The 55,163-nt window shown below is 63.2% G+C and carries 56 protein-coding genes (2 of these 56 only partly in view); 34 read left to right on the top strand and 22 right to left on the bottom strand.

The features are described 5' to 3' along the window. From ISP15_RS01400 to ISP15_RS01390, 3 genes are all read left to right on the top strand, one after another. Window positions 1-1,180, top strand: partial view of a serine hydrolase domain-containing protein gene (locus ISP15_RS01400; protein ID WP_404544247.1) — the 3' portion only. Its footprint begins 203 nt before the window's first position; the window shows 1,180 of its 1,383 coding nt (coding positions 204-1,383); the start codon falls outside the window, past its left edge; it ends in the stop codon at window positions 1,178-1,180. A 432-nt stretch (window positions 1,181-1,612) separates the two neighbouring features. Then, window positions 1,613-2,515: a S1 family peptidase gene (locus ISP15_RS01395; protein ID WP_404544245.1), complete on the top strand. Its 903-nt coding sequence runs from the start codon at window positions 1,613-1,615 to the stop codon at window positions 2,513-2,515. Window positions 2,516-2,930: 415 nt separating this feature from the next. Beyond that, window positions 2,931-3,191: a type II toxin-antitoxin system HicB family antitoxin gene (locus ISP15_RS01390; protein WP_404544242.1), complete on the top strand. Its 261-nt coding sequence runs from the start codon at window positions 2,931-2,933 to the stop codon at window positions 3,189-3,191. 56 nt (window positions 3,192-3,247) lie between these two features. Here ISP15_RS01390 and ISP15_RS01385 read toward each other — a convergent pair whose 3' ends face one another. Next, window positions 3,248-4,654 (bottom strand): ATP-binding protein, encoded by a 1,407-nt coding sequence (locus tag ISP15_RS01385; protein WP_404544240.1) that lies wholly within the window; start codon window positions 4,652-4,654, stop codon window positions 3,248-3,250. 121 nt (window positions 4,655-4,775) lie between these two features. Here ISP15_RS01385 and ISP15_RS01380 point away from each other — a divergent pair, with 121 nt between their 5' ends. The 3 genes from ISP15_RS01380 (at window position 4,776) to ISP15_RS01370 (ending at window position 7,199) form a co-directional block, all read left to right on the top strand. Then, the gene (locus tag ISP15_RS01380) at window positions 4,776-4,940 is read left to right on the top strand and encodes a helix-turn-helix domain-containing transcriptional regulator (RefSeq protein WP_404544238.1); all 165 of its coding nucleotides are present in this window, start codon (window positions 4,776-4,778) and stop codon (window positions 4,938-4,940) included. Between the two features lie 104 nt (window positions 4,941-5,044). After that, window positions 5,045-6,367 (top strand): 30S ribosomal protein S12 methylthiotransferase RimO, encoded by a 1,323-nt coding sequence (gene rimO / locus ISP15_RS01375; protein WP_404544235.1) that lies wholly within the window; start codon window positions 5,045-5,047, stop codon window positions 6,365-6,367. Between the two features lie 13 nt (window positions 6,368-6,380). After that, on the top strand, window positions 6,381-7,199 hold the full coding sequence (locus ISP15_RS01370; protein WP_404544233.1) for a DUF3025 domain-containing protein: 819 nt from the start codon (window positions 6,381-6,383) through the stop codon (window positions 7,197-7,199). 13 nt (window positions 7,200-7,212) lie between these two features. On the opposite strand, the gene greB is transcribed toward ISP15_RS01370, so the two are convergent. After that, entirely contained in the window at window positions 7,213-7,719 is a 507-nt protein-coding gene (gene greB / locus ISP15_RS01365; protein WP_404544230.1) for a transcription elongation factor GreB, read from the bottom strand. Between the two features lie 274 nt (window positions 7,720-7,993). Here greB and ISP15_RS01360 point away from each other — a divergent pair, with 274 nt between their 5' ends. Continuing rightward, window positions 7,994-9,478, top strand: coding sequence for a transglycosylase SLT domain-containing protein (locus ISP15_RS01360; RefSeq protein WP_404544227.1), 1,485 nt, complete (start codon window positions 7,994-7,996; stop codon window positions 9,476-9,478). Between the two features lie 71 nt (window positions 9,479-9,549). Here the strand turns inward: ISP15_RS01360 and ISP15_RS01355 are convergent, their stop codons facing one another. The 3 genes from ISP15_RS01355 to ISP15_RS01345 form a co-directional block, all read right to left on the bottom strand. Beyond that, a complete protein-coding gene (locus ISP15_RS01355; RefSeq protein ID WP_404544225.1) occupies window positions 9,550-9,990 on the bottom strand; it encodes a hypothetical protein in 441 nt (146 codons plus the stop codon). Between the two features lie 152 nt (window positions 9,991-10,142). Next, window positions 10,143-10,988: an archaetidylserine decarboxylase gene (gene asd, locus ISP15_RS01350; RefSeq protein WP_404544224.1), complete on the bottom strand. Its 846-nt coding sequence runs from the start codon at window positions 10,986-10,988 to the stop codon at window positions 10,143-10,145. Then, window positions 10,985-11,227: a hypothetical protein gene (locus tag ISP15_RS01345; RefSeq protein WP_404544222.1), complete on the bottom strand. Its 243-nt coding sequence runs from the start codon at window positions 11,225-11,227 to the stop codon at window positions 10,985-10,987. Before ISP15_RS01345 ends, asd begins: the two co-directional genes overlap by 4 nt. A 208-nt stretch (window positions 11,228-11,435) precedes the next feature. Here ISP15_RS01345 and prmB point away from each other — a divergent pair, with 208 nt between their 5' ends. From prmB to ISP15_RS01300, 9 genes are all read left to right on the top strand, one after another. Then, window positions 11,436-12,356, top strand: a complete 921-nt coding sequence (prmB, locus tag ISP15_RS01340) for a 50S ribosomal protein L3 N(5)-glutamine methyltransferase (RefSeq protein WP_404544366.1) — start codon at window positions 11,436-11,438, stop codon at window positions 12,354-12,356. A gap of 30 nt (window positions 12,357-12,386) precedes the next feature. Continuing rightward, window positions 12,387-12,941 carry a GNAT family N-acetyltransferase gene (locus ISP15_RS01335; protein WP_404544220.1) on the top strand — a complete coding sequence of 185 codons (555 nt, stop codon included), beginning with the start codon at window positions 12,387-12,389 and terminating at the stop codon, window positions 12,939-12,941. 108 nt (window positions 12,942-13,049) lie between these two features. Beyond that, a complete protein-coding gene (gene aroC / locus ISP15_RS01330) occupies window positions 13,050-14,138 on the top strand; it encodes a chorismate synthase (RefSeq protein ID WP_404544218.1) in 1,089 nt (362 codons plus the stop codon). A gap of 109 nt (window positions 14,139-14,247) precedes the next feature. Next, window positions 14,248-15,264, top strand: a complete 1,017-nt coding sequence (locus tag ISP15_RS01325; RefSeq protein WP_404544216.1) for a 2-hydroxyacid dehydrogenase — start codon at window positions 14,248-14,250, stop codon at window positions 15,262-15,264. A 117-nt stretch (window positions 15,265-15,381) separates the two neighbouring features. Continuing rightward, window positions 15,382-16,410 (top strand): aspartate-semialdehyde dehydrogenase, encoded by a 1,029-nt coding sequence (locus tag ISP15_RS01320; RefSeq protein WP_404544214.1) that lies wholly within the window; start codon window positions 15,382-15,384, stop codon window positions 16,408-16,410. Further along, window positions 16,410-16,700: a hypothetical protein gene (locus ISP15_RS01315; protein ID WP_404544212.1), complete on the top strand. Its 291-nt coding sequence runs from the start codon at window positions 16,410-16,412 to the stop codon at window positions 16,698-16,700. The genes ISP15_RS01320 and ISP15_RS01315 overlap by 1 nt, the downstream gene beginning before the upstream one ends. 168 nt (window positions 16,701-16,868) lie before the next feature. After that, window positions 16,869-19,172 carry a FimV/HubP family polar landmark protein gene (locus ISP15_RS01310; RefSeq protein WP_404544210.1) on the top strand — a complete coding sequence of 768 codons (2,304 nt, stop codon included), beginning with the start codon at window positions 16,869-16,871 and terminating at the stop codon, window positions 19,170-19,172. A 163-nt stretch (window positions 19,173-19,335) separates the two neighbouring features. Then, a complete protein-coding gene (gene truA, locus ISP15_RS01305; RefSeq protein ID WP_404544208.1) occupies window positions 19,336-20,103 on the top strand; it encodes a tRNA pseudouridine(38-40) synthase TruA in 768 nt (255 codons plus the stop codon). Beyond that, the gene (locus tag ISP15_RS01300) at window positions 20,100-20,717 is read left to right on the top strand and encodes a phosphoribosylanthranilate isomerase (protein ID WP_404544205.1); all 618 of its coding nucleotides are present in this window, start codon (window positions 20,100-20,102) and stop codon (window positions 20,715-20,717) included. The genes truA and ISP15_RS01300 overlap by 4 nt, the downstream gene beginning before the upstream one ends. Before the next feature lie 110 nt (window positions 20,718-20,827). On the opposite strand, the gene ISP15_RS01295 is transcribed toward ISP15_RS01300, so the two are convergent. Further along, window positions 20,828-21,727, bottom strand: coding sequence for a LysR family transcriptional regulator (locus tag ISP15_RS01295; protein WP_404544363.1), 900 nt, complete (start codon window positions 21,725-21,727; stop codon window positions 20,828-20,830). 120 nt (window positions 21,728-21,847) lie between these two features. Between ISP15_RS01295 and trpB the strand changes: the two genes are divergently transcribed. The 3 genes from trpB to accD all read left to right on the top strand — a co-directional run bounded on the left by trpB (window position 21,848) and on the right by accD (window position 24,941). After that, a complete protein-coding gene (trpB, locus tag ISP15_RS01290) occupies window positions 21,848-23,059 on the top strand; it encodes a tryptophan synthase subunit beta (RefSeq protein WP_404544203.1) in 1,212 nt (403 codons plus the stop codon). Continuing rightward, a complete protein-coding gene (gene trpA, locus ISP15_RS01285) occupies window positions 23,056-23,856 on the top strand; it encodes a tryptophan synthase subunit alpha (protein WP_404544201.1) in 801 nt (266 codons plus the stop codon). Before trpB ends, trpA begins: the two co-directional genes overlap by 4 nt. A 215-nt stretch (window positions 23,857-24,071) precedes the next feature. After that, on the top strand, window positions 24,072-24,941 hold the full coding sequence (accD, locus tag ISP15_RS01280) for an acetyl-CoA carboxylase, carboxyltransferase subunit beta (protein WP_404544198.1): 870 nt from the start codon (window positions 24,072-24,074) through the stop codon (window positions 24,939-24,941). Window positions 24,942-25,314: 373 nt separating this feature from the next. Here accD and ISP15_RS01275 read toward each other — a convergent pair whose 3' ends face one another. Together ISP15_RS01275 and ISP15_RS01270 are read right to left on the bottom strand one after the other, a co-directional pair. After that, window positions 25,315-25,887: a phosphatase PAP2 family protein gene (locus ISP15_RS01275; RefSeq protein WP_404544195.1), complete on the bottom strand. Its 573-nt coding sequence runs from the start codon at window positions 25,885-25,887 to the stop codon at window positions 25,315-25,317. Next, the gene (locus ISP15_RS01270; RefSeq protein ID WP_404544193.1) at window positions 25,859-27,016 is read right to left on the bottom strand and encodes a glycosyltransferase family 4 protein; all 1,158 of its coding nucleotides are present in this window, start codon (window positions 27,014-27,016) and stop codon (window positions 25,859-25,861) included. The genes ISP15_RS01275 and ISP15_RS01270 overlap by 29 nt, the downstream gene beginning before the upstream one ends. A 377-nt stretch (window positions 27,017-27,393) precedes the next feature. Here ISP15_RS01270 and gltX point away from each other — a divergent pair, with 377 nt between their 5' ends. The 6 genes from gltX to ISP15_RS01240 all read left to right on the top strand — a co-directional run bounded on the left by gltX (window position 27,394) and on the right by ISP15_RS01240 (window position 31,476). Continuing rightward, a complete protein-coding gene (gene gltX, locus ISP15_RS01265) occupies window positions 27,394-28,794 on the top strand; it encodes a glutamate--tRNA ligase (RefSeq protein ID WP_404544189.1) in 1,401 nt (466 codons plus the stop codon). Window positions 28,795-28,875: 81 nt separating this feature from the next. Next, the gene (locus ISP15_RS01260) at window positions 28,876-29,145 is read left to right on the top strand and encodes a hypothetical protein (protein WP_404544187.1); all 270 of its coding nucleotides are present in this window, start codon (window positions 28,876-28,878) and stop codon (window positions 29,143-29,145) included. Between the two features lie 10 nt (window positions 29,146-29,155). After that, window positions 29,156-29,671 (top strand): transcriptional repressor, encoded by a 516-nt coding sequence (locus ISP15_RS01255; protein WP_404544185.1) that lies wholly within the window; start codon window positions 29,156-29,158, stop codon window positions 29,669-29,671. A gap of 126 nt (window positions 29,672-29,797) precedes the next feature. Next, window positions 29,798-30,232, top strand: a complete 435-nt coding sequence (locus tag ISP15_RS01250) for a MerC domain-containing protein (RefSeq protein WP_404544183.1) — start codon at window positions 29,798-29,800, stop codon at window positions 30,230-30,232. 56 nt (window positions 30,233-30,288) lie between these two features. Beyond that, window positions 30,289-31,230 (top strand): cation diffusion facilitator family transporter, encoded by a 942-nt coding sequence (locus tag ISP15_RS01245; protein ID WP_404544181.1) that lies wholly within the window; start codon window positions 30,289-30,291, stop codon window positions 31,228-31,230. 81 nt (window positions 31,231-31,311) lie between these two features. Further along, complete coding sequence (locus ISP15_RS01240) at window positions 31,312-31,476, top strand: 30S ribosomal protein THX (RefSeq protein WP_404544178.1); 165 nt, start codon at window positions 31,312-31,314, stop codon at window positions 31,474-31,476. A 49-nt stretch (window positions 31,477-31,525) separates the two neighbouring features. On the opposite strand, the gene hutI is transcribed toward ISP15_RS01240, so the two are convergent. From hutI to ISP15_RS01225, 3 genes are all read right to left on the bottom strand, one after another. Beyond that, window positions 31,526-32,764, bottom strand: a complete 1,239-nt coding sequence (gene hutI / locus ISP15_RS01235) for an imidazolonepropionase (protein ID WP_404544176.1) — start codon at window positions 32,762-32,764, stop codon at window positions 31,526-31,528. Then, window positions 32,761-34,215, bottom strand: a complete 1,455-nt coding sequence (locus tag ISP15_RS01230; protein ID WP_404544174.1) for a chloride channel protein — start codon at window positions 34,213-34,215, stop codon at window positions 32,761-32,763. Before ISP15_RS01230 ends, hutI begins: the two co-directional genes overlap by 4 nt. A 71-nt stretch (window positions 34,216-34,286) precedes the next feature. Next, the gene (locus ISP15_RS01225) at window positions 34,287-35,849 is read right to left on the bottom strand and encodes a GNAT family N-acetyltransferase (protein ID WP_404544171.1); all 1,563 of its coding nucleotides are present in this window, start codon (window positions 35,847-35,849) and stop codon (window positions 34,287-34,289) included. Window positions 35,850-35,998: 149 nt separating this feature from the next. Between ISP15_RS01225 and ISP15_RS01220 the strand changes: the two genes are divergently transcribed. After that, window positions 35,999-37,366, top strand: a complete 1,368-nt coding sequence (locus ISP15_RS01220; RefSeq protein ID WP_404544168.1) for a formimidoylglutamate deiminase — start codon at window positions 35,999-36,001, stop codon at window positions 37,364-37,366. A 192-nt stretch (window positions 37,367-37,558) separates the two neighbouring features. Beyond that, window positions 37,559-37,723, top strand: a complete 165-nt coding sequence (locus ISP15_RS01215) for a hypothetical protein (protein ID WP_404544166.1) — start codon at window positions 37,559-37,561, stop codon at window positions 37,721-37,723. Here ISP15_RS01215 and ISP15_RS01210 read toward each other — a convergent pair. Then, entirely contained in the window at window positions 37,714-37,977 is a 264-nt protein-coding gene (locus ISP15_RS01210) for an XAC0095 family protein (protein ID WP_404544164.1), read from the bottom strand. The two genes, ISP15_RS01215 and ISP15_RS01210, sit on opposite strands and share 10 nt — an antisense overlap. Window positions 37,978-38,160: 183 nt before the next feature. Here ISP15_RS01210 and ISP15_RS01205 point away from each other — a divergent pair, with 183 nt between their 5' ends. Together ISP15_RS01205 and ISP15_RS01200 are read left to right on the top strand one after the other, a co-directional pair. Continuing rightward, window positions 38,161-38,502, top strand: coding sequence for a helix-turn-helix domain-containing protein (locus ISP15_RS01205; RefSeq protein ID WP_404544162.1), 342 nt, complete (start codon window positions 38,161-38,163; stop codon window positions 38,500-38,502). A 252-nt stretch (window positions 38,503-38,754) separates the two neighbouring features. Next, a complete protein-coding gene (locus ISP15_RS01200; RefSeq protein WP_404544160.1) occupies window positions 38,755-40,434 on the top strand; it encodes a PQQ-dependent sugar dehydrogenase in 1,680 nt (559 codons plus the stop codon). 108 nt (window positions 40,435-40,542) lie between these two features. Here ISP15_RS01200 and ISP15_RS01195 read toward each other — a convergent pair whose 3' ends face one another. The 4 genes from ISP15_RS01195 to ISP15_RS01180 all read right to left on the bottom strand — a co-directional run bounded on the left by ISP15_RS01195 (window position 40,543) and on the right by ISP15_RS01180 (window position 44,933). Continuing rightward, the gene (locus ISP15_RS01195) at window positions 40,543-41,943 is read right to left on the bottom strand and encodes an FAD-containing oxidoreductase (protein WP_404544157.1); all 1,401 of its coding nucleotides are present in this window, start codon (window positions 41,941-41,943) and stop codon (window positions 40,543-40,545) included. Window positions 41,944-42,061: 118 nt separating this feature from the next. Next, window positions 42,062-42,931 carry a manganese catalase family protein gene (locus tag ISP15_RS01190; RefSeq protein WP_404544154.1) on the bottom strand — a complete coding sequence of 290 codons (870 nt, stop codon included), beginning with the start codon at window positions 42,929-42,931 and terminating at the stop codon, window positions 42,062-42,064. Between the two features lie 44 nt (window positions 42,932-42,975). Then, window positions 42,976-43,485, bottom strand: a complete 510-nt coding sequence (locus ISP15_RS01185; protein WP_404544152.1) for a ferritin-like domain-containing protein — start codon at window positions 43,483-43,485, stop codon at window positions 42,976-42,978. Between the two features lie 119 nt (window positions 43,486-43,604). Then, window positions 43,605-44,933, bottom strand: coding sequence for an Nramp family divalent metal transporter (locus tag ISP15_RS01180; protein ID WP_404544150.1), 1,329 nt, complete (start codon window positions 44,931-44,933; stop codon window positions 43,605-43,607). 102 nt (window positions 44,934-45,035) lie between these two features. On the opposite strand from ISP15_RS01180, the gene ISP15_RS01175 reads away from it, so the two are divergent. Both ISP15_RS01175 and ISP15_RS01170 read left to right on the top strand, forming a co-directional pair. Then, window positions 45,036-45,419 carry a hypothetical protein gene (locus tag ISP15_RS01175; protein WP_404544148.1) on the top strand — a complete coding sequence of 128 codons (384 nt, stop codon included), beginning with the start codon at window positions 45,036-45,038 and terminating at the stop codon, window positions 45,417-45,419. A 131-nt stretch (window positions 45,420-45,550) separates the two neighbouring features. Beyond that, window positions 45,551-45,970: a KGG domain-containing protein gene (locus tag ISP15_RS01170; RefSeq protein ID WP_404544146.1), complete on the top strand. Its 420-nt coding sequence runs from the start codon at window positions 45,551-45,553 to the stop codon at window positions 45,968-45,970. Between the two features lie 153 nt (window positions 45,971-46,123). On the opposite strand, the gene ISP15_RS01165 is transcribed toward ISP15_RS01170, so the two are convergent. Then, a complete protein-coding gene (locus ISP15_RS01165) occupies window positions 46,124-46,588 on the bottom strand; it encodes a GNAT family N-acetyltransferase (protein WP_404544144.1) in 465 nt (154 codons plus the stop codon). Window positions 46,589-46,769: 181 nt separating this feature from the next. On the opposite strand from ISP15_RS01165, the gene ISP15_RS01160 reads away from it, so the two are divergent. Both ISP15_RS01160 and ISP15_RS01155 read left to right on the top strand, forming a co-directional pair. Then, the gene (locus tag ISP15_RS01160; protein WP_404544142.1) at window positions 46,770-47,873 is read left to right on the top strand and encodes a sensor histidine kinase; all 1,104 of its coding nucleotides are present in this window, start codon (window positions 46,770-46,772) and stop codon (window positions 47,871-47,873) included. Then, window positions 47,870-48,637: a LytR/AlgR family response regulator transcription factor gene (locus ISP15_RS01155; RefSeq protein WP_404544140.1), complete on the top strand. Its 768-nt coding sequence runs from the start codon at window positions 47,870-47,872 to the stop codon at window positions 48,635-48,637. The genes ISP15_RS01160 and ISP15_RS01155 overlap by 4 nt, the downstream gene beginning before the upstream one ends. A gap of 20 nt (window positions 48,638-48,657) precedes the next feature. On the opposite strand, the gene ISP15_RS01150 is transcribed toward ISP15_RS01155, so the two are convergent. The 4 genes from ISP15_RS01150 to ald all read right to left on the bottom strand — a co-directional run bounded on the left by ISP15_RS01150 (window position 48,658) and on the right by ald (window position 54,052). After that, entirely contained in the window at window positions 48,658-50,889 is a 2,232-nt protein-coding gene (locus ISP15_RS01150; protein WP_404544138.1) for a xanthine dehydrogenase family protein molybdopterin-binding subunit, read from the bottom strand. A gap of 11 nt (window positions 50,890-50,900) precedes the next feature. Further along, a complete protein-coding gene (locus tag ISP15_RS01145; RefSeq protein ID WP_404544136.1) occupies window positions 50,901-51,899 on the bottom strand; it encodes an FAD binding domain-containing protein in 999 nt (332 codons plus the stop codon). A gap of 2 nt (window positions 51,900-51,901) precedes the next feature. After that, complete coding sequence (locus tag ISP15_RS01140; protein WP_404544360.1) at window positions 51,902-52,411, bottom strand: (2Fe-2S)-binding protein; 510 nt, start codon at window positions 52,409-52,411, stop codon at window positions 51,902-51,904. A 522-nt stretch (window positions 52,412-52,933) separates the two neighbouring features. Next, window positions 52,934-54,052, bottom strand: coding sequence for an alanine dehydrogenase (gene ald, locus ISP15_RS01135; protein ID WP_404544133.1), 1,119 nt, complete (start codon window positions 54,050-54,052; stop codon window positions 52,934-52,936). Window positions 54,053-54,219: 167 nt separating this feature from the next. Here ald and ISP15_RS01130 point away from each other — a divergent pair, with 167 nt between their 5' ends. Beyond that, on the top strand, window positions 54,220-54,693 hold the full coding sequence (locus ISP15_RS01130; RefSeq protein WP_404544132.1) for an Lrp/AsnC family transcriptional regulator: 474 nt from the start codon (window positions 54,220-54,222) through the stop codon (window positions 54,691-54,693). A 24-nt stretch (window positions 54,694-54,717) separates the two neighbouring features. On the opposite strand, the gene ISP15_RS01125 is transcribed toward ISP15_RS01130, so the two are convergent. Then, a protein-coding gene (locus ISP15_RS01125) for a hypothetical protein (protein ID WP_404544130.1) crosses the window boundary here: on the bottom strand, window positions 54,718-55,163 show its 3' portion. 283 nt of this gene lie beyond the right edge of the window; 446 of the gene's 729 nt are visible here — the last part of the coding sequence; its start codon lies beyond the right edge, outside the window; the stop codon is at window positions 54,718-54,720.

The raw sequence follows: 55,163 nt of genomic DNA, 5'->3' as shown, positions 1-55,163 counted from the left end.
AATGGCCAGCATAGAGCTTCACGTGCCATCGGTGAATGATGATGTCTATCGCATAGGCTCGATCACCAAGACCGTGACGGCAGCGACCATCCTGTTGCTGAGCCAACAGGGAAAGCTATCTCTTGACGACCATTTGTCCAAATTCCTGCCGGAATTTCCTCACGCTTCAGACATCACCCTTGCCGAATTGTTGAGCCATACCGCTGGCGTAAGTGACAACTGGAATGCAGATCCAACGTTAAGGTTGGACACCAAGACGCTTGTCGGTTTGATTGCGAAGCAACCATTGGACTTCAAGCCCGGAAGTAAGTGGCTTTACAGCAATTCGGGATATGTGCTGCTGGGTGCCGTCATTGAAAAGGTAACGGGCCATCGCTGGGACGAGGTAGAACGTGAGTTGGTACTGGCTCCCTTTGGCATGGACCATTCGGGCTATTACCCGGACGATGTTGTCGTCAATCAATTGGTGCAGGGCTACAGTGTTAACGAGCAAGGTACCGTGGCTCGGCCGCCTTTTGTGTCTATCAGCGGTCCCATGACTGCGGGGGCGCTCTCTTCGACGGCTGACGACATACGCCGTTTGGCAATAGGCCTCAACACCAGCAACGTGTTTCCGCCATCGCTGCTCAAAGAAATGACGACGCCCACCAGACTTCCGGAGGGAAGCATCGTTCCTTATGGCTATGGCGTGATGCTATATACCGTGCGAGGCGAGCAGGCCTTCGAACACAACGGCGGTATTGAGGGTTTCTCATCGCAATATGTCTACGTGCCTGGCGAGAAAGTGACCGTTGCGGTACTCGCCAACTCAGATTCCGGAAAACCAAATACACACGCCATTGCTCTTCAGTTGGCCGCGCTGGCCATCGGGAAGCCTTACCAGCATTTTGTCGATGTGACTTTGACCAAACGTGACGAAGATGCTCTTTTGGGAACGTATGAAATCCAAGGAGATTCCAAGCACGTCATAACATCAGAGGGCGGTCAGCTCTATATCCAGCGAAGCCCCGGTCCCAAACGTCCATTGACCCCAGCCAGTGGCGATCTTCTCTATTATGCCGGCGACGGCACGGACTATTTTCATGTCGTAAGGTCGCCGGATGGTCATGTTACGGCACTCGAATTTTATCCAGATGGCGTGGCTCCTTCGCGGCTGGAAAAGCAAGTGACCCCCCGATGATCGGCGAACAAGCAAGTTAGAGTCGCTAAATCGGAAACGCGTTGGGCAAGGCTCAGTGATGTTTCGGCGTGTATGCCCACACACGGGAAGTTTCGGCGCCATCCGCAACTAAAAGCGGACGCCGCCACCGCGCGGCAGCCATTTGCGCCAATCAATCGGTTACGAACTGGGTGATCAACGATGAGGCGAACGCTTAGCGGCCTACTTTCGTCGACTGTCCGGGTGGGTGTCCGCAGGAGTGTCCGCGGACGCTGCAACACGCGATAGTGTTTCACCGTAACTCCATGATTCCGATGGCCACTCGTCTCAATCAAGAGATGGCATATTGTTTGCTCATTCACTCCCCTGACTGTTTCTGACGTGGCCGTATCCGTCCGCCGCGCAAAGACGTGCGTCGCCACTGTGATTCTGGAGAATGATGAGGATGAATAAATGAAGTGGAGCCTCGCCTTTTGCCTGTTGGCTGTATCGACCGCTGTCGGAGCCGTTGTCATCAGGGCAGACGTTGATGATGCCAAATATCGAGTCCCGGCTTCGGCATTTCCCGCACTGGTAGATATGCCTGGAGAGGGGCAGGGTGTCTTAATTGCGCCTCAGTGGGTCGTAACTGCAGCACACGCAGCGCCAATGCAAATGCAAGGCATGGAAGACGAAGTATCTATCGGCGGTGTGGCGCGCAAGGTCAAACGTGTCGTCACATATCCCGGCTACAAGAAACTGCCCGACCAACTGATCACGGAGGCATTGGCGTCCGGCGACCTATCCAAGATGTCTGCATTTCTCGCATCGTCTAACGATATCGCGCTGATTGAACTTGCGTCGCCAGTGAAGGATGTAACTCCTGTTTCTCTTTATCGCGGGAACAAAGAACTGGGGATGACCGTAGAGCTTTTGGGCAAGGGCGCCACGGGCAATGGCACCAAAGGCCAGGACCCCCACAGCGCGCACCGCACCGTTTTGCGCCGTGCCTTCAATGTGATAGTGGGTGACGACGCACGCTATGTCTGGTATCGATTTGACCCGCCACCGTCCGCCCTGCCTCTTGAAGGCATCACGGGGAGCGGTGACAGCGGCGGCCCCTTGCTCGTCGGGGACGGGAGTTCAAGGCAACTCGTCGGCCTGGCCTCTTGGGGCAAATACCCAACGGGCCATCCCTTTTGGAGAAAATGGGCACCGGGTCGCCCGTTCGTCGAGGGCCTCTACGGCGAAATCGTGTATGCCGTTCGCGTCTCAAGCTACATCCAATGGATAGAAGGCGTGATATCTGCACCCGCGAATACCCGTACTCAGCTTCAGTCGGCGGAGGCTAACAACTCAATCCAGCGCACACGCTAAGCGCGCCGCTGATTTTGGGCGTTTGGCAATCGGCCTTCGAGAAAGCTGATCGTCGCGACTAGCCGGAATGGGGCGGTTTCTGTCGGTCGATGCGAGCCTTCGACTGACCATACCGGTCGGCGGCCTGGTCACCTAAGGTTGAGTATTGTGCACGGACGCGGCTTGGTGTCCGCTTTCGACCCGAAGCCGGCAACAGGGTAAAATTCCGGCTTAGTGAATTAGGGCGCTCTCGTCCCTGTGAAATTCGGTGAGCTAGTGAAAAAGCATTTAATATCAAAGACCAATATTGCGCCCGCGCCCAAAATCGGGCTGGTCAGCCTCGGCTGCCCCTGGGATACTGGATATATACCGGTTGCCTCGTAGTGCAGACGTTTTGACGTAAGGTCTGACGTCAAAATCGATCCTCAGTGTGTCTATGAAGTATCCAATCGCCATTGAGTGCGGCGACGAAGCGACTGCGTGGGGTGCGGTTGTTCCCGATCTTCCCGGCTGCTTCTCTGCCGGTGATTCGTTGGACGAGGCGTATGCAAACGCTGAAAAGGCGGTTGCGTTTTGGATTGGAGAGGCACTCGATCGCGGAGAGCCTGTACCTACGCCCAAGAGCCTAGACGAGCACTTCAACGGCAAGAGATTCGAAAGATGGCTTTGGGCGATCATTTCAGTGGAGGACGTCTAAGCCTCTAAGCGCCTCCGATGATGGCGATCGATGCACCTTGAGGAGCCCAAACCGGATCAGCGGGTTGGGGGCGCATCGTCGTTGGCGGCCCGTACCTGGCGCCAGGCGGGTTTCTTACCGGCCTCCTTAACCTGCACGATTTGACCGGTGTCTCTGAGTCGGTAGAACACGGACTTCATAGTGTTTTCAGAGGATATGCCGGTGATCTCGCGTCCAATGCCGTTGGTGATGAGGTCGTTCTTCGAGAGGTACTCCATAACCATCTGTTCGGGCGAGCCTAAAGATTCGTGACGTAGAGTCACTGTTACAGATGTATCTGTCTCGACGATTATCGGCTTTTTCAAGCGCAGCTTATTCATTGCATCGAAAGCGGTATTTAGACCTTCGCCGACGTCCTTATTGGGTGGATTTTCGAACTTATTAATCAAACGCACTAGCTTCGGGTTGCGAGCGAACTGCGTCTGAATAATGTTGCCCAGGGTAACGTGCCCTGGAAGTCGGCCAGGGCTTTCGATTTCGACACGATTGTCGAAGATTCGCACCTGTACGTCGGCAGCGGCGTTATAGTCCCTATGCAAGACAGCGTTTGTGAGGATCTCATGCAAGGCCTCATGAGGATATTGGATCCGCTCCATCCCGTTGGGGCCCAGCTTCTCGATGCTTTCGATGATCTCTTTGACCTTTTCGACGCAATCGTAGATCAGACTGTAAATCGGCCCCTCAATAGTGATCGGATCGAATGCTAGGAAATCTCGCTCGGCGTCAGTCTTGGTTTGATACCGAAGCACCTTGACCGCGCTTCGTTTGGCGAGCGTAGCTTGCGGTAGATCGGAGAACAGTAGAACGCCAGCCACCGTTGCACGATTATCGATAATGACCTGTTGCTTTTTTAGCCACTCATCTGGCTCGCCGGTAGGAACGATACTGAGCATGAAATCAATCACGGTGGCCGAATTGGTAATGTCGGCCGTATCAATGTTCAGCAATTCGTCCTCGTACGACTTGACTCCTTTGTCGTAGCGTAGGCGCTCCAAAGCGTCATCTGAGACAGTCAGGCTCTGTGCACTTCGCCGAATGAAAGCCTTCTTTTCAGTTGAGAAGACGATTTCTCTGCTCTTGAATATCGTCAGATGCAAGACCAGGCCGGTGAGATCCTCGGCTGTCAAGAATTCAGCGCGCACCATGCCCGCGAGAGCACCATTTTCCGCTATGACCTGGAATATCGGGTTGGCAGCCTCTTGGTCGGCAAAGCCATCCCAAGTACGGCGCTTGCCATCTAGGTTGTCCTCTTCCTGGATGCCCACGTAGATCTCGCCGCCACTGGTATTGGCGAACGCGGAAATCGTTCGGCTGAGCTTGGCCGGCGCTATTGCCGCAGCTTTGAGATCCACAAAATGAGACTCCTGGAGGCTCAGGAGCGCCTTAACCTCATCCTCGGTCACTTGCTTTACTTCGACTTCCATGCTGCCTCGCTGTTGGTCCGTTCGTGGCGTCCAAGGGACACGGTGAGCTTTCTTGCGCGTAGGGCTGATCTTAGCTGAGTACCATAGGCCAACAGCATGCCCTCAAAGAGGAGAGGAAGCGGTGTCCAACAAACTCCTCCCCTTCGACATTGCCGACTACCTCGACAGCAAAGGGGCGATCGCCGAATACCTCTCCCAGGTCTGTGCGGATGGTGGCGCGGATGAACTCCGTCGCGCTTTGGACCATATTGCCGAAGCCAAGCGCCGAAGGGCGGTTGAAGGGTAAAATATTGGTTTTGTCAGCTAGGGCACTATCCTGGCAATCTCGGTGAACTAGTGAAAAAATCTTTAGAAACAAAGATTAACGTTGGCCCGGCCCCCAGGGTAGGCATGATATCCCTCGGCTGCCCCAAGGCGCTGGTCGATTCCGAGCGCATCCTCACCCAGCTCAAGGTGGAGGGTTACGAGATCGTGCCCAGCTACGACGCGGCGGATGCGGTGGTGGTCAATACCTGCGGCTTTATCGATGCGGCGGTGCAGGAATCGCTGGATGCGATCGGCGAGGCACTGCACGAGAACGGCAAGGTGATCGTAACCGGATGCCTGGGCAAGCGTTCGGAACTGATCCGCGAAGCGTATCCGGACGTGCTCGCCATTACCGGTCCGCAGGATTACGCCAGTGTGATGAATGCGGTGCATGCGGCGCTCCCGCCCAGGCGCAATCCGCTGCTGGATATCGTTCCACTTGGCCGTCTAGACGCCCAGACCGATGGCTCGGTCGGCGTCAAGCTGACGCCGAAGCACTACGCATACCTGAAAATTTCCGAAGGCTGCAATCATCGTTGCAGTTTTTGCATCATTCCCTCCATGCGCGGCGACCTGGTGTCGCGCCCGGTGGACGAGGTGTTGCTCGAAGCCGAGCGCCTGGTCAAGGGCGGCGTGAAAGAGCTGCTGGTCATTTCGCAGGACACCAGCGCTTATGGCGTGGACATGAAATATGCCGAACGCCGCTGGCGCGACAACAGCTACCGCACGCGCATGACCGAGTTGTGCGAAGGCCTGTCCGAACTCGGCGTGTGGACGCGCCTGCACTATGTCTATCCATACCCGCATGTCGATGAAATCATGCCGCTGATGGCGCAGGGCAAGCTCCTTCCGTATCTGGATATTCCGTTCCAGCACGCCAGTCCGCGCATCCTCAAATTGATGAAGCGTCCCGGCAACATCGACAAGACGCTGGAGCGCATCCAGAACTGGCGCAAGCAGGTGCCGGAGATTACTTTGCGCAGCACCTTCATCGTCGGCTTCCCTGGCGAGACGGATGCGGAGTTCGAGGAATTGCTCGATTTCCTGCGCGAGGCCGAACTCGATCGCGTTGGCGCCTTTACCTATTCCCCGGTGGAAGGCGCGAAGGCGAACGAGTTGCCGAATCCGGTTTCCGAGGAACTGAAGGAAGATCGCCTGGAGCAGTTCATGGCGGTGCAGGCAGAGATTTCCGCGGCAAAACTGCAACGCAAGGTTGGCCGTACCATCAAGGTGCTGGTCGACGAGGCGGGTGCCGAGGGCGCGCTTGCCCGCTCGGCGGCGGATGCGCCGGAAATCGATGGTGTCGTGCGCATTGGCAACGGGCAGGGGTTGAAGCCCGGGCAATTTGTCGAGGTGCTGATCGAGGCGGCGGACGAGCATGACTTGCACGCTCGCCTGATGAACTGACCGGCACGCGGCCATGCGTTACCTGGCGCCGGCGCGGAACGCGATCGATCCATCGGTTTTTTCGTTTGCGCCGCTGAATCAATGGCATGACTATGCCGGCTGGATGCAGGGGTCGCAGTGGCCGTCGATCGACGAACTCAATGCTTGTTGGCCGTGCGACGCGGACGAGCGCTTTGTCGCACAGACGCGCGACTTGCTGGACGATGGCCTGCATTACGAAGAACGCATCGCCAACCATGCGTTGATCGCCACGCGGCAAGCCAACTGGCACGATCTGTTCAACGCGATGATCTGGTTGCGTTATCCGCGATTGAAGCGGGCGCTCAATCGGCAGCAGGCGGCCGACGTGGTGCGCTTCGGCCGGCACGAACGATCACGCGCGCAGTATGCGCAAACGCATTTCGACGAGGCGGGCGTGATCGTCACCTTGCGCGATCCGGCCTTGCTGGCGGCGTGGGATGCGCATGACTGGCATGGCTTGTTCTGGCGGCAGCGCGATGCGTGGCGGGATGACCGTATCGAGGTGGAAGTATTCGGCCACGCCCTGCTGGAACATGCGCTCACCCCGGGCAAGCTGCTGGTGGGCAAGGCGCTCGTCGTATTGGCGGAGGAGCCTATGCGGCCATCCGACGCCATGGCCTGTTGCGCGGATGCGATTGCCGCCGGAGCAGTGTTGCGCGATCCCCTGGAGCTGCGCCCGCTGCCGTTATCGGGCATTCCGGGCTGGCATGCGGAAAACGAAAGCGAAGCCTTTCATCACGCCGCCGCGTGCTATCAGCCTTTGCGTGCTGGGCGCTGTTATCTGCCACCCTTGCGCAGGGATGGCGGCTAGAAGCGCTGCCATCTCAGCTGGACGGATACTCCACGCCGATCACGGCAAAGCGCATGCGGCCGCCCGGCAATTCAGCCTCGAATTCATCGTCCAGCTTTTTCTTCATGACCGCGCGCGCCACGGGCGAATCGATACTGATCCAGCCGCGCTTGGCATCCGTTTCGTCCGGGCCGACTATCCGGTAGCGCAGGGTATCGCCGCTGTCGATGTTTTCCAGTTCAATCGTCGCGCCGAAAAATACGGTTGTGCGATCGGCTGGTGCGCCTTCCGCTACCTGCAACGAAGGAATGCGTTTGCTGAGATAGCGCACACGACGATCGATCTCGCCCAGCTGTTTCTTGCGATAGGTGTATTCGGCGTTTTCCGAGCGGTCGCCTTCGGCGGCGGCGGCGGCGAGCGCTTTCACCACTTCCGGACGCAGCGTGTGCCAGAGATGATCGAGTTCGCTCTTTAGCTTCTCGAAACCTTCGCGCGTGATGATCGCGGTGGAGCGCGGAGCAGGAGGGCGCCAGCGGGTCATGTCGACACGGTACTCATCGCTTGCCTCCGAAAATGCCGCCGGCCACGCCGCGAAGTATCTGCCATCGGAGCTGGCTGCCCGTGGTCCGCACCATCTGCTTGCAGGTCGAGCACCACCTCGGCATGCGCGTTTCGTCCGATCAGAATATCTGGCATGGCTGGTCCTTCGCTGAGAATTGCGATTGTAGCGATCTGTGCACGTTGCATCGAAGAAGCCGTTTGAGTCTGCGCGCGCCGCCCGCTATGGTTGCGTCATCTTTGCTGGTACCGCCGACATGCCCGTCCGAAACGCCGTTCGCTTTTTTCGTCTTGTTCCATGGATCGCGGCACTGATGCAGTTGACAGCCTGCGCTTCGGGCGGGGGAGCCACCAAGCCGCCGTCAGCGTCGGTGAACGCGCTTTATGGCCAGCTCGATCAGGCAAGCCAGGCTTACGAAACCGCGTTGCAGCAGACCCGCGCCGGCGATACGCAGGGGGCGCAGAAGACGCTGGACGCCTCGCTGGACCAGCTCAAGGAAGCGGCCGCGCATTGCGGCAACACGCCCGGGTGCGATCCGCAGCGCTTTTTTTCCGTGTTCGATCACTTGTTGCGCCTGAAGGATGGCAGCTTTATCGGTGACCAGACCCCGGGCGATGACACCGGTGAAGCGGAGGCCACGTCACCGGCGGGCCAGCCTGGCGCGGCCAGCCTGCCGCAGGCGCAGCGCAGCGTAACGCTGTTGCGCGGGCACCAGTTGTCCGAGCTGATCGCCATGAACGGCCCGGTGAAGGCGGCCCTGGAGATGTGGCTGACGCAGTGGCGCGGCAACTTGATGGACGCCTACGTGAATTACCAGTACCTGCGCCAGGAAATGTGGCCGCAATACCAGGAGCAGGGGCTGCCGGAAGCCTTGCTGTTCGGCATCCTGGCCAAGGAATCGGGCGGCAAGGTGCATGCGGTATCGCGTTCCGGCGCGGCCGGCCCGCTGCAGTTCATGTATGCCACCGGGTTGCGGTTCGGATTGGGCGATCAGGAGGGTTTCGACACGCGCTTCGATCCGGCCGAGTCGGCGCGCGCGAATGCCGCCTACATGGACGAGCAGCTGAAGGTCTTCAACGATAATCTCGAGCTTACCCTGGCCGCCTACAATGGCGGCGAAGGCCGCATGCGCCGGCTGGTCGGCGACGATACCTCGGTGAGTTTCTACGATCCGCGCATCTATGGCCAGGTCTCGCAGGAAACGCGCGACTACGTGCCGTCGGTACTGGCCGCGGCATGGCTGTTCCTGCATCCGGACAGTTACAACCTGCGTTTCCCGCGCGTGGATGGTCTTACCGGCAGCGTCACGTTGCAACGCGCCGCCTCGCTCTCGGAGCTGACCGTCTGCCTGGGCTCGGCCAATGATATGCCCGATGGCTGGTTCCGCACCTTGCGCAACCTCAATCCACGGCTCGACCCGCAGCAGGAGCAACCGATCGGCGCGGTCTTGCAGGTGCCCAAGGCGCTGGAAAATGTCTACGCAGTGCGCTGCGTGAACGGGCCATGGCCGATCCTCGCCAGCGATCTGCATAACGCGGTAGTGCCGGTATTCCCTGACCCGCCGCCGGCTTCGGCGCCGGATCCGGTGGTCCGCTACACGGTGCGCCACGGCGATACCCTCAACGGCATCGTGCGCAAGCGGAGCGGTTGTTCAAGCGAGAGCGAGGTCGCGCGCATGAACAATCTCAAGTTCAACCATGTGAAGGTCGGGCAGGTCTTGAAGTTGCCGAGCTGCCGATGAAATTGCCAGGGGATCAATCAGGAAGCGCGCCGTAAGCGGCGCGACCTGGCTTCAGCACTGATTTGCCGCGGTTACGCTGCCGCGCCTGATCGCATCCACTGTGCCGTGGCGTCCACGTGTTCATTGCCGGCGTCACGCAGCTCGCGCAAGACACGCAGCAGCTGGCGGTGTTGCGGCTGCATGCGGGCGTGCGGGGAATCCTTGGTTTCGTGATAGGCCACGGCCAGCCATAGCGCAATGCCGCGCAGCGCGACTTCCGGGTTGTCGGACTGCGCGCGCGCGAAACCGATATCGGTGCCCTGGCCCCAAGGCACATAGCGCTGCTCGGGGGCCGTGCCGTAAAGATGCGGAAATTCGCAGCGCGAAGCCTGTCCGATCTCGCGCAGCGCCATCACGCCCAGGCGCGAGCGAATGCGTGCCGGCAGCGAACCGATGCTGCGCTCGATCTGCTTGAATTGACGCTGCAACTGCCGGGCACGGTTCATCGCGATAAGGCGAGTGATGATCTGCATGGGATCCCTCGTTGGACAGATGCCGCATGGCACGCGGATTGGCTGGGAAGGATAACCATCGACGCAAACGCCGTGCGCCGAAAACGTCACAAAATGACGACGTGTGTCAGATTTTGGCGCACCAGGCCTGTCGGCGGCGGCGATGCGACGCCTCAGGCGTGACGCAGTTCGCCTATTCGTTCGCCGACCTTGATTGCCTGCTGCGTGGTCAGGGTGTCCAGCTCGGCCGCTCCTTCGGGCAGCAGCAGGATGACGGTGGAACCCATATTGAAGCGCGCCATCTCGCTGAAGCGCTCCAGCGGGAAATGCTGTCCGGCGAACGATTTGCGGCGGATCGAAGCGGCATAAGGAGGAATCACCAGGCCATCCCACACGGTGGCGACGGACGACACCAGGATCGCGCCGACCATGACCACCGCGAACGGACCCTGCGCGCCTTCGAAATGGCAGACCAGGCGTTCGTTGCGAGCGAACAGGCGCGGTATCGCCTCGACCGCAAACGGAGCGACGCTGAAGATCCGGCCCGGGATATGCACAGTCTCTTTCAGCTCGCCGCGCAGGGGCATATGGACGCGATGGTAGTCACGCGGCGACAGGTAGATGGTGACGAATCGGCCATGCCGGTAAGGCTTGGCGGCGGCGTCATCACCTAGCAATTCGGCGGCGGTGTAGTCCTGGCCCTTGGCCTGGAAAATGCGGCCGTCGACGATCGGGCCCGCCTGGCTGATGCGTCCATCGGCCGGCGAGAGCAAGGTGTCGGGCGCCGCATCCGCCCGGCGGGCATCGGGTCGCAGCTTGCGCGTGAAGAAGGCATTGAAGTGAGGGTAGGCGAGTGGGTCCGGTTGAGCCGCTTCTGCCATGTTGACGTGGTAGCGGCGCACGATCTGGGTGATCAGGAAATTCTTCCAGGGCGCGAACGTCCAGCGCGTGGCCCAGTAAACCACGCGCGAAAGCGCCCGGTGCGGAAGGATGTATTGCAGGAATACTCGGAAAGTCATCCAGCCAGTATAGGGAAATCGAAGCGGTTCCAGACGAGGCGGCGACGCTTCGGGAGGTTGCGATGCCACGGCGAATGACGCCAGCCGCCGCGCTGGCCGCGCGCGAGCAGGCCGGCAAGACCTTGGCCGGCATGGTCGGGCACGGCTCGCCCGAAGTGGAAATCTTCCAACTGGCCGGGACCGGCATGCAGGCGCCGCATCGTCGCGAGCGATGCGTGGTTAGCTCCGGCAAGGGCCATGTCGTTTGCAGCGATGCGCGACAAACGTTCGGACCCGGCGACGTGCCGTTCGCGCCACCCTGCTGCGGGGATTCCAGCAGGATTTTCTGCGCCTGGACGATGTCCTGCGGACCGAGCGGGAGCCGGACGCGCTGATGCCATGGATCCGCATGAGTCCGCCGCCGAGCAGTCGCTATACTTCACAGCCCCCAAGCCGGACCGTGCCTACGTGACTGACGAACTCGCCTCGATCATCGACTTTATCCGCTACGGCGCCAGCCGCTTTTCCGCGGCAGGGCTGACCTTCGGACACAGCCACGACAACCCGATCGACGAAGCCACGCATCTGGTGCTGGCCAGTCTGCACCTGCCGCCGGATATCCCGCCCGCCTACGGCGCGGGCAAGCTCACCGCCGAAGAGCGCGTGCGCGTACTCAACCTGATCGAGCGCCGTATCAACGAGCGCCTGCCGGTGGCCTACCTGGTGGGCGAAACCTGGTTTGCCGGCATGAAATTCAAGAGCGATCGTCGCGCCCTGGTGCCGCGCTCGCCGATCGCCGAGCTGATCGAGTCCGGGTTCACGCCGTGGCTGGACGGGCGGCATGTGGAACGTGCGCTGGACCTGTGCACCGGTTCGGGCTGCATCGGCATTGCCATGGCCGAATACCATCCGCACTGGCAGGTGGATATTGTCGATATCAGTGACGACGCCCTGTCGCTGGCGCGCGAGAACGTGGCGTTCCAGCACGTGGGCGACCGGGTGGAACCGATCCGCTCCGATCTCTTCGCGGCACTGCAGGGACGCAAGTACGACTTGATCGTGTCCAATCCTCCCTACGTCACCGAAGACGAATACGCGGCGCTGCCGGGCGAATACAGCCATGAGCCGAAACTCGGACTCACCTCGGGCGACGACGGGCTGGATATCTGCCTGCGCATTCTCGACGAAGCGGCTGATCACTTGAGCGACGACGGCCTGCTGATCGTCGAGATCGGCGAAAGTGAGCACGCGCTCAACGCCTTGTTGCCGGAAGTGCCGTTTGTGTGGATCGAGTTCAAGGTCGGACCGATGGGTGTGTTCGCGCTGGAGCGGCGCGAGCTGGTCGAACATGCCGCCGCGATCCGTGCCGCCGCGGCGGCGCGCGCCTGAAGCATCCGGAGACCGCCGGCGCAACCGTGCATGGACCTGGAGCTCATCACCGCACGGCTGCGCCTGGACCCGTTGCGCGAAAGCGATGCGGACGCGCTGTATGCCTATCGATCCGACCCGGCGGTTGCGTTGTATCAGGGCTGGAAGCCATCGACACGCGGCGAAGCGCTGGATTTCATTCGCGCGCAGCAGCACAGCACGCCGGACCGGCGCGATAGCTGGCTGCAGCGCGCGATCCGTCTTGCCGATGCGACCTTGATCGGTGATCTCGGCCTGCATATCCCGGCTGGTGCTGACGGTTCGTATGCATTCGGCATCACCATCGCGCCCGTGTACCAGGGCATGGGCTATGCCCGCGAAGCACTGCGGGCGCTGTTCGATATGGTATTCGGCGAACTGCGCGCCCATCGGCTCCATGCGTCGATCGATCAGCGCAATGCACCATGCGCAGCCTTGCTGCGGTCGCTCGGCATGCGCCAGGAAGCACATTTTCGGGAAAGCCTGAAACTGCGCGGCGAATGGGTCGATGACGTGATCTTCGCCATGCTGGCACGGGAGTGGGCGCACGCCCGGGCAGAGCGCTGACGGCGACAGTCAGCAGGCAGCAGGGCGCGAGCGGCGTCGGCGTGGCAAGATGCCGGATCATCCGGATCGCGATCCGGCCCATTGTTCTCCGCCTCTCTGGTTTTTTCCGTGTCCAGTAACGCCACCGGCAAGCTTTTTACCGTCACCACCTTCGGCGAAAGCCACGGACCGGCCATCGGCTGCGTGATCGATGGATGCCCGCCGGGCTTGTCGATCGAGCCCGAAGCCTTCCGTGCCGATCTGGAGCGCCGCGCCACCGGCCGCAGTCGCCATACCTCGCAGCGCCGCGAGTCGGACGAGGTGGAGATGCTTTCCGGCGTCTATCAGGGGCGCACCACTGGCACGCCGATCGCGCTGCTGATCCGCAATACCGATCAGCGCAGCAAGGATTACAACGATATCGCCGGCAGCTTCCGTCCGGGCCACGCCGATTACACCTATTGGCAGAAATACGGTATTCGCGATCCGCGCGGCGGCGGCCGTTCCTCGGCGCGCGAGACCACCATGCGAGTGGCTGCGGCGGTGATCGCCAAGAAGTGGCTGGCCGAGCGCCATGGCGTGCGCGTGCGCGGTTACCTGGCCCAGCTCGGCGAGCTGGTGCCGGATGCATTCGATTGGGATGCCGTCGAGCAGAACCCGTTCTTCTGGCCTTGCGTCGCGCAGGTGCCCGCGCTGGAGCAGTACATGGACGCGCTGCGCAAGTCCGGCGACTCGGTCGGCGCGCGCGTCAACGTCGAGGCCGAGGGCGTGCCGCCCGGCTGGGGCGAGCCGATCTACGGCAAGCTCGATAGCGACCTGGCGGCCGCGCTGATGTCGATCAACGCGGTGAAGGGCGTGGAAATCGGCGACGGCTTTGCGGCCGTCGCCCAGCGCGGCAGCCAGCACCGCGATGAAATGCATATGGACGGCTTTACGTCCAATCATGCCGGTGGCATCCTGGGGGGCATCAGTACGGGGCAGGTCGTGCATGCCTCGATGGCGCTCAAGCCCACCTCGAGCATTCTGGTTCCCGGCCGCAGCATGAATCTGGCGGGCGAGCCGGTCGAGGTGGTCACCAAGGGACGTCACGATCCCTGCGTCGGCATCCGTGCCACACCCATCGCCGAAGCGATGATGGCGCTGGTGCTGATGGACCACGCCTTGCGTCATCGTGCGCAGTGCGGCGACGTGGGCGAGATAAAACCCCGGATCGCCTGAATGCCGGCGCGAGTCGTCATGATCGCGCTCCGTCCGAACCCTCGCTGGCCTGTGGGTTGCCGTCGCTGGAGGGCGACTCGCCAGGCTGGATGACGAACAAGCGCAGTCAATGATGAGCAAGCCACACAGCGTCTGGGTCTCGCGCCCGCTCTTTCCGGAAGTACTCGCCAGCCTGGCCGGGTACGTCAACGTGCACGCCGAGACCGGGGAGGGCAAACGCACGCCCGGCCAGTTGCGCGACAAGCTGGCCGATGTCGATGGCGCGATCATCGGCCTGGGCGATCGCATCGATGCCGAAGTGCTGGCCGGCAACCGCCGGCTGCGCGCCATCGCGAACCTCGGCGTGGGACACAACAACCTCGACCTGCCGGCGTTGACCGCCGCACGCATCCTCGCCACCAATACGCCGGATGTACTCACCCAGACCACCGCCGACTATGCGTGGGCGCTGATGTTGGCCGCGGCGCGACGGGTCGGCAGTGCCGAGCGCTGGCTGCGCGCAGGCCATTGGCATGGCGGCATGCGCTTCGACGACTGGCTTGGCGTGGATATCCATGGCAAGACCCTGGGCATCCTTGGCATGGGAAGGATCGGCCAGGCTGTCGCGCGCCGCGCCGTGGGCTTCGACATGTCGGTGATCTACCACAACCGTTCGCGCCTGCCGGCAGCGATCGAGCGCGAGTGTGGCGCCGCCTGGGTAGAGAAGTCCGAGCTGTTGCGACGCGCCGATCACCTGGTGCTGGTATTGCCTTACAGCGCGCAGAGCCATCACGCGATCGGTGCGGCCGAACTGGCGCAGATGAAAGCCACGGCCGTGCTGCTGAATATTGCCCGCGGTGGCATCGTGGACGATGCCGCGCTGGCGGAAGCCTTGCGCGAAGGGCGGCTGGCCGCGGCCGGCCTGGATGTCTTCGAAGGCGAGCCGGCGCTGCATCCCGCCCTGCGCGAACTCGAGAACGTCGTACTCAGCCCGCATATCGCCAGCGCCAGCGCCGAGACGCGCCGCGCGATGGCCCGGTTGGCGGCCGATAATCTGCTCGCCGCGCTGGGCTACGGTCCCCGTGCCGGCGATCCGCCTTCGCTGCTCAATCCCGAGGCACGGGGCGGACGTGCTGATGAAACGTGATATGTCTCACGCCAGCGAGGCTGCGTCGTGTTGTTTGCGTGCCGTGCAGGCTAGATTCCCCGGTTGGGGTATCGGCGTGATCGCGGCGACCTCCGAATCCCTGACAAGTGATCCCAGATGAGCAAGAAGAGCAGTTACAAGGTAGCGATAGTGGGCGCGACCGGCGCCGTCGGCGAGACGCTGCTGGGCATCCTGGCCCAGCGCGACTTTCCGGTCAGCGAGCTGGTCCCGTTGGCGAGCGAACGCTCGGCTGGCGACCAGGTGTCCTTCGGCGGCAAACAGATCACCGTGAAGAACCTCGCCGACTACGACTTCAGCGGGGTGGATATCGCCTTCTTCTCGGCCGGCGGTTCGGTCAGTCGCGTGCATGCGCCGCGTGCTGCGCAGGCGGGTGCGGTGGTGATCGACAATACCTCGGAGTTCCGCTACCAGGACGATATCCCGCTGGTGGTGAGCGAAGTCAATCCGCACGCTATCGCGCAATACACGCAGCGCGGCATCATCGCCAACCCGAATTGCTCCACCATGCAGATGCTGGTGGCGCTGGCGCCGATCCATCGCGCGGTGGGCATCGAGCGCATCAACGTGGCGACCTACCAATCGGTGTCCGGGGCCGGCCGTTCGGGCATGGAGGAGCTGGGCAAGCAGACCGCCGCGCTGCTCAACTTCCAGGAAGTCGAAAAGGGCAAGTTTCCCAAGCAGATCGCCTTCAACGTGATCCCGCACATCGATGACTTCCAGGCCAACGGCTACACCAAGGAAGAAATGAAGATGGTGTGGGAAACGCGCAAGATCCTGGAAGACGAATCCATCCAGGTGAACCCCACCGCGGTGCGCGTACCGGTGTTCTACGGTCATGCCGAGGCGGTGCATATCGAAACCCGCGACAAGATCAGCGCCGGGCAGGCGCGCGAACTGCTCGAAAGCGCCGCAGGCGTCGTCGTTCAGGATGAGCGCAAGGCAGGCGGCTATCCCACCCCGGTTGGCGACGCGGCGGGACAAGATCCGGTCTTCGTAGGCCGCATCCGGGAAGATATTTCGCACGACCGTGGCCTGGATTTGTGGGTCGTGGCGGACAACATCCGCAAGGGCGCGGCGCTCAACGCTGTGCAGATTGCCGAATTGCTGATCGAGGATTACCTGTAATGCAACGCCTTGCGTTGACTTTCGCGAGCTGCTGCGTGCTGGTGTCGACCACCCTCTGGGCCGGGGCGCCGCCAGCAGGCGCCGGCCAGCAATCGGCGGCCAGGCTGAGCCAGCGCGTGGCGCAGCACCAAGCGGAAATCGAGCGCTTGCAGAAGGACGTAGGCCAACAGGAGTCGGCCAGCCAGGCAGCGGCGCAGCGCCTGCAGCAACAAGATCACACCATTGCCCAATTGCGCGAGCAACTGAAGGCCGCGCAGGAGGCTGCCGGGAAACCGCCGGCCGGGCATTGACGCCCGTCAAGCGAGACAGGAAATCGCCTCCCAGGAGGCGGCCAGGGCCCATTCTGGTATTGTTGATTGACGTTTATCTAACTAAAGTGACGCCTTATAAGAGGAAGTCGCCGCAAGCTGCGGTGATCATTTACTTAAAGCGTCCGGGTTGTCTCGGGGGAGCACGCGATGAATCGTTCGTTGAAGCTGTCGATGCTGATAGCGCTTGCGCTAGGCAGTACTCAGGCAGCCGCGGTGGAGTTGGGCCAGGTGCAGGTCAAATCGGCGCTGGGACAGCCGCTGCTGGTAGAAATACCGGTCACGCGGGCAACCCGGGCGGAGCTGCAGAGCCTGAGCGCCCAATTGGCATTGAACGAAGCCTTCGCCAAGGCGGGTGGCGAGCGTCCGACCGTCCCCCTGCAGTTCAACGTGGTGGATGAGAACGGCCATAAGGTGATCCGGATCACCAGCAATGTTGCGGTGGACGATCCCTATCTCGACTTACTGGTGGAAGTCAGCAGCAGCAGCGGCAGCAACCTGCGCGAATTCGCCATCCTGCTCGATCCACCGGGCAGGCAGGCGCAGGCGCCGGTAAGCAGTACGCCTGAGCGCCGCCAAGCCGCAGCTGGCGGCACTTCGGCTGCCGCAAGCCAAACCGGTACGGCCGCTGCGGGCCGTCCCGCGCCATCCGTGCGCCATGCCGCGGCGGAGACCAGGAGCGGTCAGTTCGGACCGGTGGAAAAGGGCGCCACCTTGTCCCACGTGGCAACGGAAACCGCGCCGGCTGGGGTCGATACCAATCAGATGATGATGGCCCTGAAAGCGGCCAACCCGGATGCTTTCTATCGCGACAACATCAATGCGCTGAAGGCTGGCGCGATCCTGCGCGTGCCTTCGCGCGATGACGCATTATCCACCTCCGTCGCCGCCGCGCTGGCCGCGGTACGCCAGCAAAACAGCGATTGGCGCAACGGCACGGCCAGTGCGCCCATCGCGGTCGCCGCCGGTGGCACACGTACGGGTGCATCGGTGGCGCCGACTGCCAACAGCCATGCCGACAAACTCGCGCTGGTTCCCCCGGGCAGCGAAGGGCAGTCCGCCGGCGGTGGCAACGGCAAGAACGGGAGCAGCGCCAGCGCCCGTCAGGACTTGCAGCGCAGCCAGGAAGCGCTCGCTTCCTTGCAGCAGCAAAGCGGTGAGTTGAAGTCGCGGTTGAAGGATCTCGAAGATCTCAACAGCAAGAACCAGCGCTTGCTTTCGCTCAAGGACGACGAGATCGCCGATCTGCAAAAGAAGCTGGCCGAAGCGCGCAAGGCGGCTGGCACGCCGGCGGTTCCCGGCACGCCCGCAGCGCCCATTGCGAAAGTCGCACCAGCCGCCGCCAAACCGGAACAGCCGGCTGCCGCCGGTTCCACCCGGCAGACGACGCCCGCCGCACCGGCACTGGCGGCCGCATCGACCGCTGCCAAACCCGCGGCACCGGCCAGCAGTTCCACCGCTGCGCACGCTGCCGTGGTCACTACGCCATTGAAAACGACGCCGGCAAAGCCGGTAGCCCGTCCGCCGCATCGCGCGCCCGCACCGGCACCTGCCGAGCAGCCCTGGTACATGCAGACCTGGGCCTGGGGGGCTGGCGGTGCCGTGATCGTCCTGCTGCTGCTGGGCCTGTTGGCGCGCCGCGGCAAGTCAGGCGGCAAGTCGGCCAACGCAATGTCGCCGACTGCGCCAAGAGGATCGCTCGCCGACCGCTTCGGCACGGTAGATGACGAGTCGCTGGGCCTCGGTTCCGACCCCGACCAGGACGAACTGCTCGACCAGCTCGCCGAACAGCCGGACGATATTGGCCTGCACCTTGAACTGGTGAGCCTGTATTACACCCGCCGTGACGTGGAGCATTTCGAAGCGGCTGCGGAAGCCATGCACGCGCACATTACCGATCCCGACCAGCCGGAATGGCAGGATGTGGTGCACATGGGCGAGGATCTGGTGCCGGGGCATCCGCTGTTCGCGCAGGCGGCGATTCCGTCGTCCACGCACGATGAGCAGTCGCCGTTGCATCATTTCGACCTGGACAGCTATGGCGCCGCACCGGTGGAGCCGGAAGTGGCCGCTCCCGCCAAAAGCGCGCCGCCGCCGCTGCCTTCCAAGGTGAGCGAATACCATTTCGATTTCGACCTGACCCCGGCGCACCACGCCGAAGCTGCCGCTGGTGTGGTGCCCGCCGCCAAGCAGGCCGTGGAAGAAGAGCCAACCTCGACCTGGCATTTCGACGAGCCGGCGGAAGCCCAGCCAGCCGCGCACGTCGATCAGGTTGATCACGATGATTTCGGCGAACTGCACGATGATCCGGTCGATACCAAGCTCGACCTGGCGCGTGCCTACCTCGACATGGGCGATCCCGAGGGTGCGCGCGCCATGCTGGAGGAAGCGATGCACGAAGGTACCCAGATCCAGAAGGACGTCGCCAAGTCGCTGCTGGCCAAGCTGCACTGAGCGCCAGCGCCTGGCACACCCTCTTCGGGCCGGCCTATGCCGGCCCGATTTATTTGCGGATGCCGTTTGGACGGAGTCGGATGGAATCGTGCTCTCGCGGTCGTCCGCGGCAGGGAAAAAGGCACCTGCTACCCTTATGCGCCTTACCGCTTCCCGAACGTCCATGCGCATTGCTCTAGGTATCGAATACGACGGCACCGACTTCCTCGGCTGGCAGCGGCTGAGCCATGGTGCGAGCGTGCAAGCCAGTGTCGAGCGAGCGCTGTCATTCGTCGCGGCCGCACCGATCGAAGTGACTTGTGCCGGCCGCACCGATGCCGGCGTGCATGGACGTTGCCAGGTGGTGCATTTTGACACCGGCATCCATCGTGACCTGCGCAGCTGGATACTTGGCGCGTGCTCGAACCTGCCGACAGGCGTGGCGGTGTTATGGGCGCAACCGGTCAGCGACGACTTCCACGCGCGCTTCTCTGCACGCAGCCGTCGTTATCGCTATACGATCCTCAACCGCGCCGTTCGTCCCGCGCTGGATGCCCGGTATGTCACCTGGGAACGCCAGCCGCTGGATGCCGGGCGCATGCATGCGGCGGCGCAGGTACTGCTTGGCGAGCACGACTTCAGCGCCTTCCGCGCCATCTCCTGCCAGGCGAAGCACGCGCGACGCGAAGTGAAGGCGCTAAGCGTGCGGCGCGCAGGCGAGCAGGTAATCATCGAGATCGAGGCGAACGCCTTTCTGCATCACATGGTGCGCAATATCGTCGGTTCGCTACTGCCCGTGGGGCGCGGTGAACAACCAACGGAATGGATAAACACGTTGCTGGCCGGATGCAGCCGCGAAGTGGCCGGCCCTACCGCCGCCGCCTCTGGCCTGACCTTTATCGGCCCGCGTTACGAATCGCGTTGGGGCCTGCCTGTGGAGGTGAGCGAATGACTCGCATCAAATGCTGCGGCATGACCCGCGTTGAAGACGCGGTGCTTGCCGCCGAACTCGGCGCCGATGCGATCGGCATCGTATTGACCGCGCGCAGCAAGCGGCAGGTATCGCTGCTGCAGGCCAGCGCCATCGTTGCCGCATTGCCGCCGTTTGTCACCACGGTAGCGTTATGCATGGATGACGAAGCGAGTTTCGTGCAGGACGTCATCGACACGGTCCGTCCGTCGTTGCTGCAATTCCACGGCGAGGAAAGCGATGAATGGTGCGCGCAGTTCGGCCATCCCTACCTGAAAGCCATCGCCATGGGCGCGGGCGCTGCGGCGCTTTATCAATTGCGCGACCACCCGCACGCGGCCGGACTGCTGCTCGACGGCCATGGCCTGGGAGAAGCCGGTGGCAGCGGCAAGGCTTTCGATTGGTCGCTGATGCCGCACGGCATGAAGCAGCCCCTGATTCTGGCCGGCGGCCTGACTTCCGCAAACGTCGCTGCCGCGATCCGCATCGCGCGTCCATGGGCGGTAGATGTGTCGAGCGGTATCGAATCGGCGCCGGGCGTCAAGGATCGCGTTAAAGTGCGCGAGTTCATTGCTGCGGTCCGCGGCGCGGAATAAAAGAAGTTACCTGCTGGCGCAAGCGCACGGCATGCGTCGAAATACGTTCTCCGCGAATAGCGGTACCGCAAAAAAAGATGAAGCACGCGGCGCGCGGTAGCGGATAACTTTCATAGCTGCGCGTCACGCGCCAATTCCTTGCGCAACCATGCAACCATCGCCTCGATGCGATGATCGCTCCGACGGCCGGGCGTCGCCAGAATCCAGCTTGCATCGGTTGGCCGGAAGCCCCAAGGCGCCAGCAGGCGTCCGCTGGCGATATCGTCCTGCACCAGCGGCGCGGGTGCGATCGCCACGCCAAGGCCGGCTACGGCCGCTTCAAGCAGGTAGAACAGCCGAGCGAAGCCTTGGCCGTAATGCAGCGATGCCGGCGATATGCCGCAGGCGTTTGCCCATGCTGGCCATGCTTGCGGGCGCGATTGCGTATGCAGCAATGACTCTTCACCAAGGGCGGAAATGCCGCGTTCCAGCAAACGCGCCAGACCCGCATAGCGCGGGCTGACCACCGGGCCGATCCGTTCGGATGCCAGTACGTGCACTTGCCAACCCGCCGGCCAGGGCGGCAGGGTCAGGGCGAGGGCGGCATCCGGCTCGGCATGCCGCGGTGCGAGCGGATCTTCCTCCGGCGATAAATGCAACTTCAGCGTCGGCAGATCGTGTTCGAGCCGCTCCAGACGAGGAATCACCCAGCGTGCCAGCAGGCTGCTGGGGCAACCGAGCACGAACGGACTGCCATCACGGTCGCGCCGCAGCTCAGCCCAGCCGTGACGTAATTGGTCGAAGGCGCTGGCCACGCGATCACGTAATTGTTCGCCGGTGGCGGTGAGCATGACGCCGCGGCCCTGGCGGACGAACAATGCCGACCCAAGCTCGTCTTCCAGTACGCGCAACTGTCGGCTGATGGCGCCGTGGGTTACGTGTAGCTCCCTGGCCGCGCCGCCGACACTGCCCAACCGGGCTGTGGCTTCGAAGGCACGAAGAGCATTCAGGGAGGGCAGCTCGCGGCTCAAGATTGGTGAGTTTTCCTGACGGATGGCGGCCATGATATCGCTTTTTCCTTGACTCCATTCGCGCTACTTTTGCGCGGCCATTCCCCAGTGGCTTCCGTTATTTACACAGGATTTTGCACTATGCCCACGATCCAGGATTTCCAGAACTGGCCCGACGCTCAAGGGCGCTTCGGTGACTTTGGCGGGCAATACGTGGCCGAGACGCTAATGGCGCCGCTGGCCGAACTGACCGAGGCTTACCTGCGCTTGCGCGAGGACCCGGCGTTCCTGGCCGAGCTGGACCGCGACCTGACCCACTACGTGGGCCGCCCCAGCCCGATCTACCACGCCGAGCGCCTGTCCAAGCATGCCGGTGGCGCGCGCATCCTGCTCAAGCGCGAAGACCTCAACCACACCGGCGCGCACAAGATCAACAACACCATCGGCCAGGCGCTGGTGGCCCGGCGCATGGGCAAGCCGCGCATCATTGCTGAGACCGGCGCGGGCCAGCATGGCGTCGCCAGTGCGACCGTGGCGGCACGCTTCGGCCTGAAGTGCGTGGTGTACATGGGGGCCGTCGATATCGAGCGGCAGAAGATCAACGTGTATCGCATGAAGCTGCTCGGGGCCGAGGTGGTGCCGGTTACTTCCGGATCGAAGACGCTCAAGGATGCGCTGAACGAGGCGATGCGCGATTGGGTCACCAACGTGGCCGATACCTTCTACATCATCGGTACGGTGGCCGGTCCGCATCCGTATCCGATGATGGTGCGCGATTTCAACGCGGTAGTCGGACGCGAGGCGCGTGCGCAGATGCTGCAGCACTATGGACGCCTGCCGGACGTGCTCACCGCGTGCGTCGGCGGCGGTTCGAACGCGATTGGTTTGTTCCATGCGTTCCTCAACGATCGCGAGGTGCGCATGGTCGGCGCCGAAGCGGCCGGCGAAGGCATCGATACCGGACATCACGCGGCATCGCTTGCGGCAGGTCGTCCCGGGGTACTGCATGGCAATCGCACCTATGTGTTGTGCGACGACAACGGCCAGATCACCGAGACGCATTCCGTGTCGGCGGGTCTCGATTATCCCGGCGTCGGCCCCGAGCACGCCTTCCTGAAAGACGCCGGCCGTGCCGAATACGTCGGTGTCACCGATGACGAAGCGCTGGAGGCTTTCCACTTGCTGGCGCGCACGGAAGGCATTCTGGCCGCGCTCGAATCCAGCCACGCCGTGGCGCAGGCGATCAAGCTGGCGCGCGAATTGCCGAAAGACGGCATCGTGCTATGCAACCTCTCCGGCCGCGGCGATAAAGATGTACACACGATTGCCGCGCGCGAAGGAGTGCAGGTATGAATCGCATCGACCGTCGCTTTGCCGCGCTGCGCGCTGCCGGCCGCACCGGCTTGATTCCCTTCGTCACCGCCGGCGACCCTGCGCCCGAACACAGCGTCGCGTTGATGCATGCGCTGGTAGAGGCGGGGGCCGATGTGATCGAGCTGGGCGTGCCGTTTTCCGATCCGATGGCCGATGGTCCAGTGATCCAGCATGCCAGCGAGCGGGCCATTGCCAAGGGCGTGGGATTGTCCGACGTGCTGGCCTGGGTCAAGGCGTTCCGGGAGCGCGACCAAGACACGCCGGTCGTTTTGATGGGATATCTCAATCCAGTGGAAATCCATGGCTATCAGCCGTTCGCGCAGGCAGCGGCGACAGCTGGCGTGGATGGCGTGTTGCTGGTGGATTGCCCACTGGAAGAAACTGCCGTGCTGGCACCGTTGCGCGCGGCGGGCCTGCGACAGATCCTGCTCGCGGCCCCCACTACCGCACCCGACCGTATGGCGCAGTTGTGCGAGCGCGCGGAAGGTTTCCTGTACTATGTCTCGTTCGCCGGCATTACCGGGGCAGGGCGCTTGAGCGTGCAGGATATCGCCGCTCGCGTGACTGATATCCGGGCTTGCGCACAAGCGCCGGTGGCTGTGGGTTTCGGCGTGCGTGATGCACACAGCGCCAAGGCGATTGCGGGCTTTGCCGATGCGGTGGTGATCGGGAGCGCGCTGGTCGAACGATTGGATGGCGCCACGACGGCGCAGGACATCGCGGCGCGGGTGAGGGACTTTCTTCATCCGATCCGCGCAGCACTGGATGCGGCGTGATTTCCCGCTCTTCTTTCAGGATGGACAAGAGCGTGCAGCGAGCTGAAAAAATCTGACCCTTAAGGAATAGCCGCGGACCTCGATGGTCCAAGAGCGTGATCGAGGCCGGGTCATCCTCACCCTTTATCTCTGTGGACCGGTCTCCATGGAGGAAGGGAACGTGTAGCGCCGGCCTGCGGGCGGATGGTGCTGATTTCCAGATTGAGGCGTATGCAATGAATTGGCTGCAGAAAATCATGGCACCCCGCGAGCGGACGCAGAGCTCCGCGGCCGGCAAGGGCAAGGTGCCAGAGGGCGTATGGGAGAAGTGCGCGGGCTGCGGCGCCGTGCTGTACCGGCCCGAGCTGGAGCGCAACCTGATGGTCTGCCCCAAGTGCAGCCATCATCACGCCATCGGCGCACGCGAGCGTTTGCTGGCGTTCCTGGATGAAGGCAGCATGCAGGAACATTGGGCCAGCATGGAGCCCAGCGATCCGCTGAAATTCCGCGACTCGAAGAAATATCGCGACCGCATCGTTTCCGCGCAAAAGTCCACCGGCGAGAAAGACGCGCTGATCGCGATGAGCGGCGCACTCAAGGGCAAGCCGCTGATGGCGGTGGCGTTCGAGTTCTCCTACATGGGCGGCTCGATGGGCTCGGTGGTCGGCGAGAAATTCACCCGCGCCGCCGAGCGTGCGCTGGCCGAGCGCAGCGCGCTGGTCTGTTTTTCCGCTACCGGCGGCGCGCGCATGCAGGAAGCGCTGTTCTCGCTGATGCAGATGGCGAAGACGTCCGCTGCGCTGGCGCGCCTGCGCGAAGCAGGCGTGCCGTACATCAGTGTCCTCACCCACCCGACCACCGGCGGCGTATCGGCGAGCCTCGGCATGCTGGGCGACATCAACGTTGCCGAACCGAAAGCGCTGATCGGTTTCGCCGGCCCGCGCGTGATCGAACAGACCGTGCGCGAGACTCTGCCGGAAGGCTTCCAGCGTTCGGAGTTCCTGCTCGAGCACGGCGCCATCGACATGATCGTCGACCGTCGCCAGATGCGCGACAAGCTGGCCGACGTGCTTGGCATCTTGCGCAAGGTGCCGCGCGCGGCCTGATCGCCGCATCCAGATGCTGAACATGGTGCCGCCTTCGGGCGGCATTTTTTTTGGAAAGCAGAAGCTCGGTGCTTGCTTGTTACATCCTGGTTTTTTCCGGAAGACCGTCATGCAAAAGAAGCGCACCACTCGATGTTGTCCACAGCCGATGTGGATGCTTGCCGTAAAAGCCTGTGGACAACCCGGTTATCGAACTTTGCGATCAAGCACTTGGCACGCGGTGATGAATATTTGCGCAAGGCCTGCGCGCAGTTGTCCACAGCGGTTGTGGAAAGTATCCGGTAGAGCTTGTGGATAGATGTGCTATCTCATTGAACGCAAAGGATGCGTGTACGGCGTGATCATCGATTGACCAGCGCAGTAAATGATCAACTCAAGCCATCAGCAACGCGGCGCTATGCACCAGCCATAGCGATAACGCTCCCAGACCGCTGCCGACCAGGATCGCCGCCAGCACATCGCTTGGATAATGCAGGCCCAGGATTACGCGCGATGCTGCAACCAGCGCCGTGAACGTGAGCAGCAACGGCGCGAGCAGCGGATACCACGCGAGCGCAACCATGGTGAAACCCACCGCCTGCAAGGTGTGTCCCGATGGAAAGCTGAATTCGTCCAGCGGCGGTACGTGCGCGATCACGCCGGGGCAAGTACGGAATGGACGCGGGCGACGGGTCCAGCGCTTGAGCAGGCGATACAGCAGCAACGCGACCAGGCCGGTCGCGGCCATGTGCGCGGCGGCTTCGAGGCCGCGCCGGCCATCGATCAAGGCCAGGGTGAGCATCAATGCATACCAGAAGATGCCGTCCCCCAGGCGGCTGATCGCGCCGAAGAACAGTCCTACTGCATGCCGCGCGCCCCAGCGATTGGCGGCGATGCACATGCGCCGATCGAAAGCGTGGCGCGGCAGCGCGACCGGATCAGGCAGGTGCGGTGACAGGGTGCTCATGCCCGTTCTCCTCGACCAGCTCACGCAGTTGGGTTTCGAATTCGCGGATCACCGCCTCCGGCGACAGCCGCTCGACGCTGGCTGTAGCGGCGCGGCTCATCTGGCGCAGCAAGCCGATGTCGCTGGCCAGCTTGACCGTCGCCGCGATGAAGGCACCCGCATCGCCAGAAGGAATGCGAAAGCCATTGTGATCGTCGATCAAGTGCTCGCGCGCCGCGCCTTCGTTGTACGCCACCACCGGCAGGCCGGAAGACAATGCTTCCAGGATTACGTTGCCGAAGGTCTCGCTCAGGCTCGGGAACGGAAACAGATCCGCGCTGGCGTAATGCGCAGCCAGTGTTTCCTCGCGCTGCATGCCGGCAAAGATGAAATCAGCATGCGCCTGCTGCAGCGCTGCGCGCGCCGGACCGTCGCCGACCCATACATAACGGGCCTTCGGCACCACTTGCTGGATGGCGCGGAAGGCGTCCACGGCCAGCTCCAGGTTTTTCTCCGGCGCAATGCGGCCGACGTAGAGCACAACCGGGGTGTCGGCTTGCACGCCCCAGCTTTCGCGCAGCGCCAGGTCGCGCTTCGACGCCTGGAACAGTTTCGTATCCACCGCGCGGCGCAGCAGGCGCGCATGGGCCACACCCATCGCGGAAAGTTCTTCAGCCAGCGCGTCGGTAGGAACCAGCGTGATGTTGGCGCGGCCATGGAAACGGCGCAGGTAGCCATGCACTGCCGGCGTCAGGAAACCTACGCCGTAGTGATTGGCATAGGTGTCGAAGCGGGTGTGGAAACCGGTGGCGACCGGAATGCCCAGGCGCATTGCGGTTTTCACCGCCGAACGGCCCAGTGGCCCCTCGGTGGCGACGTAGATGGCGTCCGGGCGGTGCCGGGTCCAGCGCTTGCGCAAGGTGCGCGAAGCAGGCAGGCCGAAACGCAGGCCAGGATAACGTGGCAGTGACGCGCCGCGGGTTTCCAGTGCGTCGATGCCGGGTTCGTCGGGATGGCGGACAGCCTGGCGGGGACGGATCAGGTCGATCTCGTGACCGCGAGCGGCCAGTCCGGTCGCCAGGCCATGCACGGTGAGCGCGACTCCGTTGATCTCCGGCGGATACGTCTCACTGATGATGCCGATACGCATGGCGCATCCTCGTCTTGTACGGCGATAGCTTGCGCTGGCGGCGTTTCGTGGGGATGGCGGGCAGGTGACATTGCGGTTACCGGCATGACCGAACGCGGGAAGATGCTCGCGGCAGGCCAGCCTGTTCCGAAGGATGAACAACCATCCCCTGCCGGGCGACCAGACCGAGGCCACCGTGAACCTGCCGCCCGACACGCCCATCTGCAATGGGCGCTGGGCGATGCCAGCCGCGTTGCGTTCGATCCGCCGTTGTCGAAGGCGATCAGGTGCAGGTGAAATAAAACGGGCGCGATCAAATACGCCCTCTCAGGGCAGGATAGGGAGCAACGCCTCGTGATCGGGTAAAATTTCGCGTTTCCCGCCGACCTTCCCGCGCCATGACCGTCCGTACCCGCTTCGCCCCCAGCCCCACTGGTTTTCTGCATATCGGTGGAGCGCGCACCGCGCTGTATTGCTGGCTGGAAGCTCGTCGCCGCGGTGGCGAATTCCTGTTGCGCATCGAAGATACCGACCGCGAGCGCTCCACCGACGAAGCGGTGCAGGCCATCCTTGACGCCATGCAGTGGCTGGACTTGAGCGCCGACCAGGCGCCGATCTACCAGACGCATCGGCTGGCGCGCTACAAGCAGGTCGCGGACGAACTGCTGGCCGCTGGCAAGGCCTATTACGCCTACGAATCCAAGGAAGAGATCGAGGCCATGCGCGAGGCGGCGATGGCGCGTGGTGAAAAGCCCCGCTACAACGGCTACTACCGCGACCGCAACGAGCCGTTTCGCGACGATCCCAATCGCGTGATCCGCTTCAAGAACCCGCTGCAAGGCGCAGTAGTGTTCGAGGACAAGGTCAAGGGCAGGGTGGAATGGGCCAATACCGAACTGGATGACCTGGTGATCTTCCGTTCCGACGGCTGGCCGACCTATAACTTCGCCGTGGTGGTCGACGATATCGACATGGGCATCACCGAGGTGATCCGCGGCGACGACCACGTCAACAACACGCCACGCCAGATCAACATCTATCAGGCGCTCGGCGCGAAGGTGCCGGAGTTCGCGCACTTGCCGATGATCCTGGACAAGGAGGGCAAGAAGCTTTCCAAGCGCACCAATTCGGTGAGCGTGATGGAGTATCGCGAGAACGGCTTCCTGCCGCATGCGATCCTCAACTATCTGGTACGCCTTGGCTGGTCGCATGGCGACCAGGAAATCTTCTCGCGCGAGGAGATGATCAAGCTGTTCGACGTCAGCGACGTCAACAAGGCCGCCTCGCGTTTCGATACCGAAAAGCTGGAATGGCTCAACCAGCATTACCTCAAGAGCGACGATCCGCAGGCGCTGGCGCCCGAATTGGCCTGGCACCTCGCGCGCGCCGGCATCGACGCCAGCGGCGGCCCCGCGCCGGCCGACGTGATCGTGGCCCTGCGCGATCGCGTGCACACGCTGAAGGAAATGGCCGAGCGCGCGAAGATCTGGTACGGCCCGATTACCGAATGGGATGACAAGGCCATCGCCAAGCACCTGAAGAATGACAGCGCCTTGAAGGTGCTGGAATCCGCGCGCGAACGGCTCGCCGACTGCGAATGGCGGCCCGAGCCGATCCATCAGGTGATCGAGCAAGTTTCCACCGCGCTCGAGCTGGGCATGGGCAAGATCGCCCAGCCGCTGCGCGTGGCGATGACTGGCACCCAGGTCTCGCCCTCGATCGACCACACCATCTACCTGACTGGCCGAAAGGCGGCGCTTGAGCGCATCGACCACGCCATCGCGCTGGCGCAAAAATAGGTGGACGGACGGCGGGGATAGTTAATCCGGGTGCCAGGCCTTAACCTCCAGGCTCCCATTCCATTTCATCCTCCGACACAAATGGACGAACTGCTGGCCAAGGCAACCCAGGGCGTCGACATGGATGCGCCCGGTGCTTTCCTGCATGTGCTCATCAACCTGATGGGCATGATTCCCTGGACGGCATTGTTCTGGTGGAACCTGGTGTTCATCGTGGTAGGCGTGCTGCTGGGCTGGTGGCGAGGGCGCGTGCTGGCGGGATTGGTCTGGGCGCTGGTGCTGGGGCCAATCGGGTGGGTGGTCGTGCTGCTCATGCCCAGGTCGGCCAAGCCGCCGCCGTTGCCGCGTTGACGGCCGGTGTATGATCGGCGGCGAGGTGAACCCGTTGAGCAACAGTCCGTCCATCAAAGCGCACGCGCACGCACACCACGAGCATCACGGAAGTCCCACGGAGTTCGTGGCCGCGGTGGAGCACGCCAGCGAGCAGCGCGGCTTGCGCCTTACCCCGTTGCGCAAGGAAGTGCTGGAACTGATCGCCGCCGCCGGCAAGCCGGTAAAGGCCTATGATCTGCTCGATCATCTGCGCGAGCGCCATGGCAATGCCGCGCCGCCCACGGTCTATCGCGCGCTCGACTTCCTGCTCGAGCACGGTTTCATCCACAAGCTGGAATCGATCAATGCGTTCGTCTCCTGCCATCACCCGGCCGAGGCGCACCAGGTGCCGTTCCTGATCTGCGACGTGTGTTCGAGCGCGCAGGAAGTGTGCGACGAGCGTGTCGCCGAATTGATCGAAGCGCAGGCCAAGGCGTTCGGCTTTCGGCCGCAGGCGCAGACCCTGGAAGTACACGGCATCTGCAAGCATTGCCGCGAGGCCTGAAGCGATCTCGCCTTGCGTGTCCACGGCGATCCATCGCGTTAGCTTGCGCGCGTTCCCGGGGTGTTATATTGTATCAAAACGATCACCGGCCCCACCGGTGAAATCCGCATGGTGTAGTCCCACCCCATGGATTCCACGCCAACGCCCTCGACCTTCCGCTGGTGGAACATCGCCGACCGCATCGGTGCCACCGCTTCGTTCCTGTGTGCCATCCACTGCGCGGCATTGCCGTTCGTGCTGGCGATTCTTCCCTTGCTTGGCCTGAGCTTCCTTGCCGATCATGCCTTCGAGCGCGATTTCGTGCTGTTCGCGAGCGCGCTGGCGCTATTTGCCCTGGTCAATGGCTATCGCCGCCATCATCGCTCGTTGCCGTTGCGGCTGGCGCTGCCCGGGCTTGCGCTACTGGTGATGGGCGTTACTTTCGCGGAAGGCTATTCGATCATCGTGCACAGCGTGCTGGTGACTTGCGGTGGTTTCCTGGTCGCCAGCGCCCACTTCGTCAATCTCCGCTTCGATCGCCAATACGGCCACGTGCATGGCGCGCATTGCGCCCATGGATGAATCGCATCCCTAGGCGGTGATTGTGTAACGGCGGCAGCGGTTTCTAGCATTGCCAGATGAACCACGTGCATACCCACGCCTGCGATCATCACGATCATTCCCATGCGACGGAAGCGGCCGGCCGCGAGCGCAAGCTGTGGGTCGCCTTTGCGCTTACCGCTTGCATGATGCTGGTCGAAGTCGGGGGCGGCTGGTGGTCCGGCTCGCTGGCGCTGCTGGCCGACGCCGGTCATATGCTGGTGGACGCGGCCGCATTGATGTTGGCGCTGTTTGCCGCGCGGATGGCGCGGCGGCCTGCCGACGCCCGGCGCACCTACGGCTACGGACGCATGGAAGTGCTGGCCGGTTTCGTCAATGCGTTGACCCAGTTCGTGCTGGTGGGGTTCATTGCCTACGAAGCTATCGAGCGTTTTTTCAAGCCGGTGGAGATTCTTTCCGGGGTAATGCTTGGCGTGGCGGTGGCGGGGTTGCTGGTCAACCTGATCGTGCTGCGCAGCCTGCACGGCCACGCGCATGACGACGTCAACATCGGCGCGGCCAGCCTGCATGTGCTGGGTGACCTGCTGGGTTCCGTGGGCGCCATACTCGCCGCGCTGGCGGTACGCTGGATGGGCTGGAACTGGGCGGACCCGGCGTTATCGCTGTTGGTCTCGCTGCTGATATTGCGCAGCGCCTGGCAGCTGTTGCGCAGGTCCACGCATATCCTGCTGGAAGGCGTGCCCGAAGGCATGGATCCGGACGAAGTGGAGCGGATATTGCGCGATGTGGATGCATCGATTCGCGATGTGCATCACCTGCATGTATGGCAGCTGGCATCGGGCTCGCGCATGGCGACCCTGCATCTGGAACTGCACGACCCGAACGACAGCGCGCGCGCGCTGGCCGCCGTGAATCGCACCTTGCTGGATCGTTTCGGCATCCGCCACGTCACGGTGCAGATCGATCCTGGCGATTGTCCGGACGGTCGCCCGGGTTGCAGCGCCCGGCATCCTGGCTAGACCCGGCCGCCCGCTTGCGCTTTGGCGGCCCGCTGCTAGGATGATTGGCCGTCAACAGTATTAAGAATCAAGGAGTTTCCCATGGGTAAGGGCGATCGCAAGACCCGTCGCGGCAAGACCTATCGCGGCAGCTACGGCAACACGCGCGCGCACGGCGCGCAACCCGCCGTAGCCGGCGCCAAGGCGACCGTGACCAAGCCGGCAGCCGTGAAAAAAGCCGCTGCTCCGAAGAAGAAGTCGGCCTGAGCATTCCTGCTCACCAAAAAAGAAAAGCCCTCGCCAGCCGAGGGCTTTTTTATGGCGCGATCGGCACCGGTGGCGTCGCAGCCACGCCACCGATCCATACCTGCCGCACCAGTCCGCCGCCGATCCAATAGCACAGTTCGGCCGGTTGCCTGGCGTTCCAGGCGACCAGGTCGGCGCGCTTGCCGACCGCCAGCGTGCCACGGTCGGGCAGGCCCAGCGCGCGCGCGGCATGGACGGTGACCCCGCGCAATGCTTCTTCCGGCGTGAGGCGGAACATCGTGCAGGCCATGTTCGCCGCCAGGCGCAGCGAAAGCAGCGGTGACGTTCCCGGATTGCAATCGGTGGCGATGGCGATGGGAATGCGGTGCGAGCGCAAGGCCTCCACGGGAGGCAGCTTGCTCTCGCGCAAGGCATAGAAGGCACCTGGCAACAGCACGGCTACCGTGCCTGCGCGCGCCATGGCCTGCAGGCCGGAATCGCTCAGGTATTCGAGATGGTCGGCGGAAAGTCCGTCGAACTCGGCCACCAGCGCGGCACCGTCCCGATCGGACAATTGCTCGGCGTGCAATTTCACGCGCAAGCCGAGCTGCCGCGCATGTTCGAATACACGCTGCGTTTCGGCGCGGGTGAATCCGATGCCTTCGCAGAATGCGTCGACCGCGTCGACCAGGCCTTCGTCGGCCAGCGCCGGAAGCAATTCGTGGCAGACCAGCGCGACGTACTCATCGCGCCGATCCTTGTATTCCGGCGGCAGCGCGTGCAGGCCGAGGAAGCTGGTCTGTACATGGATGCCCAGCGCCTGGCCAAGGCGGCGTGCCACGCGCAACATGCGCCGCTCCGTTTCCAGCTCCAGGCCGTAGCCGGATTTGATCTCCAGCGTGGTGACGCCATCGGCCAGCAAGGCGCGGGCGCGTGGCAGCGATTGCGCGAACAGTTCGTCTTCGCTCGCGCCGCGGGTCGCGCGCACGGTGGAAACGATGCCGCCACCGGCGCGCGCGATCGCTTCGTAGCTGGCGCCGTTGAGGCGCAAATCGAATTCCTGCGCCCGATCGCCACCGAAGACCAGATGCGTGTGACAGTCGATCAGCCCTGGCGTAACCAGCGCACCGGCAAGGTCATGGACCTCCAGCGCAGTCGCCGCCGATGCCCGCGGCAGCTCGCGCATCGGCCCGATCCATGCGATGCGTCCATCCTGGCAGGCCACGGCGGCATCCGTCAGCAGCCCGTGGCTCGCCTCGCCGGCGAACGTCGCCAGCGAGGCGTTCGTCAGCAGCAAGTCCCAGTTCATCGCTTCGGTTCTTCGGTATGCGCGTTGTCGGGGTCGACCGGTTCGCCATAGGTGCTGGTCGGGCCGATCTGTTCGGCAGGCGCAGGCGTGGTGCTTGGTTGCGCGGCTTCGGTGCGGGCGGCTTGCTGAAGCTCGAAGTCCTGGATCAGGCGCTCGGCAAAATCCTTATAGACCGGCGTGGGGCAGAAGATCGACGCGGCGGCGCGCGCCAGCAGGCAGGCGGCCATGATCGGAATCACCATGTCCTGGTTGTTGGTCAGTTCCATCGCGATCACCGCGGACGTCAGCGGCGCGCCGGTCACGCCGGACAGGTACGCGCTCATGCCCAGCAGTACCACGGCGGTTTCCGGCACATGCGGCAGGAAATAGGCGATGTTGTGGCCCAGGCCCGCGCCCACTGCCAACGCTGGCGAGAAGATGCCGCCCGGTATTCCAGCCCAGTAAGACACCACATTGGCCAGCAGCTTGCTGATGCCGAAACTGTGGCCCGGCGTGATCGATGCCTCTTGCACGAAAGCGCGCGCCTGCGCATAGCCGGTGCCGTAAACGGCGTTGTGCGACAACACGCCCAACACCGCCAGCGCGAAACCGCAGCCGACGGCAAACAGTACCGGGTTGGCATCGCGCAACCGCCCGATGGCGGCCAACGGCCCGGTGCGGCTCAGCAAGATCAGGCGCGCGAACAAGCCGCCAAGCAAGCCGCAGACGATGCCGCATTCGAGCACCGCCAGCCACGCATGCCCCAGCGGCAGGCTGGCTTGCACCGTGCCGAAATAGGCGTAGTTGCCAGTGATGCCCAGCGAGACCACGCCACCGACGAACACCGCCGTAAGCAGCAAGCCGCTGAAGCGGTGCTCGAAGGTGCCGGCCAGTTCCTCGATCGCGAACACCACACCCGCCAGCGGCGTATTGAAGGCCGCGGCGATGCCGGCCGCGCCGCCGGCAAGGATGAAGCGCGACAGCGCCTTGGGATCGGAAAACCCCAAACGCCTGCCCAGCCAATGCATCAGTCCCGCGCCTACGTGCACGGTCGGACCCTCGCGGCCAATGGACGCGCCGACCATCAGCGCCAGCAGGGTCAGCACCATCTTGCTGGCGGCGATCGGCAAGGCCAGCATGCGCGAGCGAAAACCTTCGTCATCGATATGGATGGTCGCGATCACTTGCGGAATACCGCTGCCGCGTGCCGCGCGCAGGCGTCCCTCGGTGATCCATGACAACAGGCCGAACACCACCGGCGTGAGGATCAGCGGAATCCAGATGCCGTGCGCCACGATCCGCTCGAACAAGGCATAGGCCCAGTCGCTGGTCTTGGCGAACAGGATCGCGGCGAGCGCCACCAGGATGGCCCCGCTCCACAACGCAATGCGTCGTTTCCACTGATACGGGGCGAAGAACTCATGACCCAGCACGGCGCGCAGCCGCGGGTTGGAGGCTTTATGGGGCGGCATCGGGGTATCGGGCATCCGCGGATTATGTCAGATGCAGCTTGTTGCTTCCTTCCCGGGAGCAAAGGCGGCCATCATCGCGGCCGGGTCAGCCATCGGGTTTCATACAGGTCGTAGCGGCGGTCTTTCAAGTTCTGCACCGCGCCGGCATTGCGCGCCCGGGCCAGGCTTTCCAGGCGTAAATCGGCAAACAGTACCGTTTCGATATTCGGCGTGGAGTCGGCGGCGATGCCGTCGCGTGCGAAGGGAAAGTCGCTGGGCGTGAGAATGCAGCTCTGGCCGTATTGGATGTCGAAATTATTCACGCCCGGAAGGTTGCCCACGTTGCCCGACAGCACCACGTAGCACTGGTTCTCGATCGCGCGCGCCTGCGAGCAGTAGCGCACCCGCAGGTAGCCTTCGCGCACGTCGGTGCAAAAGGGTACGAACAGGATCAGCGCACCCTGGTCCACCAGGTGCTTGGCCACTTCGGGAAATTCCGAGTCGTAGCAGATCATCACCCCGATCGGGCCGCAGTCGGTCTGGATCGTGGCCGCGCTGTCGCCGCCGGTGATGCTCCAGACCACGCGCTCGCTCGGCGTGGGGTGCAATTTCTCGCGCTCGTGGATCGATCCATCGCGCAGGCAGACGTAGCACACATTATGGATGTCGCCGTTCGGCTGCTCCGTCGGATGCGAGCCGCCGACGATATTGATGTTGTAGTGCACCGCCAGCCGGCTGAAAAGTTCTTTCACCTGTGGCGTGTAGTGGCTCAGCTTGCGAATGGTTTCGACCGGCGACAATTCCTCATTCTCGATCGACAGCAATTGCAGCGTGATCAATTCGGGAAACGTCACGAAATCCGCGTTGTAGTCGGCGGCGATATCGGTGAAATATTCGACGTGCGTAGCGAATTCCGCGAACGACCCGATGCGCCGTTGCTGGTATTGCACCGTCGCCACGCGCACCGAGTCGGGCATGTGCTGCGGCGACTTCACCACCGGGATATCCGGCTGGTTGAGCAGGGCGGGGTTGCGCCACACCAGGTGTGCGGCGTAGCCGTGCGACTCGTAGTCGGTGGGTACGTATGCGCGCAGCAATCCGACGATCTCGAAATCGTTCGCCAGCTGGAAGCTGAGCGTGGGATCGCGGCGGCGTCCCTCGGCCACTGCCTGCACGTAAGCTTCTGCGCTGCCATAGCGCTGGATGTTGCGCGCCAGTCCCGGCATGCGCCCGCCGAAGGTGATGCCGCGCAGCTTCAGGTCGATGCATAGCCGCTTGCGCGCCTGATACAGGCGTTGGCCGATGCGCATGCCGCGATAATCCGGATGCACCACCACTTCCATGCCATATAGCCAGTTGCCGTCCGGATTGTGGCGCGAAGCCATGCCGCCGCCCGTAATCTGCATCCAGGTATGCGGCTTGAGCGCCAATGCTTCATCGATGCGGAACGTGGCGCAGTAGCCCACGATGTTGCCTTCGTACTCGACCACGAACTGGCCTTCGGGAAAATGCGTCTGCTGGGAACGCAGCATTTCCGCCGAATGGCCCCATTCGGGCGTGTAGATACGGGCAGTGAGGTCAACCAGCGCCGGCACGTCGGACGGAAGCGCCTGGCGCAAGGTCAGCTTGGGCGTGTTTTCATGTTTCCTGGCCATATTTTTCATCCTTCCGTAAGCAGGGTGAAGCGGATGCGAGTACGGCGGGTACACTCTGCGGGCTGTCAAATGGCGCGCGCGAGGTTGCTTCCATCGGTAGCCGCGCGATCGGCCAGGCACGGGACAGCTTATGCCCCCCGGAGATTTTCATGAGCAATGCGGCTGCGGTCTACACATTCAAGGCAAGGCAACTGTGGCGGGAAGGGTGGAACGAGGATGCCGTTTTCGCCGTCGACGACCGTGGCCATATCGCCGCCGCCGAGGCCGCCCTGGAAACACCGCAGTATCTCGATGGCTGGGTGCTGCCCGGCATGCCCAACCTGCATTCGCACGCCTTCCAGCGCGCCATGGCCGGTTTGGCCGAACGCCGGGGCCCGGGCGATGATTCCTTCTGGACCTGGCGCGAAACGATGTACGGTTTCGCCGCTCGTATCGGTCCGGACGCCTTGCAGGCCATCGCCGCCCAGCTCTACGTGGAGATGCTCAAGGCCGGCTACACCCAGGTCTGCGAATTCCATTACCTGCACCATCAGCCGGATGGCACGCCCTACGCACAGCCGGAGGCGATGTCGCTGGCATTGATCGAAGCCGCACGCGAGGCAGGCATCGCGCTGACCCTGCTGCCCGTGCTGTACATGAGCGGCGGTTTCGACGGCCGCCCGCTGACGCCGCGCCAGCGCCGCTTCGGCCACGACCTGGACAGTTACCTGTCACTGCTGGCGCGCTTGCGCACGCTTCAAAGCGACCGCCTGCGCGTTGGCGTGGCCTTGCATTCCCTGCGCGCCATTCCCGAAAGCGCCTGGCGCGAGGTGATTGGCAGCGACGCGCTGAAAACCGGTCCCATCCATATCCATGTCGCCGAACAAATCGGTGAAGTACAGGATTGCCTCGCCACCCGCGGCGCTCGTCCAGTGGAATGGTTGTTCGACCACGCCCCCGTCGACCAGCGCTGGTGCCTGGTACATGCCACCCACCTGACCGAAGCGGAAACCGCGCAGCTCGCGCGCAGCGGCGCGGTGGCCGGCCTATGTCCCACCACCGAAGCCAATCTCGGCGATGGATTGTTCCCGCTTGCACGCTACCTCGATGCGCACGGCACGCTTGGCATCGGCTCGGACTCCCATATCTCGATCTCGCCGGTGGAGGAATTGCGCTGGCTCGAATACGGGCAGCGCCTCAGCACACGCCATCGCAACGTGGCTGCGCGCCATGCCGGCGATAGCGTCGGCGAAACGCTATGGCATGCAGCGTTGCAGGGCGGGGCGCAGGCGTCGGGGCTGGCGATCGGCGCGCTCGATGCAGGAGCGCGCGCCGATTTCATCGTGCTCGACGGCAACGCGCCCTTGCTCGCCGCACGCGATAGTCGTTCCGTGATGGATAGCTTCCTGTTTGCCGGAAACACGCCGCTGGTGCGGGACGTGATGGCCGGTGGGGAATGGGTGGTAAGGGATTTCCAGCATCGCGACGAAGCACGCATCGCGGCACGCTATCGTGCAGTGATGGAACAAATGACCTAAGCCTGAGCACGCCTCTTCGCCAGAACAAAACTGGCGCTGCGCGCTGTGGCGAGCGCAAAGCGGCAACGTGAGTACCTTTCCGCAGGCTGAAGCCCGGCCTGAACTATCGGCATCAGTTCAGGTTGGCGCGGTCATCTGACATTGCGAGGCGCCGTTCTCCGACATGAGTTTCCACTCGAGGAGAGAGCATCCATGCGTCGTCACTTATCCGTCTTCCTGATTGCGCTTGCTGTGCTGTGCGGTACCGTGATGCAAGCCGGCTGTGTAGTCGTCTCGCCCCGACCGGCCCGCGTGTGGGTGCCGGGGTATTGGGGGCCGGGCCATATGTGGGTGGGCGGCCATTGGCGCTATCGCTGATGGTCGTTGCGCTTGTCGGTGTGGTGCTTGTCTGCCAGCACCTCATCCAGCCGCTGGGCCAGGTGTTCGAAACAATGCGCAAGGGTATTGCGGCAGACGACCAGTTCGGGCTCGCGCGTGGCGCGACGTGCGGCGCAGGCGGCCAGCAGCAGCAATTCATCGCGCAGGCCGCAAAGATGCTCGAGGTCTTCTGCGGTCAGCAGGCGGGAGGCTTCGAAATTTAACCGGGTAGAGACGCGGGGGTTGCCTGCCATAGCTGTATCTCCGTGTGGTTGCTACATTGCGCTGGTCGACGTGCGGAAGGCTTGCCACTAAAGAACAGCATGCCGCCGAGCCCAGTCTAATTTTTTTTGCTATTCGGAAACTAGGTAAAAAGCTGACTTTCGCGTAACCGGAAGGCGGGTAATAACGTCATCGCCCACCTAGTGAGGGCGGTTATGAAGCGGAAGAGCATCCATTCGTTGGAGCATAAGGAATTGGTGACGCTGCTTTTCGACTTTCGCCGACAGGCTGACATGACCCAGGCCGAGGCGGCAGAGGCCCTGGGGCGACCGCAGACTTACGTTTCCGCCGTGGAGGTAGGGCGTCGCGGCATCGACCTGGTGCAGGTGCGCGAATTCTGCGCGGTCTACGATGTGAGCTTTCCGAAGTTCGCCGAGCACTACGAAAAGCGCCTGAAGGCTGCCACCAGCCAGGAACGCCCGCCGCGGCTTTCCACGCGCAAGCGCGAAAAACCTGCGAAGACGGCTAAAAAGCGGCCGGGCAAAGACCGGAAATAGGTGTTGCATGTTGTCTCTACGGGAAAGGCCCGCGCCCAGTCACGGTGGGTCGGCCAGGATCGGAACGGACCGGGGCCGGAAAAATAGGGCGGTGCCGGGCCCCCACTTCCCGCGATCAGGCAGTTTTTTCGCAGCATCAGGCACCCGTCCGTCACGGTAAAAGGTCGACAATCCGATCCGTTGCATGCACGGATCTCGCATGGCGGCAGGGAAGGCGCGCTCATCGTCATCCATCGCGAAAGGAACCCCCTCATGCTCGAAGCCTCCTTGATGGTGCCGGCGCCATTGCCATCGATCCGTCGCGTGATGGCGGTTTGTTTCGCGCTCGCGGTGCTGGCATCGGCACCGTGCCGCGCTGCCGATGCCACGGTATTCCATGGCGCTCCGGGTTCGGCCGCATCAGTCGCCAATCCCTATAGCGGCCAGCCGGCGGCGATCGCCGTGGGTGGCCGCTTGTATGCAGCGCATTGCGCAAGCTGCCACGGCGATATCGGGCAGGGCACCGGCAACATTCCGGCGCTTGCGCAAGGGGCGACCCAACAGGCGACGGATGGTGCGCTGTTCTGGTTCATCAGCAAAGGTTCGGTAGCAAACGGCATGCCGTCCTGGGCCAGCCTGCCGGAAGCGCAGCGCTGGCAGATCGTCGCTTACCTCAAGACGCTGCCTAGCGCCACGGCCGCGCCGGCCGAGCAGGACACGGCGAGCGGCTCGCCCATTACGACACCCGCGCCGAGGCCGCCCTTTACCGATTTCCGCTACGAAGCGCCGGGCAAGCTGCGCAAGATCACGCTGGCCGATCTGCCGCCGCCCTACGCCACGCATTCGGCCAGCAATGCGCCGGCGATGGCGGCCCGTCCCGCTGGCGTGCTGCCCATAGCACCACCCGGTTTCAAGGTAAACCTGTATGCCGAAGGACTGGACACGCCGCGCGTGATCCGCGTGGCGCCGAACGGCGATATCTTCGTGGCCGAAAGCGGTAACGGGCAGATCCATGTATTCCGCGGCATGACGGCGGATGGCAAACCCCGCCAAAGCTCGGTCTTCGCCACTGGCCTGGATCGTCCCTATGGCATCGCGTTCTATCCGCTGGGGCCGCATCCGCAATGGGTCTATGTCGGCGATACCGATGCGGTAGTTCGTTTTCCTTACCGCAATGGCGACCTGAAGGCGACGGGCAGGGCCGAGCATATCGTCGACCTGCCGCACGGCGAGGGGCATTGGACGCGCGATGTCGCTTTCTCGCTCGACAACAAGACCATGTTCGTGGCGGTGGGCTCGGCGTCCAACATCAACGATCCGGATACCTCGCCCGCGGAAAAAGATCGCGCCAACATCCTGGCCTTCGATCCCGACGGCTCGCACCAGCGCATCTACGCCTGGGGCATCCGCAATCCATCAGGCATCGCCATCGATCCGAAGAATGGACAGCTGTGGACGACAGTCAACGAGCGCGATGGGCTGGGCGACAACCTGGTGCCGGATTACATCACCTCGGTGCGCCAAGGCGGCTTCTACGGATGGCCGTGGTGGTACATGGGCGCGCACCAAGACCCACGCCATGCCGGCAAGCATCCGGAGCTGAAGGACAAGGTGATCACGCCCGATGTGCTGCTGCAGCCACACAATGCCTCGTTGCAGATTACGTTCTACGAAGCCGGCCGCTTTCCCAAGGCGTATGACGGCGATCTATTTGCCGCCGAGCATGGCTCCTGGAACAAATCCACCCGCGTAGGCTACGAGGTGATCCGCATTCCACGCCATCACAGCGGCAAGGCCAGCGGCGAATACGAGGATTTCCTCACCGGCTTCGTGCTGCCCGACGGCCGCGTGTGGGGACGCCCGGTCAGCCTGGCGACTGCTCCGGATGGCTCATTGCTGGTGACGGACGATGGTTCCAATGCGATCTGGCGGGTGGATTACACCGGCCAGTGAGCGTGCTGTCGCGATCGGCACGCGCTGCCGATTGCGAGCGATCCATGCAGGTCAATGGCGTCTTGGCGCTTGGCGATTGTCCGATTCGCCAGCATTGATCTGTTCCGGCTACGAGGAAGCGGGGCGGCAAACCGGCTTGAGTTCGCCCACCAGCGTCGGCAGCAGTTCCGACACGGTCGGATGGATCGGCACCGCCCATTGCAATGTGTCGTAAGGCTGGTCGGCGTTCATCAGGTCGATGACGCCATGGATAGCCTCGTCGCCGCTGATGCCGAGGATTGCCGCGCCCAGTATGCGATGGGTGTCGGCGTCGGCGACGATTTTCATGAAGCCCTGCGTTTCATCGCGTTCCACCGCGCGGCCAACGCGCGACATCGGCCGCTTGGAAACCAGTACGCGCTTGCCGCTGGCGCGTGCTTGCGCTTCGGTCATGCCCACGCGGCCCAGCGGCGGGTCGATATACAAGGCATAGCCGGCAATACGCGAGGACACGCGCCGCTGGCCGCCATCAAGCAGATTGGCCGCGATGATTTCGAAATCGTTGTACGCGGTATGGGTGAATGCGCCGCGGCCGTTGCAATCGCCCATGGCCCAGATTCCCGGCACGCTGGTGGCGAGCGTGTCATCCACCGTGATGTAACCATGCTTGTCGGTGGATACGCCGGCATGTTCCAGTCCGAGATCGTCGGTATTGGGCCGGCGCCCTACGGCCAGCAAGACGTGGCTGACGATGAGTCCGGGATCGCCGGAGGCACAGGCACAATCGACTTTTACCGCGATACCGCTCGCATGCTTGGCGAAAGCGACGCACTCGGCATGGGTGCGCACGGCGATCCCTTCGCCTTGCAGGATCTCGGCGATGGTGCTGGAGACATCGTCGTCCTCGCGACCGATCAGGGTCGGCTGCTGCTCGATGATGGTCACCTTCGCACCAAAGCGGCGGAACATTTGCGCAAACTCCAGCCCGATATAACTGCCGCCGACGATCGCCAGATGCTCCGGCAAGATATCGAGCTGCAGGATCGAGGTGTTGGTGAGGTAGGGAATAGCGTGCACGCCGGGCATATCCGGCACCAGCGCACGACCGCCGACGTTGAGGAAGATGCGCGGCGCGCTGATGGCTTCCCCACCGATGCGCAAGCTGTCATGGCTTTCGAAGCGGGCATGGCCGCGCAGCACGGTGAGTCCATGCATGCCATCGAGCCAGCGTTCGACGTTGCCGCGCGCGTTGTCGGTCACCGTGTGCGCGCGTGCCATGACTCGCTGAAAGTCGATGCCCACTTCGCCGCCGAGCACGACACCGTAATCGGCGGCGCGCCGCACCTGGTGCGCGACGCGCGCGCTGGCTACCAGGGTCTTGGTCGGCATGCAGCCGGTATTGACGCAGGTGCCACCGAAAAACTGACGTTCGACCAAAGCCACTTGCATGCCCGCAGCGGTAAGGCGGCCGGCCAGCGGCGGGCCGGCCTGGCCGGCACCGACGATGATCGCGTCGAAGCGGCGGCTCATCGCCGGGTACCTCGCTGTGCCGGATGTAGCCGCCTTGGATTGCACATGCGTCCTCCGCGCGTCACGGTGATCGAACTCCTTCAGGCATCAGGCATGCACCGTCCATTCGCCGTCGCGATCAGGCCCCGCCCAATTCCGCACCGGTGGTGGGATTGCTGTCCGGATTGGACGCCGTGCGCGTGGCGAAGGCCTTTACGCATTGCTTGTCCTCGGAATCCAGCTTTACCTTCGCGCGTCCATCGCCACCGTCCATCGCCAGGAATTCGTCGGGATCGGTGACGAAGTTGAAGTTGTCGTCACTGTTCCAGGGTCCGCGCGTATCGCCTTCGCCTTGCGAAGTGTTGACATACATGCGCGTGAATCCGTCCTTGCCGGGCAGCTTGCCGGGTGGGAAATTCGGCTCGATGGCGTACAGCGCTTTCTCGAATGATAGCTGGTGGGCGATTTCTCGCGTCATCAGGAAGCCCAGCGCATCCTTTACGCCAGGATCGGCGGTCACGTTGATCAGCCGTTCGTAAATGATCTTGGCGCGTGATTCGGCCGCGATATTCGAGCGCAAGTCGCACGTGGGATCGCCGATCGAATCGATATAGCCTGCGTTCCACAGCTGGCCGCCGGAATTGGTCAACGCAGGGCCGCCGCCATAGAGTACCTGGGTGACGTGCGAATCGTTGCCCGGTCCTTGCAGCGAACGGTACAGGTCGGCCGCTTCGGCCACGCCTTCGGCCAATTCGCCTTTGGCGCCGCGGTTGAGCATGGCAACGATCGAGCCGATCACTTCCAGGTGGCTCAGTTCCTCGGTGGCGATATCCAGCAACAGATCCTTGCGGCCGGGGTCTTCTTCGGCCAGGGCCTGCGTGAAATAGCGCATTGCCGCGGCGAGTTCGCCTTGCGGTCCGCCGAATTGCTCCAGCATCAGGTTGGCCAATCCCGGATTGCATTCGGAAACGTGGACGGAGTACTGCAACCGCTTGTTATGGGCAAACATGGGAATTTCTCCAGGGGTGGGTTGCTGTGCGGGCGGATGCCGCGTCAGCGTTTGGCGACGAGCCCTTCGGCCGCGTCGCGCGCGAGGTATTGGGTGGTGACATCCGGAAGATGCTCGAGTAGCCAGCGGGCCATCGCCTGTTCCTGCGGCAGGATCGTTTCGCAGGCGCGTTGCGTGGCGGTATCGCCGATGGACTTGGCCGCCGCGATCAGCACCGTGTAGGTAGCGATCTCGATATTCTCGAACACATAGCCGGCGATCGCGCCCTTGATTACTTCATCGCTGACGGCCATGCCGCCGACGCCCTGGGCGAAGGCCATCGCCTTGCCGGCGAGGTCTTTCGCCGTCGAGGGCTTGCCGCCGAGACGGGTGATGCAATCCTCGACGATCTTCTGCTGTTGCAGCGTCTCTTCGAGGTGTGCTTCAAGGCGCGCCTTGAGTTCCGGGTAATGCTGGATGCGCGACGCCTGGGCCTTGAGCATCTGCTCGGCCTGCTGCTCCATGGCGTGGGCATCACGCAACCAGTCGAGCAGGTTTTCTTTGTGTTCGGCCATGCAGTCGCCCTCGATCAACGCGGACGAAGAAAAAGTCCGCGCTCGCACTGTGAGCGCGTCGGGGTCGATAGCGGGTCAAGTGAGCGTCAAGGCAGGCAAGACACGACTGCCCAGTTTCGTTACGCCTGCGTCAGCAGCAAAAGGTTGAGTGCGATCACGAAGCACGCGGCGACTGCCGCGGCAAGCAACGTCGGCGCACCGCTGCGGTACACGCCCATGGACTTCCGGCGTGCAATAAACCAGATCAGCGCCAGCATGGGAAAAGGCAACGCAATGCTTAGCACTGCCTGGCTGAGCACCAGTGCGCGCGTAGCGTCGACGCCCAGGTAGATCACGGCGAAACTGGGCAACATGGTGATCACGCGACGCAGCCACAATGGGATGGCGAAGCCCACGAAGCCCTGCATCACCAACTGGCCGGCCATCGTGCCGACCACTGAACTCGATATACCCGATGCGATCAGCGACACCAGGAAGATGACGGCCGCCGCATGTCCCAGCAGCGGTGTCAGCGTGAGGTAAGCGGTTTGTATTTCAGCCACGTCCCGATGGCCGGCGTGGAAGGCGCCGGCGGCCATCATGACCATGGCCAGGTTGATCACGCCGGCAATGGTGAGCGCCACCACCACTTCGATGTTCGAGAAGCGCAGCACCTTGCGTCGTTCATTCTCCGAACGTGTCGGAAAGCGCGCTTGCGTCAAGCCCGAGTGCAGGAACAGTGCGTGGGGCATGACGGTGGCCCCAATGATGCCTACTGCAAGCACGCAAGCCTGCGCATCAGGCAGGCGCGGCAGCAGCAACTGCCGCCCTGCATCCGCCCAGCCGATCGGGACGATGAAAAGTTCGGCCAGATAGGCCAGCCCGACGATGCCCACCAGCGCACCGATGGTCAGCTCCAGCCGCCGGAAGCCGCGTCGCTCGAGCAGCAGCAGCGCATAGGTCACGGCCGCCGTGATGGCCATGCCGATCAGCATCGGCAAATGAAACACCAGGCTGAGTCCTATCGCGCCGCCAAGGAACTCGGCAAGATCGGTCGCCATGGCGGCGATTTCGCTCACGATCCACATCGTCCACACCAGCGGCGCGGGAAAACTTTCCCGGCAAAGCTGGGCCAGGTTCCTCCCGGTCACAATGCCTAGTTTCGCCGACATCGCCTGGAACAGCATCGCGATCGCGTTGGCGACCAGCACCACCCATAGCAAGCCATAGCCGTAGCGGGCACCCGCCTGTATGTTGGTGGCGAAATTGCCCGGGTCCATATAGGCCACCGATACGACGATCGCCGGCCCGGCAAACGGCGTGAGCGCGGCGAATCCGCGACGTTTGCCGCTGAGCACGGCGCGCATCTCCCGTAGCGTCGCTTCGTCGGGATGCTGGCTGGCTGGGTCGTACCTGGCGTCCAAATGGGCGTCCTCAAGAAGATGCAAGGCGATGGTAGGAAGCGACACGTGCAGGCTGCGCGTAGGTTAACCCTTTGCAGAGGGCATCGCCGCGCGATGTGGAAGAGCCCGTTGACTCGCTCCAGACGCCGCCTTCCTCGCCGTGCGGGCATGCTGACCCGGCATGTTTTCTCTGACGCGCTCTGCGAGGTTATCGTGGAACACAACGAGTCCATTTTCGCTCGAGACGGCACGAGGCGCGTGCTCATCACAATGTTGCGCGCGTTGCCGGATGCGCAACAGGGCCGGCGCCTGGCGTGGCAACGTTTGTGTGTGCGCTATGGCGAGGCGATGGCGCGGCTCGCGACCCATTGTTGGCGTCGCAGCGGCAGGCCCTCGAAGAAAATCTTCGCGATGCTCGGCGTCGCTGTTCCCGTTTTGTTGAGTGCGGTGTCTGATGGTTTGTGTCGCGGCAGAAGTGTCTTGCTGTTCAACCCTCCTCGGCAATGGAAAAGACACTTCTGCCGCTCTTTTTCAAGGCAGGCATGCGCTTGATCGCTGCGTTCTATGTGGAAATGGTTTCACCGCGCACAGACTCCAGCTACAGATGCATCTCGCCATGATGGCTTTCGTGCGGCACATTTGCGTGTCGTACGGTATCGAAGATAAGAGCAGGAGTTACGATAATGGCAACGCATCAGAACACCGGTAACAACCGTGGCGGACAGGGTGGCGGTCGCGGCTTTGCAGGCATGGATGAATCCAAGCAACGCGAAATCGCCAGCGAGGGCGGGCGCGCGGCACACGAAAGCGGCAACGCACATGAATTCAGTTCGGAAGAAGCCCGCGAGGCGGGTCGCAAGGGCGGCGAATCGGTAAGCCAGGATCGGCAGCACATGTCGGCGATCGGACAAAAGGGCGGCGAAGCGGTCAGTGAAGATCGCAGCCATATGGCGGATATCGGCCGCAAGGGCGGCGAAAGCAGCCATGGCGGCCAGGCGCGGAATGCGGCGGGCAGCGCATCGCAAGCAGGCGCGAGCAACACCCGCGGCGGCAGTAGCGAACAGCACGCGGAAGCGGGGCGGCAGAGCCATAAAAACACCTGAGGGAAACTCAGGGAAAAGGGCCTGCTTCATCGGCATGCATGGCGATTCAGTACCGGTCGTGTGGCATGGCGTATTTGGCAGGCCATACATTCGGCGCCGGGTGCCTGCATGGATCCGGCGCCGCTTTATGCGATTCAAGCGGATGTGGCGAAGTCAGCAAGCATCAAGATCGAGCGACATGAACACACTGTTGGCATCGGCCAGGTAGTTGCCAAATGGCGGGCATTCCACGAATCCGTGCCGGCGATAGAACGCACGGGCGGGAATGAAATAATCCCACGCACCGGTCTCCAGGCTCAGGCGCGACATGCCGCTGGCGCGAGCGGCGCCGATAAGGTGGCGCAATAACGCGCTGCCGGTGCCGTGTTGACGCACAGCCTGCGCGGTGTGCATGGATTTTATTTCGCCATGCGTCGCCGAGAGCCGCCGCAGCGCGGCAATACCCAGCAACTGGTCGTGTTCCCAGGCGGCCCAGAAGTGAATATCGGCCGCACGCAAGCCGTCGATATCCAGTGCATGGGCGCTATCGCGCGCGGTCTGGGCGCGGGCGATGGTCACGTGCGTATGCAGCAGCGCCATGATGCGAGGGTCATCGAGGTCGCCGGGAAGTATGTGCATGGCTAGGGATGCTCCAGGATGGCGCATCATCATTTTCCGCACGTGGCTTGCCGTCAATGCGGATGGCCCCGCGCCATGGCGGCCATCGACGCCGGCAGGTCCGGCGTTGCCTGCGTGGCTGGGCTTTCCCTTACTATTTGCCCGATCGACTCATCCACGAGCCGCCGGGGCCACCCATTGCATGAAAACCTACCGGAACACCGGCGCCGACCCGTTGGCCGTGCCGCGCTCGCATGGTTTCTGGCTTGCCGCTTGGCTTGGCATCGTCGTCCTGATTGGCCTGCTCAACGCGCTGCACCGCTACCTCAATGACGTGGCGGACCGCGTTCCGGTTTCGCTGGGGCCCAAGCTGATCGAGGAAATGACCGGAAGCCTGAGTTTCGGCATGCTGCTTCCGGTGCTGATCGCGGCCTTGCGGCGTATCCGGCCTTTGCACAACCGGTGGCTGCGTTACGGCTGTCATCTGCTGGTGCTGCTTGCATTGTCCTTGTTGCATACCAGCCTGATGTGGGGTTCGCGGGTTGCGCTATTTCGGCTGTGCGGACTGGGCGGCTATGACTATGGCGTGATGGCATGGCGCTATCTCATGGAATTTCCCAGCGACGTGTTCTATTACCTGCTGGTCGCGCTGGTGCTGTGGATGTTCGACCGCTACCGCCAAGGCCAGCAGCGCGAACTGCGGGCCGCGCAACTGGAATCGGCGCTGTCGGAAGCGCAGCTGGATGCATTGAGGTTGCAGCTGAATCCGCATTTCCTGTTCAACACGCTCAACGCCGTCTCCGCCATCATGTATGACCAGCCGCGAGTGGCGGACGAAATGCTCGCCCGCATCGGCGAACTGCTGCGCGCCACGCTCGGCGCACGCGCGCAGCAGCACCCGCTGCGCGAGGAATGGCGGTTATTGGAGCTGTACCTGGATATCCAGCGCGCGCGCTTTGGCGCGCAATTGAGCGTGCGCATCCAGGCGGAGCCGTCGCTAGGCGATGCCACGGTGCCGTTCCTGGTTCTGCAGCCGCTGGTGGAGAATGCGATCGATCATGCCGACGCAGCGGAAATCCGGCGCGTGGATGTGAGCGCGGCACGCGAGCATGGACGGCTTGAACTGTGCGTCCGCAACCATGGCCAAGGCGGAGGCACGCATCGGGGCCATGGTATCGGCCTGAGCAATATCGAGGCGCGCTTGAAGCATCTTTACGGCGATGCGGCAGGCTTGCGCCTGGAGCCTGGCGAACAAGACACGCGCGTGTGGCTGTGGTTGCCATTGCAGCAGGGCTCGCCGGCATGAGCTTGCGCGTCGCGATAGTCGATGACGAAGCGCCGGCGCGCGATAAACTGCGGCGCTACCTCGCCATGGCCGAAGATGTGCGGGTGGCCGGCGAAGCCGGCAACGGCCGTGATGCGCTTGAGCTGATCGCCCGCGAGCGGCCGGACGTCGTGTTCCTGGACATCAGCATGCCCGACATGGATGGCTTTGCCGTGCTGCGGGCACTGGGCGAACCGCTGCCCGCGGAAGTGGTGTTTGTCACCGCGCACGACGATCGCGCGGTGCAGGCATTCGAAGTACATGCGTTCGATTATCTGCTCAAGCCGGTCAGCCCCCAGCGCTTTGAGCGGTTGCTGCAGCGCCTGCGCGAACGCCTGGTGCCCAGGCAGGATCTTGGCCGGCGGCTGGACGGACTGTTAAACGGACTGCCGGCGCCGACGCATTATCTCGAGCACATATTGGTGCAGGCTGGCGACAGCGCCCAACTTGTTCGCGTCGACCGGATCAGCCGGATCGAAGCCAGCCGCAATTACCTGGACCTCCACGCAGGCGGGCATGGTTACCGCCTGCGCGGCACGCTGGAGAACATGCAGTCGCGGCTCCATCCCATGCGTTTTGCGCGGATCAACCGCTCGACGCTGGTACGCCTGGAAGCCATTCGCGAAATCCATTCCTGGCCGGAAGGCGAATACCGCCTGCTGCTCGACGATGGCGCGCGCGTCACCTGGACGCGCCGTTATCTGGCGAACCTGCCGCCCGGTCTCTTGCTGCAATCCGAAAGATAACGGTGGCGTGGCCGGGCCCGTCACGCGACCTTGGAGGCAAGCAGATCTTCGACGTGAATCGGAATATCGCGCACGCGCACGCCGGTGGCGTGATACACCGCGTTGGTGATAGCCGCGGCGATGCCGGCGAGGCCTATTTCGCCAATGCCGCGCACACCCATGGCATTGACCTTGGTGTCGGGGTAATCCAGGAACAGCACATCCATGTGCGGTGGCATGTCGGCATGGGTGGTCATCATGTAATCGGCGAGATTGCTGTTGGCGGCCATGCCGTTGCGGTCGTCGTAATGGGTTTGCTCCAGCATCGCCATGCCTATGCCCATCACCACCGCGCCTTCGATCTGGTTGCGGCCGGTCAGCGGGTTGACGATGCGACCGGCATCGATCACGGTCAACGTGCGCCGGACGCGCAGGCGCGCGAGCTTCGGCTGCCAGGCGACTTCGACGAAGTGCGCGCCATAGGAATGCGTGGAGAAGGCCTTTTTCTTCTGGCCGAACGTTCCCTCCGCCTTGCCATGCCCTTCCACCTGGGCCATGCGCGCGGATGACAGCAGCTCGCGGAAGTGGCGTCCGGTATCCGGGGCCTGGTCCTTGCGATGGACCTTTCCTTCGGTGAAGGCCAGCTGCCCGGCGTCCACGCCTTTGAAGTGTTCGTCTTCGGCGGCGATTTTCGTCAGCTGTTCGCCGGCCTGTTCAATCGCCTGCACCATGGCAGGCACCATCGAGGCAGTAGCCATCGAGCCGCCTGACCATGGCCCGGGCGGCAGCTGCGTGTCGCCGATCACCACTTTTACCGCAGTCACGTCCACGCCCGCCAGACCGGCGGCCATCTGCGCGATGACGGTATAGGTGCCGGTGCCGATATCCTGCGTACCGCTGCGTACCTGCACGCCGCCATCGGCAAACAGGATCACAGTGGCCTGCGCGGGGAAGCGCTCGGCGATCCAGCTGCAACCGGCGACGCCCAGGCCGATGATCGTATCGCCGTCGCGCATCGCGCCGACCGTCGGCTGGCGTCGCGACCAGCCGAACATGTCCGCGCCGCGGGTGAGGCATTCCTTGAGATGACGGGAGGAGAACGGAATGTTTTCCATTTCGTCCATGGACGGCTCGTTCTTCAGGCGCAGCGCGATCGGATCCATATGCAGCGCAATCGCCAGTTCGTCCATCGCCGATTCCAGCGCGAACAGGCCGGGCACCGCGCCGGGACCGCGCATGGAGGTTGCCGGTCCTACATTGCGTTCGGCATAGCCGCTGGTGACGCGCAGGTTCGGGGTGCTGTAGAGAAAGCCGGTGGCCTCGCCGCAATCTTCCTTGTAGTCGGCCAGCAGGGCACGGTGATAAAGATAATCGTGTCGCAGCGAAACCAGCGTACCGTCCTTGTCGGCGGCCAGGCGGATGCGTTGCTGAGTGTGCGGTCGATGACCCACGTTGTGGAACATCATCTGCCGTGACACCACCAGCTTGACCGGCCGATGCAGGTCGCGTGCGGCGGCTGCCGCCAGCAACGCCTGCGTCCATGGCCACAGCTTGCCGCCGAACCCGGACCCCAGGTATTCGGTGATGACACGCACGTTGTCGGTCGGCACGCCAAGCATCTGCGCCATCACCGCGCGGTAATTCATGATCGCCTGGGTGGTTTCGTAAAGCGTGAAATGCGTGCCATCCCAGATGGCGAGGCTGGCATGCAGTTCGATCGGGTTATGTGTTTCTACCGGCGTGCTGTAGGTATGGTCGAGCTTGACCGCCGCTCGCGCATAGGCGCCATCGGGATCGCCGCGCTCGGTTTCCTTTTCCGGCGGTTTTTCGGGGCTCAGTTGCGTGGATACCGAAGGTGCCTGCACATCGGCGTAGTCCACGTTCACCGCACGCGCCGCGGCGGTGGCCTGCTCGAAACTGTCGGCCACCACCAATGCCACGTATTGCCCGTAGTAGCGCACCCGGTCATCGTCGAGCGGAGGCCGCTTTTCGTCGATCATGGCCTTGCTGGCCTTGGACGCGCGATAGAACGTGCCGATGTTTTCGTGGGTATAGATTTTTCGCACGCCCGGCATGCGCGCGGCCTGGGATGCGTCGATGCTTGCGACGCGCCCGTTCGCTATCGTGGCGCACACGGGCACGGCATGCAGCAGCTCGGGGAAATTGAAGTCGGACGAGTAGCGCGCCACCCCGCATACCTTCAGCGGCCCGTCGATGCGCGTATGCGCACGGCCGACCACGGGCAGGGTAGTGAAGGAATCGCTGGATGCCATGTGGTGTTTCCTCAGGCGGTGACCGTGCCAAGGGCCTGGATCAGGCAGCGCCTGGCGAGTTCTTGCTTGAAGCCGTTCTGGCTCTGCGGCTGCGCGTTGGCCAGCAGCGCCTGGGCGGCCCGGTCGAACAGGGCCGGCGATGGCGCCTGGCCGGCCAGCACGTGCTCGGCTTCAGGCGAGCGCCAGGGGCGCGTGCCGATGCCGCCCATCGCCACCCGCGCCTGGACGATGCGCCGATTCTCGGTATGCACCACCACGGCGGCCGAGGCCAGCGCAAATTCATAGGAGGCGCGGTCGCGCAGTTTGAGGTAATGCGATCGCGCGCCATCCAGCGGCCGCGGCAGCAGCACGTGGGTGATCAGGTCGCCGGGCTCCAGCACGGTTTCGCGCTGCGGCGTATCGCCGGGCAACAGGAAAAATTCGTTGATCGGCACCTGGCGTTCCCCCCTGGCGCCACGGATGACCACGATGGCCTCCAGGGCAGCCAGCGCCACATTCATGTCGGAAGGATTGCTGGCGATGCAGTGCTTGCTGACGCCCAGGATCGCCAGGTTACGGTTGTAGCCCCCGATGGCCGCGCAGCCGCTGCCGGGTTCGCGCTTGTTGCAGGCGCATGCGGTATCCCGGAAATACACGCAGCGCGTGCGTTGCAGCAGATTGCCGCCGGTGGTGGCCATGTTGCGCAGTTGCCCGGACGCGCCGGACAACAGGGCTTCGCCCAGCACGGCGTAGTGCTGCTGCACTTGCGGATGCACCGCCAGATCGGCATTGCGCACCAGCGCGCCGATCTTCAAGCCGCCGTCGGACGTCTGTTCGACCTCGCCGAGCGGCAGATGATTGATATCGATGACCTGCGCGGGATGCTCGACGTCCAGCTTCATCAAGTCGATAAGCGTGGTGCCGCCGGCGACGAAGCGCACTTCCGCGCCCTGTTGCGCGGTCGACGCGCGGGTTCCGGCCTGGATGGCCTGATCGATCCGGGTCGCGCGGGAAAAGGCGAATGTCTGCATGCTTAGCCCTGCCGAACTTGCTTGATTGCCGCCAGGATGTTCTGGTACGCGCCGCAACGGCAGATATTGCCGCTCATCGCCTCGCGGATATCGGCATCGGCGCTGCCCCACTGCTCGTGCAACATGGCTACCGCGGACATGATCTGGCCGGACGTGCAATAACCGCATTGATAACCATCGTGCTCGACGAACGCCCGCTGCATGGGATGCATCGCACCCGGTTGGCCAAGCCCTTCGATGGTGGTCACCTGGTCGCCATCGTGCATGACCGCCAGGCTCAGGCAGGCATTGATCCGCCTTCCATTGACGTGCACGGTGCAGGCGCCGCACTGTCCGTGATCGCAGCCTTTCTTGGTGCCGGTCAGGTGCAGGTGATCGCGCAGTGCGTCGAGCAGGCTGGTGCGATTGTCGACCTCCAGCTCCTGCGGTTGCCCATTCACGCTGATTTTGACTTGCGTGCGGGTGTCGTCGTCGTGGCGCTTGGAAGCGTCAGGCGCATCGCCTGGGGCCATGGCGGCGTGCGCGCTTGACCATTTGAAACCTGATGCCATGCCTGTCACTCCGATCATTTGCAGGAAATCCCTGCGGCTCAGGGCATCCTGACCATGGCCGCGCTTGGGCGGGTTGGCTGGACGGTCCTCAGGCATGGGCGGTGGTCCTGTGGGCGGGGATGTCTGGACCGATTCAACCGTATTGACAGTTAGGCAGGCGTGCACAAGGAGCCAACGGCGTGGCTAGGCTTGCAGCCGTTTGCATGGTGCGCGCCATTCGAACGGCATGCCGTTCTCATACAGCGCGGTCAGCACTTTCCAGGAATGGGAGGAAATGGGGCGCGTAGCGTTTCGGAGGATTGCGGATCGCCCGGCTGGAAAGCTTTCTAACCAGCAACGAACCGGGGTCCCTGTGCACCGACATCGAAGCGCTGCGGCCGAAGCGTGGATCGGCGCCGTATGTGCGTGCTGCCGCCTGGGGAGGATGTCCTCCTGGAGAAAGCGCGCGGCGTGCCCGCATGGGCACGCCGCCTTGCCGCCGGCTTACATGCCGATGGCGGTTTCCGCCTTCACGTAAGGCAGGTCATGGGCCAGTGCGACCGGCTCGCATACCACCTTGCCTTCGAACACGTTCAGGCCGTTGCGCAGGTGCACGTCCTGCGCCAGCGCTTTCTTCCAGCCGTGGTTGGCCAGCGCCAGGGTGAAGGGCAGGGTCACGTTGTTGAGCGCGAAGGTGGAAGTACGGGCCACCGCGCCCGGCATGTTGGCCACGCAGTAATGCACGACGCCGTCGACCACATAGGTAGGATCGGAGTGCGTGGTGGCATGCGAGGTTTCCACGCAGCCGCCCTGGTCGATGGCGACGTCGACGATCACCGAGCCCGGCTTCATCGTGCGCACCATGGCGTGCGAGACCAGCTTGGGTGCGGCGGCGCCGGGGACCAGCACCGTGCCGATCAGCAGGTCGGCGCGGCGTACCAGTTCCTCGATCGCCGAGCGCGTGGAAAACACGGTGGAAATGGCGGTGCCGAACTGGCTGGCGAGGCGCTTGAGCGCGTCGGCCGAGCGATCGACGACCGTTACCTTCGCGCCCATGCCCACCGCGATGCTGGCCGCATGGGTACCGGACACGCCACCGCCCAGGATCACCACTTCGGCGGCCGGCACGCCGGGCACGCCGCCAAGCAGCACGCCGCGTCCGCCCTGCGCCTTCTCCAGCGAGTGCGCGCCGACCTGCGGCGCCAGGCGACCGGCCACCTCGGACATCGGCGTCAGCAGCGGCAGCGAACCGTTGGGCGAGGTGACGGTTTCATAGGCGATGCAGATGGCGCCGGAATCGATCAGGTCGCGGGTCTGTTCCGCATCGGGCGCCAGGTGCAGGTAGGTAAACAGGATCTGGCCCTTGCGCAGCTTCTTGCGCTCCACCGCCAGCGGCTCTTTTACCTTCACGATCATGTCCGCGTCGGCGAAGATCTGGTCGGCGCTGTCGATGATGGTGGCGCCGGCGGCGACATAGTCGGCGTCGGACAACCCGGCGCCCACGCCGGCGTCCTTCTGCACCAGCACCTGGTGGCCGTGGTGCACCAGCTCCTGCACGGACGAGGGAACGAGGCCCACGCGGTACTCGTGGTTCTTGATTTCTTTCGGCACACCGATGCGCATGGAATGAGTCTCTGTGGGGTGAGGGAAGGAAGATGTGGGCGCCGGCCTTCCGTGCCCCGCGCGCAGCGCAGTATGATCAAGCTATTGCACAATTTCTCGCTGATTATGGCCACCAGAGCGCCAATCTTTCGCACTCGATGCGAGAGAATGGCTTGAATGCAGAATCCATGACGAATAATTTCCCACCCCTGGACGAGCGTGACCGCGCCATCCTCCGATGGCTGCAAGAGGACGGCCGGCTGGCCAATATGGAGCTGGCCTTGCGCATCAATCTTTCCCCCTCGGCCTGCCTGCGCCGGGTCAAGCTGCTGGAAGAGCGCGGCCTGATTGCCCGCTATGTGATGCTGCTGGACGAAAAGGCCGCGGGCCTGGCCGGCACCGCCTTCGTGCTGGTGACGCTCGACCAGCAAGGCCGCGCCGCGCTCGATGCGTTCGAGGAGGCGATCCAGAAACATCCGGAAGTGACCGAATGCTGCCTGCTGGCCGGCGCCGCCGATTACATGGTGCGCGTGGCCTACGCCGATTCGGCGGATTTCGAGCGCATCCACACTGAAATCCTCACCCAGTTGCCAGGTGTGGTGCGCGTGCAATCGACGCTGGCCTTGCGCACGGTGAAAAGGACGACCGCGTTGCCGGTGTAATACCCGATAGCGGCAGGCGGCGGGCTATGGCGCGGAAGAATGCTCTCGGGTGTTGTCCCAATGCCGAGGGTCTTGAATGCAATAGGCAACCGCAAGCGGAAGCACGATCAGCACCGAGAACAAAGAAAAGAGGGCTGGGACGACCCCATAGTGGCCTCCTATCTCGCTGCCGCCAAAGAAACCGAAATAGAAATAAGCCACCAGCGCCGACGACATGTACAGGTGCTGCGGCTCAGCGCTGAACAGCGATTGCCGGGCCAGGGGAAACAAACGGGTGAAGAAGCTATAGGCGATGTACATCGCCGGCACGGTAACCAGCGGAAACAGCGCCCACGCAGATATGCCCAGGCCCCGCGCAAGCAGCGCCATGTCGCCGTGGGTGGTAATGGTCCTGGTCGGGGCGTAGCTCCATACGTTGCCCGCCGACATCAAGGCTAGCCAGAAGAAAAGCTGGCTGAGCCGGTTTGCGC

This window comes from Dyella jejuensis (assembly GCF_044904675.1).
Lineage (GTDB): Bacteria > Pseudomonadota > Gammaproteobacteria > Xanthomonadales > Rhodanobacteraceae > Dyella_B > Dyella_B jejuensis.
Note: the sequence above shows the minus strand (reverse complement) of the source record. Positions and strands in the feature narration are given on the sequence as shown.

What these genes read in the sequence shown, in the direction of transcription:
- trpB (WP_404544203.1), top strand. Translation starts at nt 21,848, where the DNA reads ATGCCCACGATCCAGGATTTCCAGAACTGGCCCGACGCTCAAGGGCGC.
- ISP15_RS01260 (WP_404544187.1), top strand. Translation starts at nt 28,876, where the DNA reads ATGGACGAACTGCTGGCCAAGGCAACCCAGGGCGTCGACATGGATGCG.
- ISP15_RS01390 (WP_404544242.1), top strand. Translation starts at nt 2,931, where the DNA reads ATGAAGTATCCAATCGCCATTGAGTGCGGCGACGAAGCGACTGCGTGG.
- ISP15_RS01175 (WP_404544148.1), top strand. Translation starts at nt 45,036, where the DNA reads ATGCTGACCCGGCATGTTTTCTCTGACGCGCTCTGCGAGGTTATCGTG.
- ISP15_RS01335 (WP_404544220.1), top strand. Translation starts at nt 12,387, where the DNA reads ATGGACCTGGAGCTCATCACCGCACGGCTGCGCCTGGACCCGTTGCGC.
- ISP15_RS01355 (WP_404544225.1), bottom strand. Translation starts at nt 9,990, where the DNA reads ATGCAGATCATCACTCGCCTTATCGCGATGAACCGTGCCCGGCAGTTG.
- hutI (WP_404544176.1), bottom strand. Translation starts at nt 32,764, where the DNA reads ATGAACTGGGACTTGCTGCTGACGAACGCCTCGCTGGCGACGTTCGCC.
- ISP15_RS01210 (WP_404544164.1), bottom strand. Translation starts at nt 37,977, where the DNA reads ATGGCAGGCAACCCCCGCGTCTCTACCCGGTTAAATTTCGAAGCCTCC.
- ISP15_RS01215 (WP_404544166.1), top strand. Translation starts at nt 37,559, where the DNA reads ATGCGTCGTCACTTATCCGTCTTCCTGATTGCGCTTGCTGTGCTGTGC.
- ISP15_RS01170 (WP_404544146.1), top strand. Translation starts at nt 45,551, where the DNA reads ATGGCAACGCATCAGAACACCGGTAACAACCGTGGCGGACAGGGTGGC.
- ISP15_RS01225 (WP_404544171.1), bottom strand. Translation starts at nt 35,849, where the DNA reads ATGGCCAGGAAACATGAAAACACGCCCAAGCTGACCTTGCGCCAGGCG.
- ISP15_RS01220 (WP_404544168.1), top strand. Translation starts at nt 35,999, where the DNA reads ATGAGCAATGCGGCTGCGGTCTACACATTCAAGGCAAGGCAACTGTGG.
- ISP15_RS01395 (WP_404544245.1), top strand. Translation starts at nt 1,613, where the DNA reads ATGAAGTGGAGCCTCGCCTTTTGCCTGTTGGCTGTATCGACCGCTGTC.
- ISP15_RS01190 (WP_404544154.1), bottom strand. Translation starts at nt 42,931, where the DNA reads ATGTTTGCCCATAACAAGCGGTTGCAGTACTCCGTCCACGTTTCCGAA.
- ISP15_RS01205 (WP_404544162.1), top strand. Translation starts at nt 38,161, where the DNA reads ATGAAGCGGAAGAGCATCCATTCGTTGGAGCATAAGGAATTGGTGACG.
- ISP15_RS01320 (WP_404544214.1), top strand. Translation starts at nt 15,382, where the DNA reads ATGAGCAAGAAGAGCAGTTACAAGGTAGCGATAGTGGGCGCGACCGGC.
- gltX (WP_404544189.1), top strand. Translation starts at nt 27,394, where the DNA reads ATGACCGTCCGTACCCGCTTCGCCCCCAGCCCCACTGGTTTTCTGCAT.
- ISP15_RS01240 (WP_404544178.1), top strand. Translation starts at nt 31,312, where the DNA reads ATGGGTAAGGGCGATCGCAAGACCCGTCGCGGCAAGACCTATCGCGGC.
- ISP15_RS01385 (WP_404544240.1), bottom strand. Translation starts at nt 4,654, where the DNA reads ATGGAAGTCGAAGTAAAGCAAGTGACCGAGGATGAGGTTAAGGCGCTC.
- ISP15_RS01250 (WP_404544183.1), top strand. Translation starts at nt 29,798, where the DNA reads ATGGATTCCACGCCAACGCCCTCGACCTTCCGCTGGTGGAACATCGCC.
- ISP15_RS01145 (WP_404544136.1), bottom strand. Translation starts at nt 51,899, where the DNA reads ATGCAGACATTCGCCTTTTCCCGCGCGACCCGGATCGATCAGGCCATC.
- ISP15_RS01310 (WP_404544210.1), top strand. Translation starts at nt 16,869, where the DNA reads ATGAATCGTTCGTTGAAGCTGTCGATGCTGATAGCGCTTGCGCTAGGC.
- ISP15_RS01370 (WP_404544233.1), top strand. Translation starts at nt 6,381, where the DNA reads ATGCGTTACCTGGCGCCGGCGCGGAACGCGATCGATCCATCGGTTTTT.
- rimO (WP_404544235.1), top strand. Translation starts at nt 5,045, where the DNA reads ATGATATCCCTCGGCTGCCCCAAGGCGCTGGTCGATTCCGAGCGCATC.
- truA (WP_404544208.1), top strand. Translation starts at nt 19,336, where the DNA reads ATGCGCATTGCTCTAGGTATCGAATACGACGGCACCGACTTCCTCGGC.
- ISP15_RS01360 (WP_404544227.1), top strand. Translation starts at nt 7,994, where the DNA reads ATGCCCGTCCGAAACGCCGTTCGCTTTTTTCGTCTTGTTCCATGGATC.
- ISP15_RS01245 (WP_404544181.1), top strand. Translation starts at nt 30,289, where the DNA reads ATGAACCACGTGCATACCCACGCCTGCGATCATCACGATCATTCCCAT.
- ISP15_RS01200 (WP_404544160.1), top strand. Translation starts at nt 38,755, where the DNA reads ATGCTCGAAGCCTCCTTGATGGTGCCGGCGCCATTGCCATCGATCCGT.
- accD (WP_404544198.1), top strand. Translation starts at nt 24,072, where the DNA reads ATGAATTGGCTGCAGAAAATCATGGCACCCCGCGAGCGGACGCAGAGC.
- asd (WP_404544224.1), bottom strand. Translation starts at nt 10,988, where the DNA reads ATGACTTTCCGAGTATTCCTGCAATACATCCTTCCGCACCGGGCGCTT.
- ISP15_RS01275 (WP_404544195.1), bottom strand. Translation starts at nt 25,887, where the DNA reads ATGAGCACCCTGTCACCGCACCTGCCTGATCCGGTCGCGCTGCCGCGC.
- ISP15_RS01345 (WP_404544222.1), bottom strand. Translation starts at nt 11,227, where the DNA reads ATGGCCCTTGCCGGAGCTAACCACGCATCGCTCGCGACGATGCGGCGC.
- ISP15_RS01165 (WP_404544144.1), bottom strand. Translation starts at nt 46,588, where the DNA reads ATGCACATACTTCCCGGCGACCTCGATGACCCTCGCATCATGGCGCTG.
- ISP15_RS01315 (WP_404544212.1), top strand. Translation starts at nt 16,410, where the DNA reads ATGCAACGCCTTGCGTTGACTTTCGCGAGCTGCTGCGTGCTGGTGTCG.
- ISP15_RS01185 (WP_404544152.1), bottom strand. Translation starts at nt 43,485, where the DNA reads ATGGCCGAACACAAAGAAAACCTGCTCGACTGGTTGCGTGATGCCCAC.
- ISP15_RS01255 (WP_404544185.1), top strand. Translation starts at nt 29,156, where the DNA reads ATGATCGGCGGCGAGGTGAACCCGTTGAGCAACAGTCCGTCCATCAAA.
- ISP15_RS01300 (WP_404544205.1), top strand. Translation starts at nt 20,100, where the DNA reads ATGACTCGCATCAAATGCTGCGGCATGACCCGCGTTGAAGACGCGGTG.
- ISP15_RS01270 (WP_404544193.1), bottom strand. Translation starts at nt 27,016, where the DNA reads ATGCGTATCGGCATCATCAGTGAGACGTATCCGCCGGAGATCAACGGA.
- greB (WP_404544230.1), bottom strand. Translation starts at nt 7,719, where the DNA reads ATGACCCGCTGGCGCCCTCCTGCTCCGCGCTCCACCGCGATCATCACG.
- ISP15_RS01325 (WP_404544216.1), top strand. Translation starts at nt 14,248, where the DNA reads ATGATGAGCAAGCCACACAGCGTCTGGGTCTCGCGCCCGCTCTTTCCG.
- ISP15_RS01195 (WP_404544157.1), bottom strand. Translation starts at nt 41,943, where the DNA reads ATGAGCCGCCGCTTCGACGCGATCATCGTCGGTGCCGGCCAGGCCGGC.
- ISP15_RS01150 (WP_404544138.1), bottom strand. Translation starts at nt 50,889, where the DNA reads ATGGCATCCAGCGATTCCTTCACTACCCTGCCCGTGGTCGGCCGTGCG.
- ald (WP_404544133.1), bottom strand. Translation starts at nt 54,052, where the DNA reads ATGCGCATCGGTGTGCCGAAAGAAATCAAGAACCACGAGTACCGCGTG.
- ISP15_RS01230 (WP_404544174.1), bottom strand. Translation starts at nt 34,215, where the DNA reads ATGCCGCCCCATAAAGCCTCCAACCCGCGGCTGCGCGCCGTGCTGGGT.
- ISP15_RS01160 (WP_404544142.1), top strand. Translation starts at nt 46,770, where the DNA reads ATGAAAACCTACCGGAACACCGGCGCCGACCCGTTGGCCGTGCCGCGC.
- trpA (WP_404544201.1), top strand. Translation starts at nt 23,056, where the DNA reads ATGAATCGCATCGACCGTCGCTTTGCCGCGCTGCGCGCTGCCGGCCGC.
- ISP15_RS01130 (WP_404544132.1), top strand. Translation starts at nt 54,220, where the DNA reads ATGACGAATAATTTCCCACCCCTGGACGAGCGTGACCGCGCCATCCTC.
- ISP15_RS01140 (WP_404544360.1), bottom strand. Translation starts at nt 52,411, where the DNA reads ATGGCCCCAGGCGATGCGCCTGACGCTTCCAAGCGCCACGACGACGAC.
- ISP15_RS01155 (WP_404544140.1), top strand. Translation starts at nt 47,870, where the DNA reads ATGAGCTTGCGCGTCGCGATAGTCGATGACGAAGCGCCGGCGCGCGAT.